Raw genomic sequence first — 57,422 nt, 5'->3', positions numbered from 1 at the left:
ACCAGTGGCCGGGTCCGTCTCGGTGAATCCGGCCATGCCCTGCGCACCGGGCAGGTCGAAGGAGCCGGTGACGGCGAACGAAGCGAGGTCGACCCGGTGCAGCTTTCCGGCCGCGAAGTCGCTTTACCAGAGCGCCCCCCGCTCGGGATCGGCCGCGAACCGCGTGCCGCCCGGCAGGGTGAGACTCCGGGTGGCCGTGCCGGTCGCCCGCTCGACCTCGGACAGCTTCGCGCCCTGGGCGACCAGCACGGTCCCGGGAGTCGTACCGGGGGCGATGTCGGTGATGGTGGACCCGGTGAGCCAGACGCCCGAGGCCGACTCGTCACCCGCCTCGGCGCTGCCGACGCCCCGCAACGGGTAGCTGTAGACGACGCCGTCGCCCGGCAGCGGCCCCGAGATACGGGCGGCCGTCGAGGCGCGCAGCACGCCGGTGGGCCCGGGAGCCTGGCTGATCCAGCTCTGGGACGTCCCGTCCTCGGGGTTCAGCACATGGAGCCCGCGCTCGTCGACGTCGGCCGTGTCGGGGAGGTTGTCCGCACCGACGTACAGCTTCTTCGAGTCGGGGTGCAGCAGCAGGTCCAGCGGCTTGCCGGCCGAGGTGAAGTCGGCGGCGGCCCGGTAGGAGACGGTCCCCGCGGGCACGTCGACGCCTTCGCCGCCCGGTTCGCCGGGCTCCTGGCCCGCGAAGGCGACGGGTATGCGGACGTCCTGCGTACGGTCGCCGCTGGAGCGGTGGTCGGCCCGGGTCACGAGGGCGCAGGGCACCTCGGCGCAGTCGAGGCCGTCGCCCTTCGCCCGGATCTCGATCTCCACGTCGAAGGTTCCGCCGGGCCCGAAGGCGCGGGCGAGTTCGCCCTCGTACGGGTCGCCCGGAGGCACGATCCACTGCGAGGTCTTCGACCCGCCGCTCATGTCCGCGCCGCCGAGGCAGGGGGAGGGCACCCGGTTGTCGCCGTTGTCCTTGCACAGGGCGACATAGATGCCGGAGGTCCGGCCGTAGCCCTCGCCGGTGACGCGGACCTTCTCCCCGGCCGGGTCGAGTCCGGTGGTGGCCGAGACGGTGAGCTTCTGCCCCTGTGGACCGGTGGCGGTCTTCGGGGCGCCGGCGTCGGCGCTGACCGCCGCGCCCGTGGGGATCGCCGCGAGCAGCAGGGCCGCGACGGCGGCCGTACCCGCCCGGCGTCTCAGCGTGCCGCGGCCGCCCGGCGGGATGCCGGGAGCGGTGCCCGGAGTGGATGTCATGTCATTCCTCGTCACGACGCGTGGGAGCCTGGCCCCGGCGCGAGCTGCCGGGACCGGGCGAATGGCTGGGGTACTGCGCGAAGTCGGTCCGTGCTGCGTGAAGCCGACCGTCGCTACGTGAAGCCGACCGGTGTTACACGAAGTTGATGGGAGCGTGTACGTCGTACTTGCGGTCGTTGGTGGCGGTGTGGTCGGCGCGGGTCACGATGGCGCACTCGACGGTGTCGCCGCAGACGTTGCCGCCGCCGAGGTCGGCCTTGACGTGTATCTGGACGCTGAAGGTGCCGCCCGCGCCGAAGGGCGAGGTGTTGGGGAGGAAGCCGCCCAGGCCGGACACCCAGTGCGAGGCGCCGGTGGTGCCGGACTCGTCCTGGCCGCCGAGGCACGGCGAGGGCTTGTTGGCGCCCTGGGCCCCGTCCACCACGCACAGGCTCACGTAGACGCCCTGGGAGGTGTTGTAGCCGCTGCCGGTGACGGTGATGTTCGCGCCGCCGGCGGCCGCGGTGTCGGGGGCGGAGAGCGACAGGTTGTAGGTGGTGCCCCCGTCGGTGACCGTACGGGTGCCGGTCGCGGCGGCGGCGGGAGAGGCGAAGGTCACGGCCAGTGCGGCGGCGGCGAACGCGGCGAGGCCCGTACGGGCGACGGTACGGCTGGAGGGAACAGCACTCATGAGATGAGCACCTTTCTCGGCATCGGTAACCAGAACCACGGACACCCAGTCGACTTAGGTAAGGCATACCTAAGTAAATATCTGTTGGGTTGTCAACAAGTGGTGGCCCCAGGCGAATGGGTCAGTCGGCTCCGGCCGGCGGGAGGGCCTGTTCGGTCCAGATGGTCTTCCCGGTCGGGGTGTACCGCGTGCCCCACCGCTGGACGAGCTGCGCGACGATGAACAGACCGCGCCCGCCCTCGTCGTCCTCCGCGCTGTGCCGCAGGTGCGGAGAGGTGTGGCCGGTGTCCGCGACCTCGCACACCAGGGTGCGGTCCCGGATGAGGCGCAGCCCCAGCGGCCCGCCCGCGTACCGGACCGCGTTGGTGACCAGCTCGCTGACGACCAGCTCGGTCGCGAACGACAGCTCTTCCAGTCCCCAGGCCGCCAGTTGCCCGGTGACCAGCTCGCGGGCGCGGCCCACCGACACCGGTTCGGCGGTCAGCTCCCAGTCGGCCACCCGTTCCGCGTCCAGCTCGCGGGTACGGACCAGGAGCAGGGCCGTGTCGTCGGCGCTGGTGCCGCCCGGCACCAGCTCGGACACCGCCCGGTCGCACAGCTCCTCCAGCGACGCGGAACGGTCGCCGAGCACCCGGCCCAGCGCGTCGAGCCCCTGGCCGATGTCATGGTCCCGGGCCTCGACCAGGCCGTCGGTGAACAGCGCCAGCAGGCTGCCCACCGGCAGGTCGATCTCCATCGACTCGAACGGCAGACCGCCCAGACCCAGCGGCGGCCCTGCGGGCAGGTCCGGGAACGACACCCGGCCCCCGGGGTCGACGATCGCCGGGGGCAGATGCCCGGCACGGGCCATGACGCAGCGCCGGGAGACCGGGTCGTAGACGGCGTACAGACAGGTCGCCCCGGTGGTCACGTCGTACGTCTCCACCGCCCGGCCGGACGTGTCCGACCGCTCCTCCGCGGGCTGTCCCACCAGGTCGTCCAGCCGGGTCAGCAGCTCGTCGGGGGCCATGTCGAGCTGCGCGAAGGCCCGTACGGAGGTGCGGAGCCGTCCCATGGTGGCGGCCGCCTGGAGCCCGTGCCCGACCACGTCCCCCACCACGAGACCGACCCGGGTCCCGGACAGCGGGATCACGTCGAACCAGTCACCGCCGACGCCGGTCACATCGTCCGCCGGCAGATAGCGGTAGGCGGTCTCGACCGCGGACTGCGGCGGCAGGTGATGGGGCAGCAACTGCCGCTGGAGGGCGAGGGAAGCGGTCCGCTCGCGGGTGTAGCGGCGCGCGTTGTCGATGCAGACGGCGGTACGGGCCGCCAGCTCGTCGGCCAGGGCGACCTCGCCGTTGTCGAAGGTGGTCGCCCGGTCGGGGGCGAGCGGCCCGCCCGATGCGCCGGGGCGCACGCCCCGGTCGAAGGTGACGAGCCCCAGGATGCCGCCCCCGGCCCGCAGCGGGATGACGAGGGTGCCCTCGTCGAGCACGAGCCCGCCGGAGGACAGGCTGCGGTGCTGCGGCGAACCGGGCGGATAGCCGACCGGCGGATACGGCTGCCGGGGCCCGCCGGGGCCCTCGGAGCGCCGCGCCGCGTCGGCGGGGGCCGTACCGGCGGGGTCTGTACCGGCGGGGCCCGTACCCGGGAGGCCCGCGTCGGCGGGGCCCGTACCCGCAGGGCCCGCGTCGGCAGGGCCCGTACTCGCGGGGCCCGTACCGGCGAGGCCGACGCCCGGGAGGCCCGCGCCCCGAAGGCCCGTGCCCGGCGGGCTCGTCTCCAGGAGGCCGGGGTCCGGCGCATCGGATCCCGGCTCCGACCGTTCCGCGATCCGCAGCAGGGACATGTCCGCCGGACTGCCCACCGCCGCCGTCTCTCCGGTCACCGCCGCCCGGGTGACATCGACCCGGACGGTGGCGGCGAAGCCCGGTACGGCCACCTCGGCGATCTCCTCGGCGGTGGTGGCCACGTCCAGGACCGTGCCGATCCTGCGGCCGGCCTCGACGAGGAGGGTCAGCCGTTCCTGGACCCGGTAGCGGTCCGTGATGTCGAAGGCGTCCTCGCACACGCCGAACACATGCCCGTGGGCATCCTCCAGCCGGTAGTAGGCGCAGGACCACAGATGGTCCCTCCCCGGATCGCTGGGCGGCTGTCCCCGGAAGTGCAGGTCGAGAATCGGTTCGCCGGTGTCGAGCACGTGGTGCATGACGCCGTCGAGCGTCTGCGGATAGCCGGGGGTCACGAAGGAGCCCCCGGAGTACAGCTCGTCGGCCCGCTTGCCCCGGAACGTGGCCAGCGGCTGCCCGATCTCCCGTTCGAAGGCGGTGTTGCTCCAGGTCAGCCGCAGGTCGGTGTCGTAGATGGCCAGACCGACGGGCGACTGGGTGGCCAGCCCCTGGAGCAGGGCGAGCCGCGACTCCCAGTGCCGCAGCGCCCCCACCTCGGCGGCCACCAGGATCCGGTCCGGAGCGCCGCCCCCGGCCCCGCCCGGCAGCGGGCACATCGCCGTCGCCACCAGCAGCTCACGGCCGTCGCGGGCGCGTGCCACGTGGATCTCGTTGCCGAGGAGGGACGGCGGCCCGAGGCCGGGACCGGGTGCTCCGGGTGGTACGAATGACTCGGGCGGTACGAATGGCTCGGGTGATTCGGGCGGTTCGGATGGTTCGGATGGTTCGGATGGTTCGGACAGGGGAACTCCGCCGACCGGGTGCAACGAAAGGAACGTGCTCAGGGGCCGCCCCAGGATGTCGGAGGGGCGGTAACCGAGGAGCTCGGCGGCCGCGGGACTCCAGCCGATGACGGTGTTCTCGGCGTCCAGAACCATCGTGGCCGCCCTGGTGATGTCCAGGGGGCCACGGAAATCGGCGCTCTCCGCCGTATTCGCCGCGCTCACGGTGCGACACCGACCCGGTTCATTACCCTCAGAATCCGCCCTGCCCGGGACCGGCACAACCGCGGTGACCCGGGCCGGGCCCGCCGGGCACCGGGGGCGGCGCACCCCGTGGGCCGGAACCGCACGCCGACGCGCGGTCCGGCGGGGTGCGCGGTCCCGGGCATCGTGTGCTCCCGGGTGCGCCGACAACCGCCGCCCATGACGGTCGGGCTCGCCGTGGCCGAAGAGCACGCGACGAGCCCAGCCCTGTTCGGGCAGGCGTACGAGTGATGCGCGGTGGCAGAGCCGGGGCTCAGCCTTCCTTGATCAGACCCGCGCACTTCTCGCCGATCATCATCGTGGTGATGCACGGATTGACCGTCGTGAGGAACGGCATGACGGACGCGTCGGCCACCCGCAGTCCCGAGACCCCCTTCACCCGCAACTGCGGGTCGAGCGGCGAGTCCGGGTCCTGCGCCGGTCCCATCCGTACGGTCCCCGCCGGGTGGTACACGGTGTTGTGCGTCTCGCGGATGTAGTCGAACAGCTCCGCGTCCGTGGTCGCACCCGGCCCCGGAGCCAGTTCCGCGCCCGCCCAGTCGGCCATCTGGGGCTGCGCGACGATCTCCCGCGCCAGCCGCAGCCCGTGCGTCATCACCCGTACGTCGTGCTCGTCGGTGAAGTAGCGCGGATCGACCCGGGGCTTGTCCCGGAAGTCCCGGGTCCGCAGCCGCACCGTGCCCCGGGACCGGGCGCGGGTGACGTTGGGGGTCAGGCAGAACGCGTTGTCCGAGGTCGGGTAGCCGCGCCGGTAGGTGTTCAGGTCGAACGGCACCGAGCCGTAGTGGAACATCAGGTCCGGCCGGTCGAGCCCCGGCTCGGTGTCGGCGAAGATCCCGATCTCCCACCACTGGGTGGAGGTGGTGACCATGGGCTGCTTCGCCTCCCACATGATCACGCCCTCCGGGTGGTCCTGGAGGTTCGAGCCGACGCCGGGGGAGTCCACCCGTACGTCCACCCCGGTGTCCCGCAGGTGCCCGGCCGGGCCGATGCCGGACAGCATCAGCAGCTTCGGGGAGTCGATCGCCCCGCAGGAGACGATCACCTCCCGCCGGGCGTGCACCGCGCCGCTGTGGACGGTGTCGGGCTCCAGGTACTCCACCCCGGAGCACCGTTCGCCGTCGAAGAGCAGCCGCTTCGCCTGGAGCCCCGTCCGTACCTCCAGATTCGGCCGGGAGCCGAGAACCGGATGCAGGTACGACACCGAGGCCGAGGAACGGGTGCCGTCCTCGCGGGCGTTGATCTGGAACCAGTGCGCGCCCCGGATCACCGTGGAGCCCGTGTTGAACGGGACGGTGGGGATGCCCGCCGCCGCACAGGCCGACAGCAGGGCGCCGCCGCACGGATCGCGGGGCGGCACGGTCCGGATGGTCACCGGACCGGAGCGGCCGTGGTGGTCGCCGGGCGCGTCATTGGTCTCCAGCCGCCGGTAGAGCGGGAAGCAGTCCGCCGCGCTCCACCCCGTACAGCCCAGCGCGCCCCACGCGTCGAGGTCCTCGGCAGGGGCCCAGAAGGCGATGCACGAGTTGTGCGAGGAGCAGCCGCCGAGCACCTTGGCACGGGCGTGCCGCATGAAGCTGTTGCCCCTCTCCTGCGGCTCCACCGGATAGTCCCAGTCGTAGCCGGACTCCAGCAGTGCCATCCACCGCTCCAGCCGCAGGATGCTGTCGTCCCCGACGTCCGAGGGGCCCGCCTCCAGTACGCAGACGGTGACGGCGGGGTCCTCGGTGAGCCGGGCGGCGATGACCGCTCCGGCCGTACCGCCGCCGATGACGACGTAGTCGAACACGGGCACAGAGCTTGCTTCGGGCATCGGGTCTCCAGAATTCAAACCGGCCGACGGGGTCGGGGAGAAGCGGTGGGACGGTGGGAGCGGGGGAGCGGTGGGGTCGTTCCGGGCCTCGAGCCGGTGCTCGGCGAGCACGTCGGCCGGCCGCCCGGAGGCGACACCGAAGGGGAGCACCTGGAAGGTGCCGGTCAGGATCGAGAGGCAGCTGATCCCGGCGATGAGGGTAGGGAAGTCGCCGGGCGTGCACCGGAGTTCGGGCCGGGCGGCCCGGTCCGCCCGCCACGCCGTCGTCCTGGCACCGCCCGCGACCGGGCGGCGGTGCGACCGGGCTCCGTCGCACCGCTGTCCGGACTCACTCGAACCACCGCTGGGGAACCGCCGCGACATTGCGCCAGATGTGCTTGGCCTCCTGGTACTCGGCAAGCCCGGCGGGACCCAGCTCGCGGCCGAAACCGGACTGCTTCATCCCGCCCCACTCCGCCTGCGGTACGTAGGGGTGGAAGTCGTTGATCCACACGGTGCCCGCCCGCAGCCGCGAGGCCACCCGGTGGGCGCGCCCGCCGTCCTGCGTCCATACGGCACCCGCCAGCCCGTACACGGTGTCGTTGGCCAGCCGGACAGCGTCCTCCTCGTCCCGGAACCGCTCGACCGTGAGCACCGGACCGAACGACTCGTCCTGCACCACGGACATCGAGGTGGCGCACTCGTCCAGCACGGTGGGCGGGTAGTAGAAGCCGCCCGCCAGCGCCGGGTCGTCGGGCCGCGCGCCCCCGCAGCGCAGCACCGCGCCCTCGGCGATGCCCTCGGCCACGTACGCCTCGACCTTGTCCCGGTGCGCGGCGGAGATCAGCGGCCCGCTGCGCGCTTCCTCGTCGAACGGCCCGCCGAGCCTGATCCGACGGGCGCGTGCCACCAGCTCGTCGGTGAACCGGTCGTGCAGTTCGTCCTGCACGAGGAGCCGTGCCCCGGCGGAGCAGACCTGCCCCGAGTGCAGGAAGATCGCCATCAGCGCGTAGTCGACGGCGGTGTCGAAGTCGGCGTCGGCGAAGACGATGTTGGGATTCTTGCCGCCCAGCTCCAGGGCCACCTTCTTCACGGTGGGCGCGGCGGCCGTCATGATGCGCCGCCCGGTGGCGAGCCCCCCGGTGAACGACACCATGTCGACCCGGGGGTCCTCGGTCAGCGGGGCGCCCACCACCGCCCCCGCCCCGAGCACCAGATTGGCCACCCCGTCCGGCAGCCCGGCCTCGGCGAGCAGCCCCATCAGCAGGATGGCGGTGTGCGGGGTCAGCTCACTCGGCTTGAGCACAAACGTATTGCCGGCCGCGAGCGCCGGAGCGACCTTCCAGGCGGTCTGGAGCAGCGGATAGTTCCACGGCGTGATGAGCGTGCAGACCCCGACGGGCTCGTGGACGATACGGCTGTCCGTGTCCGCGTTCCCGGTGTCGACGACCCGGTCGGCGCCCCCGGCAGCGGCGAGGTTGCCGAAGTACCGGAAGCAGTTCGCGATGTCGTCCATGTCGTAGACGCTCTCGACCAGCCGCTTCCCCGTGTCCAGCGACTCGGCCCGCGCGAAGACGTCCTTGTCCCGCTCCAGCAGCTCCGCCACCCGCAGCAGCAACCGCCCCCGCTCGGCGGCGGGCGTCCCCGGCCAGGTCCCCTCGTCGAAGGCCCGCCGGGCCGCGGCGACGGCTCGGGCGGCGTCCCCGGCGCCGCCCTCGTCGACGGCGGCCACCAGCGTGCCGTCGGCCGGACAGCGGATCTCCCGCGTCCGCCCTTCGGCGGCGGCGGTCCACTGGCCATCGATGAACAGCTCCGGCATGGGGTCCTCCTGTACGGGGGTGGGACGGGCGCCCCGCCGGGCGCGGGCCTCGGCGACGACCGGCCCCCTGCGTGGCGACGTCAGCACAGACAGTAAGGGGGTCCGGTCGGGTGCGCAGCGTGGGCGGGGCCGACCGGAGCACGCCCGACCGGAGCACGCCCGACCGGGTCGCCGCCGGGGGCAGCCCGCCCGGGAGGCCGAGGGCCGTGCCCGTTACCCGTCCGGTTCCCGTGCGGATGGGCCGGGCGCCGCTCACGCGCGCCGGGCTGCCGCGTCGCCGGGGGGGGGCTGCCTGCCGGCCCAGTGGCCCGCCAGCCCGCCAGCCCGCCAGCCCGCCAGCCGGACGGCCGGCGGGCCGGCAGGCCGGTGGGCCGAATGGGTGCTCCGCGGCAGGATCCCGTACCGGCCCTGACCGCAGATCAACCGCCCCTACCGCAGCGCGTCCATCCACGCCTCGACCGCGTCCGCACCGCGCGGCAGACCTGACGACAGACACAGCGCGCCGTCGGCCGTGATGACGAAGTCGTCCTCGATCCGCACGCCGATGCCGCGCAGTTCCTCGGGGATCGTCAGGTCGTCGGGCTGGAAGTACAGCCCGGGCTCGACGGTGAGCACCTGGCCCTCCTCCAGCACACCGCCCACATACGTCTCGCTGCGGGCGGCGGCGCAGTCGTGGCAGTCCAGGCCGAGCATATGGCCCGTACCGCAGACGGTGTACCGGCGGTACAGGTCGGGCTCGTGCGGGACCGCCCCGCCACCGGGCCGCAGACCCCAGGCGTCGAGCCCCTCGGCGATCACGCGCGTCGCGGCGTCATGGAAGGCGCCGTACGGCGCGCCCGGCCGCAGCGCGGCGATGCCCGCCGACTGGGCGGCGAACACCAGGTCGTAGACGCGGCGCTGGACATCCGTGAAGCGTCCGCCGACCGGCAGCGTCCGCGTGACGTCCCCGGTGTAGAACGAGTCGGCCTCGACGCCCGCGTCCAGCAGGAGCAGGTCCCCTTCCCGCACCGGACCGTCGTTGTGCATCCAGTGCAGCACGCACGCGTGCGCGCCGGCCGCCGCGATGGTCTCGAACCCCAGACCGTAACCCTCCAGCCGGGCCCGCCGGTTGAAGGTGCCCTCCACCCACCGCTCGCCCCGGGCGAGACGGGTGGCGTGGGGCAGTTCACCGACGACGTCGTGGAAGCCGGCGACCGTGTACCCCACGGCGGCGCGCAGCTGCTCGATCTCCCACTCGTCCTTGACCAGCCGCAACTCCGACAGGAAGGCGAGCAGCTCAGCGTCGGCCGGAGCGGACGGCGGGACCAGCGCGTCGACGAGTACGTCCTCGCCGCGCACCACCCGGGTCGGGACGCCACCGCCCAGTGCCCCCTCCAGAGCGTCCCGGGCGACCGCCTCGACACCGAGGGCGTCGGAGGTCTCCCGGAGCGTCCGGCGCCGGCCGACCCAGAACTCGCCGTGCTGCCGGTCGCTGTAGAACTCCGCCCCGGACGGACCGGCGTCGCGCGGTGACCGCGGCCGGGTGAACAGGGTGACCTCGTGCCCGCTGCCGGTGGGCTCGAAGACGAGCACACTGTCCGGTACGGCCCCCGTCCCCTGCTCGGCGGTGAGGTGGATGAACGCGGAATGCGGCCGGAAGGCGTAGTCGAAGTCATTGCTGCGGGCCTTGAGCCCGCCCGACGGGACAACGATCCGCTCCCCGGGGAACCGCCCGGACACCACCGCACGCCGCTTGGCCGCGTACCCGGCTCCGGGGACGGGCGGAAGTCTCCTGTCCGTGTCCGCCCACCCCTGCCGAAAGACCTCGGCCACTGCGGCCGGTGTTCGACGATCATGGCTCCGCGTCCCGCGTGAGCCGTCGTGTCGTTCCATCGCACGCCTCCCCGTCATACCGTCCTGTGGTGGTCCGTCCTCGCCCCGCACGGAGAACGCACCTGTTCGAGCCGCGGCCCCGACGGGCCGCGGCTGCCGCCGTCAGCTCCGCAGCCGGGCCATCCACGCCTCCACTTCGCCGGCCGCGCGGGGAAGGCCGGCCGAGAGGTTCTCGCTGCCCTCCTCGGTGACCAGGAGGTCGTCCTCGATCCGCACGCCGATGCCGCGGAACTCCTCGGGCACGGTCAGGTCGTCCGCCTGGAAGTACAGGCCCGGCTCGACGGTGAGCACCATGCCCGCCTCCAGTGTTCCCTCCACGTACAGCTCGGTGCGGGCCTTCGCGCAGTCGTGGACGTCCAGGCCGATCATGTGCCCTGTGCCGGCCAGCGTCCAGCGTCGGTGCAGCCCGAGTTCGTACGCCTCGTCCACCGACCGCTCGCCGAACAGACCCCAGGCGGCCAGGTGTTCGGTCAGTACCCGCTGAGCGGCATGGTGGAAGTCCCGGTACTTCGCACCGGGCCTGACCGCGGCGATACCGGCCGACTGCGCCTCGTACACCGCGTCGTACACCGTGCGCTGGAGCGGCGTGAAGCGGCCGTCGACCGGCAGGGTGCGGGTGACATCGGCGGTGTACAGATTGCGGGTCTCCACTCCGGCGTCGACCAGCAGCAGTTCACCCGGACGGGCCTCGCCGTCGTTGCGGACCCAGTGCAGCGTCGTGGCGTGCGGTCCCGCGGCGCAGACCGACGCGTAACCCACGTTGTTGCCCTCGATCCGCGCACGCATCCAGAACGTGCCCTCGACGGCCCGCTCCAGGGTCGGCGTGTCCGTACCGAGGATGCGCACCACGTCCTCGAAGCCACGCACCGTCGCCTCGCAGGCGTGACGCAGGTCGGCGATCTCGAACTCGTCCTTGAGCAGGCGCATCCCGGACAGCGCGACGCGGAACTCGGTGTCGCGCTCGGCGGTCACCTTGTCGTCCAGAGCGGCGTCGACCCCCGCGTCGTAGCCACGCAGCAGTCGGACCGGACCGGTGGCCTCGGCAAGCCGCTCGGTCAGCGTGCGGACATCGCGGCAGGGCAGGCCGAGGAGCCGCTCGTTCTCGGTGAGGCTGTTGCGCCGGCCGTCCCAGAGCTCACCGTGGTAATCACGCCAGAACTCCCCGCTCTCACGGTCCGACCGGGGAAGCAGATAGGCGACCGCCAGGTGTCCGCCGTCCTGGTGGGGCTCCAGGACCAGTACGGAGTCCGGCGACTGATCACCCGTCAGGTAGACGTAGTCGGAGGACGGCCGGAAGGGGTAGTCCGTGTCGTTGGCGCGGACCTTCGGGTTGCCGGCGGGGATCACCAGCAGTTCACCGGGGAACAGGGCGCTGAGCGCCGAGCGACGGCGTGCGGTGTACGCCGCCTGCGCGATGGGCTCGAGGTCGCGACGCTCGGTGTCCGCCCACCCCTGCCTCATGTTCTCGGCGAGCTCGTCGCTCACGTCTCGGTAGAGGCCGTTCTTTCGCGTCTTGTTCTCATCCGTCTCATCCGTCTCATCCACCTCATGGGTCTCATCCACCTCATGGGTCTCATCAGCCACGACAGCCTCCTGATGCGAATCCGTCACTCTTGTTCCTCCTCCATCGCGGACGGGCCTGGATGGTGGGGCCGTGCGGGGTCGTGAGATCCAGGGGAACGGTGAAGGCGTGGTCGACGGTCGCGTACGCCGGGGTTCATGGCTCCCTTTCACGGCTGACTCACGGCTGGAGCCCGCAATGTACTGTGTGACATTTTACAGCGCAAGGGGTGCGACTGGCCGCACCAGAGGGGAGGGTGCCGCCCCCGTGGAGGGGGCGCGGGGGTGCCTGCCCGTGCGGCGGTCCGCGTTGCGCCCAATGGTCAATCTACTCTAACGTCACGGTAGATTTACGGGTGGGCGGAAATGTCGGGCGGGCGACGCGGGCGACGCGGGCGGTGGGGCCGGGGGTGAGCGGCTGATGCGGATCGGCGAGGTCTCCGAGCGCACAGGGCTGTCCACGCGTGATCCTGCATGACGAGGACGTCGGGGCGGCTCCTCCCCGTGGGCGTAGCCTGGGCTGTTCCCGTCTGTACGCGGAGTCGGAGGCGCACCGGCTGGACCTGGTGCGCCGCATGCGGCCGCTCGGGTTCAGACTGGGCGACGTGCGGGCGCTCCTCGATGTGCTGGACCGGCTTCCCGGCCCCGGCTCTCCGCCGGCGGAAACGACGAGCAGGCATACGGGCAACGAGCAGGCGTACGGGCGACGAGCAGGCGTACGAGGAATGGGTGGAGAAGTTGCGGAAGTACTGGGTACGGGCCGATGCGCGGTGTGAGGACCCGCGCCGTGAGCTGGGAACGGCGGAGGCGTTCGCGCGTTCCCCGCACGAGCGGCTCGCTCACCTGCTGGACGCGGCGGTGGCCGGATCGAAGGCGGCACGGTGAACGCCACGAGCGGGTGGGCCGTGGGTGAGGCGGCCAGGCGGCGTACGTTCGCGGTGATCAGCCACCCGGACGCGGGCAAGTCGACGCTGACCGAGGCGCTGGCGCTGCACGCGCACGCGATCACGTCGGCGGGCGCGGTGCACGGCAAGTCCGGGCGGCGCGGTGTGGCGTCGGACTGGATGGAGATGGAGAAGGCCCGTGGCATCTCCGTGACCTCCGCCGTCCTGCAGTTCGCCTACCGCGACTGTGTGCTGAACCTGCTGGACACTCCGGGGCACGCGGACTTCTCCGAGGACACCTACCGGGTGCTGGCGGCGGTGGACTGCGCGGTCATGCTGATCGACGCGGCCAAGGGGCTGGAGGAGCAGACGCGCAAGCTCTTCGACGTCTGCCGCCACCGGGGCATCCCCGTGATCACGTTCATCAACAAGTGGGACCGGCCCGGCCGTGAGGCACTGGAGCTGCTGGACGAGATCGAGCGCGAGTTCCGGCTCAAGCCCACCCCGGTGAACTGGCCGGTCGGCACCGCCGGCCATCTGCGGGGTCTGGTCGACGTACGCGAGCCGGAGCGGATGCTGCGCTACACCCGTACCCCCGGCGGCGCGCACGAAGCCTCCGAAGAGGTGGTTCCCGCCGAGCGGGCGGTGTCCGAGGAGGGCGCCGACTGGGAGCAGGCCGTGGAGGAGCTCCAGTTGCTGGAGGCGGACGGCGCCGGGTTCGACCGGGCCTCGTTCCTGGCGGGCGGCTCCACGCCGGTATTCTTCGGCGCCGCGGTCTCCAACATCGGCGTACGGCTGCTCCTGGACGCCATCGTCGACCTCGCCCCGCCACCGGGGGCGCGAGAGCTGGAAGGCGGCGGCAGCAGGCCCGTCGACGCCCCGTTCTCCGGGCTGGTGTTCAAGGTGCAGGCGAACATGGACCCGGCCCACCGGGACCGGATCGCCTTCCTGCGGGTGTGCTCGGGCGTCTTCGAGCGAGGCGTGACCGTCACCCGCGCCGCGTCGGGGAAGCCGTTCGCGACCAAGTACGCCCACAGCGTCTTCGGCCAGGACCGCTCCATGGTCGACACCGCCTACCCCGGCGACGTCGTCGGGCTGGTCAACGCCGCGGCCCTGCGCGTCGGCGACACCCTCTACGCCGGCCCGCCGGCCCTGTTTCCGCCGATGCCGACCTTCGCCCCCGAACACTTCGCGGTCGTCCGCCCGGTCGACATCAGCCGCTCCAAGCAGTTCCGCCGAGGTATCGCCCAGCTGGACGAGGAGGGCGTCGTGCAGGTCCTCGTCAGCGACGCACGCGGGGACCAGGCGCCGGTCCTGGCGGCGGTGGGGCCGATGCAGTTCGACGTCGTCTCCGCCCGTATGGCAGGGGAGTTCTCCGCACCCGTACGCCTGGAGATGCTCCCGTACCACCTGGCACGGGCCACCGACGCGGCCGGGGCGGAGACACTCAACCGCTCCCAGCTGGTCAAGGGCGAGGCGCTGACCAGGATCCGCGACAAGGCGCAGCTCGCCCTGTTCCCCGACCGCTGGCAGGCGAACTCCTTCCAGCGGCAGTTCCCCGACGCCAGCCTCGGCACCCTCCTGGCCGCCCACGAGTAACACCCTTCCGGATGCAGCAGGGCGGGGGCCTCCACGTCGAGATCGTGCGGCGACGCGAGCTCCGGCTACCGGCCCTGCGCACCCTGGTGGAGCGGCCCCGTCATGCCCCTCCTGCTCTTCGGCCGCACCCTGCTGCTGACGGTCGCCTTCCTGTCCGTGGGTGCCGCGCCGGTGCACCTGCTTCACCGTTCACGGAGCGGGGACGGTCTGCGGCTACCTGCTGCACGGGTTCGCGATCAAGGGGCCCGAGTACGCCGAGTCTTCGACACGTACACCTGGCTCGGCGAACCCGCCGGGAAGGCCGCCGTCTGCCTGGCGGCCGCCATCGCCGTCACCCCGAAGTGCACCCCGCCGGTCCGGCGCGCCCTGCGTGCGGTGACCGAACCCGACATGGCCTGGGCATTCCGTGACAGCCGGGGCGAGGAGCGCCCTGCGGATCCACCGGACCCGATGTCCACGCGGGTCCTCGACCGGCCCGCGCCGGCCCGGGAATCCGGTACGCGCTGTCGCGACCCCCGACGGGTGGAATGCGCTGCGTGAGAACGAACTCGGAGGGGTGTTCTCGCAGAAGGGCCCGACCGTACGCTGCGAGGCATGACAGCAACCTCTGGGCGATGTGACCGTACGCGCCGGCCCTCGCACGGCCCACGAGGAGATCCCGGATCGGGTGTGGCGGCGGGCTGACGACATCGGCGTGCGGGGAGGCTCCGCCGCAGCGCTCCGGCGGCCACGCCGGACGTGTGCCGGACGTGTCGGGGCGCGGCGCTCCGGCGCCCCGTTCATGATGCTGTCGTTCTCGGTGGCCACCACGGTGTGGAGCAGTCCAGGCGCTGCCCGAACACGGCGACCAGGTCCCCGAGCGGGTCCGTGGGACCCCGAGGCGCGACGCCGAACAGCAAGCAGATGGTGCGCAAGCCGGACAAGCCCTGGAGGAGCAGCGTGCGCAAACCGTCCGCCGATCGTGTGCTGACGGCACTGATGGGTCTCGCCGCCCTGATCGCCGGCGCGTCTCTCGCCCTGGTGGCCTACGTCCTCGCCGGCAAGATCGGTGAGGACCACCGCGCGGCCCTGGACGGCCGGGTCACCGCGGTGGTCTTCGACAAACGCGTGGTGAACGAGGGCGGCGGACCGAACGGCGGCACCCGGACGGACACCCTGGTCAGTACCAGCTCGGAGACAAGCGCTACACCTCCACGCTCAGACGCGGCAGTTCGGGTGGCGAGGTGGGGGACACCGTGGAGGTGGCCTACGACTCCGAACGGCCCGATCGCCCGTATACCGTCGCCTACGCCGAGTCCGAACCGCCGAGCGACGCATCACGCATCACGGGCGTCGTCCTCATCTCGCTCTTCGCCCTCGCCATGCTCGGCGGAGGGGCTCTCCTCCTCCTCACCGGAGGAGACCTCTGACCGGCCGGGACAGGGGCCGCCCCGGTCGCACGCAGCGGGCCGGGACGGGACGCATCGTGAAGGAGTTCACCACAACCTCGAACCGCCCCTCGTGCCCCTCGTGCCCCTCCTGCCCCCTTGCCCCCTGCCCCTCGCATCCGATTCAACCGTGAGGGCCCGTCGAAGGACCCCATAGCGTGGACGAGCAGATGAAGGGCAGCTCGACAGCGTGGGCACGCAAACGCACAGGGGAGACCCGGCGCAGTGACAGGGCACGAGAGACTATGGACGACGACCGTCGGAGTTCCCGTACCGGCCGTTCAGAAGGCCGGACACACCGGTGACGCCACCTATGACCAGGAGGCCGAGCAGTGAGCGTCCAAATGGGCTGGTTCGGGGACATCCCGCCCGTGCTCGTGGTCGCCCTGCTCGGTGCGCTGGTCGGCATCCTGCCCGTCATCGTGGCCGCAACGGGCCGTGCGGCACTGGACGCCCTGCACGACCGTGACGGAAGGGCCTTGCGTCTGCTCACCGCCATCTCCGACTGGTACTACTTCTCCAAGCCCGCCGTGCCCGAAGGGAAGCAGCCCCGCAAGCGGCCGGGCGTCCACAGGGTTCAGCGGCGCATGGTCCTGGAAAGGATCGTCGTCACGGTCGCCCGCACCTGCGACGCGTACCGGGAGACGGGCTTCCACCGGACCGGGCAGCCGATCCCGGCCGAGCAGTTCGACAAGGCGGCAGGCAAGCACACCTACACCGGTGACCTCCTGCTCTCCCTCCAAGCGGACCTTCGTGAACTCTCCCGGTACGAGACAGGCACCGCGGCCCTCAAGCTCCCGCGCCGCCCGACGTACGGCGAACTCCTCGAACTGCGCAGGACTCTGTCGAGGCTGCACAAACAGCCCGATTAAGTGCTTGGCACACTGGGCTGGACCCCGGTGCTGCCCTGGAGGGATCACCCGGCGGTGTTTCCCGGCCGGGTGTGGCGGATCCAGCGCCGAGTCCGGCCCGCCCCGCGAGGCAGCCGTACGGCAGATGGCGGCTCTGATCGAGGAGAGCGGCGGCCGGGCGTGGGCGGAGCAGGAAGCCGACCGGTGGGTCACACCCGCCCGCGAGTCCTTGCGCCGGGCGTGCCCCGGTGACGCCACCGGGCTGGACATCGTGATCGCAGCAGCCATCCGGCGGACCCACTGATGGCTGCTGCGACAAGGCCGCCCACGCGCGCCGGCCGGCGCCCGTCCGGTGCGCGAGGTGGTCAGCGACATCGACCACACCCTCACCACCACCGGCTCCGCCGCAACCCTCGCCACAGCCCCGGGCGTACCCGCCGATGCCTGCGCGAGTGCCTACCGCGCCTACCACCGCGGACAGCTCACCCGGGCCGAACTCCTGGCCCTGCTGCGGGGTCCGGGCAGAGCCACCCGTGAGAACATCACGGCCGCGCCCTGCTCGAAGCGACCGGCCACGCCGTCCTCCTGACCGCACCCGCCCGCGCGCCCGTACCCGTCTCCGGCAGCGTGGACCCGGGAAACGACGGCCGGTGGCCGACCTGCGCCACCCTCGACGACGCCAGGACCCTCATCGGGCGCTTGTGACGCCCGCCGCGTGCGCCCGACGACAGCCCCTGCCTCCCCACCGGTGAGGAGGCAGGGCAGGGCAGGGGCGGGAGAGGGCCGACCGGCGTGTCCTTGCGGGGCGGTCAAGCTTTCGGTTACGGGGCGCTGCCCTTGACGGCCACGTAGACGGTGTTGGTCGAGGTGCCGCCTCGCAGCGGGTTGGGAAACTCCACCACGTGGGCGGCGGTGTTCTGGAAGCCGTCGGCGAGGAGGGAGACGAAGTCGTCGTCGGGCGGGTCGTTGGACCACAGGGCGAAGACGCCTCCGGGGTGGAGGAGGCGGGAGAGGTCGCTCAGGCCCGCCGGCCGGTAGAGAGCGGCGTGGCTCGGGTGCAGCACGTGGCTGGGGGAGTGGTCGACGTCCAGCAGGATGGCGTGGAAGAGGCGTCCCTCCGCTTGCGGGTCCAGACCGCGGCCCTCACGCACCATGGCGAAGAAGTCGCCGTGCACCAGCCGGCAGCGGTCGTCCGAGCCGAGCGCGCGGCCGAGCGGTACCAGGCCGCGTCGGTGCCAGTCGATGACCTCGCCGAGGGTGTCGACGACGATCAGGGAGCGGACGCCCGGCTCCTCCAGCGCGGCGTGTGCCGTGTATCCGAGGCCGAGGCCGCCGACGGCGACGTCGAGGCCGGGGTGGTGCGCGAGCGGGGCGAGGCCCAGTCGGGCGAGGGCGATCTCGCCCTCGGTGAAGAGGCTGGACATCAGGAACTCGTCCCCGAGCTTCACCTCGTACACGTCGTCTCCCGACAACGGGTCGCGTCGGCGTCTCAGGCTGATGTCGCCGATCGGTGTCGGCTTCCAGTCGAGTTCCTCGAAGCGGGTGGTCATGGTGTGGGTCTCCTCCGGCCGGCGACGCGGTGTCAGGCGTCGATGACGACGGGGATGATCAGGGGCTTGCGGCGGTGGCTGCGGAAGGCCCAGGAGGCGACGGCGCGGGCGATGCGCTGTTCGAGCTGGTGGTGGTCGCCGATGCCCTCTGCGGCCGCTGCGGCCAGGGTCTTCTCGATGAGCGGGATCACCGGCTCGAAGGTGGTGTCGTCGTGCTCGAATCCGCGGGCGAGGAAGTCGGGTGCCTCCGCGAGGCGCCCGGTGTCGGCGTCGACGATCGCCACGATGGTGACCACGCCCTCCTCCGCCAGGACGCGGCGGTCCTTCAGGGACGCCTCGGTCGCGCCGCCGACCGTCATCCCGTCGACGTACACATAGCCCGCCGGGACCTTTCCGGTGATCGAGGCGCGCCCGTCGACGAGGTCGACGACGACTCCGTCCTCGGCGATGATCACGCGGTCCGGTGCGACGCCGGTGCGGATGGCGAGGTCGGCGTTGGCCCGCATGTGCTTCCACTCGCCGTGGACGGGCATGACGTGACGGGGCTTGACGATGTTGTAGCAGTACACCAGCTCGCCGGCGCTCGCGTGCCCGGAGACGTGGACCTTGGCGTTGCCCTTGTGGACGACGTTGGCGCCCCAGCGGGTCAGCCCGTTGATCACCCGGTAGATGGCGTTCTCGTTGCCCGGGATGAGGGAGCTGGCGAGCAGGACGGTGTCACCCTGCCCGATGCGGATCGAGTGATCGCGGTTGGCCATGCGGGAGAGCGCGGCCATCGGCTCACCCTGCGAGCCCGTGCAGACCAGGGTGATCTTGTGGTCGGGCAGCTTCTCCAGCTCCCTCGCCTCGACCACGAGGCCCGGCGGCGTCCTCAGATAGCCCAGTTCGCGGGCGATGCCCATGTTGCGGACCATGGACCGGCCCACGAAGGCGACCTTCCGCCCGTGCTGATGGGCGGCGTCGAGGACCTGCTGGATACGGTGGACGTGGCTGGCGAAGCTGGAGACGATGACCCGGCGCGGGGCGGTGCGCATGACGTGCTCGATCGCGGGGTTCAGCTCGCGCTCGGAAGTGGTGAAGCCGGGCACCTCGGCATTGGTGGAGTCGGTCAGGAACAGGTCGACTCCCTCCTCGCCGAGCCGGGCGAACGCGCGCAGGTCGGTGATGCGGTCGTCCAGCGGGAACTGGTCCATCTTGAAGTCACCGGTGTGCAGGACCATCCCGGCGCCGGTACGGATGGCGACCGCGAGGCCGTCGGGGATGGAGTGGTTGACCGCCACGAACTCACAGCCGAAGGGCCCGAAGTCGCGCCGTTCCCCTTCCTTCACCCGCACCGTCGTGGGCTTGATGTGGTGTTCCTTGAGCTTCGCCTCAAGGAAGGCGAGCGTCAGCTTCGAGCCGATGACGGGGATGTCCCGGCGTTCTCGCAGCAGGTAGGGCACGCCACCGATGTGGTCCTCGTGTCCGTGAGTGAGGACCACGCCGACGATGTCGTCCAGACGGTCCCGGATCGAGGTGAAGTCGGGCAGGATCACGTCGACGCCGGGCTGGGTCTCCTCGGGGAACAGCACCCCGCAGTCGACGATCAGCAGTTTGCCGGCGTACTCGAAGACGGTCATGTTGCGGCCGATTTCTCCGAGACCGCCCAGGGCGACGATCCTCAGCCCTCCTGCGGCCAGGGGAGGGGCGGGCTTCAGCTCAGGATGTGGATGGCTCATACGCTGACGTTACCGGAGAGTTGCGGTGATGATCCATTATGGCCGGGGCTCCGGCTTCGTCACGGGCCCGGAGCGGAGCTGTCGCCGGTAGGCCCGTTACGGGCACTCGTGGAGCGGGGCCCGGTGCGCAGGCCCGCCGTCTCCGGCCCACCGGGCGACGACGTGGCCGCTCGGGGCCTGCCCGAGCGGCCCGCTCGGGCAGACCGCGGAGGCGAGGCCAGACCGCGGAGGCGAGGCCAGACCGCGCGGAGGCGAGGCGTACGGCCCTGGGGGAAGCGAGGCACGCGGTCCCGGAGGCGGACAGCCGGTCCACGGGGCACCCTTGACCCCACGGATGCCGGTCACACGCCCGTAGCGGGGCGAACGGCAAAAGGTCAGCGCGTGGGGCCGTATTCCGTCCCGAGGGGAGTGCCGTCAGGAACTCTGGGCATTGAGCCTGCGACGCAGCGTCGCGGCGAAGTCCTCGGCGGCCAGGAGCTGAGCGCGCAGCGTCTCGCAGCGCGCGTCGGCCACCTTGCGGTACGAGTCCAGCCGCTCGTGCAGGCGCTCCCGCTCCTCGTCCGTGGCCGCGTCATCGGCTGCGATGCGGTCGACGATCTCCAGGAGGTCCCGCATCTCCTCCAGCGAGAAGTCCAGCGGCTTCATGCGGCGGATCACCATCAGGCGGCCGACGTCCGTCTCGGTGTACAGACGGAAGCCTCCCTTGCTGCGGGCGGAGGGGATGACCAGGCCGACTTCCTCGTAGTGCCGGATCGTGCGGAGCGACAAGCCGGTCCGCTCAGCCACCTCACCGATCTGCATCTGCCGCTCTGCCATCTCCGCGCCTGCCTCCTCTATGACTGGATCACTTCGAACGTTCGAAGTGATCCAGCATACGTGTCCGGAATCACATGATCCTCAGACGTGCTTACCTGCACTTCATAAGCCGCAACTCGCACTCTGCCTTCACGTCAGGGTACGCTTGCGCAGTGAGCCGAAACCGCCGGGCGGACCTCGCTGACGCTTGAGCCCCGGCCTGGGCCTCACGGGCTTGTCGGGCAATGATGCCCGACCGCCGGCCACGAAGACTGCCACTCGATCCGGCAGAGCCCCACTGACGCAGGGCTGCCGGGATTCCGCCCCCTGCGTGGAGTCGAGAAACGATGCGTGCGTGTCCAGACAGGTGGATGTGTGCGCCCGAACAGAAACGGTTGCATGTCTACACCGCTGTCCGCAGGCCCCAAGCTGCGTATGTCCAAGCCGGACTGGCTCGCTTCCCCGAAGGTCTTCCGTACCGAGGTGCTGGCCGGCCTCGTCGTTGCGCTGGCGTTGATCCCCGAGGCGATCTCCTTCTCGATCATCGCGGGTGTCGATCCGGTGATCGGGCTGTTCGCGTCGTTCACGATGGCTGTGGTGATCTCGGTCGTGGGTGGCCGCAAGGCCATGATCTCCGCCGCGACGGGTGCGATGGCGCTGGTCATCGCGCCTTTGAACCATGAGTACGGCCTCGGTTATCTGATCGCCGCGGTGATCCTGGGCGGCCTGATGCAGATGGCTCTGGGGGCGCTCGGGGTGGCGAAGCTGATGCGCTTCGTGCCGCGCAGTGTGATGGTCGGGTTCGTCAACGCCCTCGCGATTCTGATCTTCATGGCGCAGGTCCCGGAGATGCGGGATGTTCCGTGGGCTGTTTACCCGCTGATCGTCGGGGGTCTGGCGCTGATGGTCTTCTTCCCGAAGATCACTACGGTGATTCCGGCGCCTCTGGTGGCCATCGTCACGCTGACGGTGATCACGGTCGCTGCCGGTATCGCGGTGCCGAATGTCGGTGACAAGGGTGAGCTGCCCTCGTCGCTGCCGGTGCCGGGTCTGCCGGATGTGCCGTTCACGATGGACACGCTGACGACGATCGCTCCGTACGCCTTCGCGTTCGCGCTGGTGGGGCTGATGGAGTCGCTGATGACGGCGAAGTTGGTCGACGACATCACCGACACGCACTCGAACAAGACCCGTGAGTCCATCGGCCAGGGCATCGCCAACGTGGTGACCGGGTTCTTCGGCGGTATGGGCGGCTGCGCCATGATCGGCCAGACCATGATCAACGTGAAGACCTCCGGAGCGCGGACCCGCCTGTCCACCTTCCTCGCCGGTGCCTTCCTGATGGTCCTGTGCATCGCGTTCGGCCCGGTCGTCTCGGACATCCCGATGGCCGCTCTCGTCGCGGTGATGATCCTGGTCTCCTTCGCCACCTTCGACTGGCACTCCATCCAGCCCAGGACGCTCCAGCGCATGCCCGTCGGCGAGACCACCGTCATGGTCGTCACCGTCGCCGCCGTGGTCGCCACCCACAACCTCGCCATCGGCGTCGTTCTCGGCTGCATCACCGCGATGGTGATCTTCGCGAAGCGGGTCGCCCACATCGCCGAGGTCTCCGGGGTCGTCGACCCGGACGGCAACCAGGTCGTCTACGCGGTCACCGGCGAGCTGTTCTTCGCCTCCTCCAACGACCTCGTCTACCAGTTCAACTACAAGGACGACCCCGACGACGTCGTCATCGACCTCACCGACGCCCACATCTGGGACGCCTCCTCGGTCGCAGCCCTCGACGCCATCGAGACCAAGTACGCCCAGCGCGGCAAGAAGGTCACCATCATCGGGCTGAACAAGGCCAGCGCCGAGATGCACGGCAAACTCGCCGGCCAGCTCACCGCCGGCCACTGAGACCGACCGACAAGCCGCCCCTGCCCACCCCGGCAACGGACCACGGACAAGGGGCGGCCTTGCCCGCACATCCCCTCGCACGTGGTGTGCGCGGCCAACGCAAGCCTTCACCCGGCCGGAAGTCCCGGGGATGCCCGAAGATGCCGCCGCACCCCTCCCTGCCTCGCTAAGTAGCAGGCCAGGCGGAGTGCGGCGGCACCCGCGTATCAAAGGTCCCGGAAGAGACCAGCGAGCGCGGTGACCTGCCACAATGGCGGGCATTCGGTCGCTGACCTGTGCGAATGGTCTTTCAGTTGTTTCATGCTCGTGCCGGTTGATGATCCGGGAGTCCCGGAGGGCTCCCACGGTTTTCGGATGCCCATTCGCTTCTGGCATTCGGCGAGCGTCCCGTCGAGCAGGACCTACTCCGGATCGGTTTCACACAGGACCTTGAGCAGGCCCGGTGACCGGTCGGCAACACCCTTTCGGCGAGCGGACCGCCGCCGAACCCAAGCAGCGTTGACGCACTCTGCAACACATCGCGCTCAGCCTTGGACGGACCGGGGACTTCGCCCGCGCCGCGTTCGTCCTCAACGGAATCTGGAGCTGGTCACCGTTGAGAAAACCTCGCTCCCCGGTGCTGCGTCCCAGACGGACTTCGGTGCTGGGCTGCCGACGGATTCGGCGGTGATGTGGCTGGACCGGGCGAGCGCCGGGCCAGGCGGGGCCACGTGGCCCGAACCACTCCGGGCCCGGCCTCGCTGCTCAGCATGGACTGCGCCAGGTCCCCAGCTCCCACTTCTTCCGCATGGAGGAGAGGCCTATCCTGCGGGACTCGGGGCAGAAGCGGTCGGTCGACTCGGTGTACTCGACATGGAAGACGGCCTTGCCCGCCTCGATGAACGGTGTGAGCTTCGCGCACTCGCCGTACTGCGCGCACTGCTCGTTGACCGCGAAGTCGAAGGCGCCCACCAGCTGAGGGATCTGCGAGAGATCATTCTTCAGGCCCACCGCCAGGCCGCGTTCGTGGGCGATGCGAGCGATCATGCGGTTGTAGCGCAGTTGGTCCTGCGCGGTGAGCGGGAAGCCCGTGTCGTCGGCGTACCCCTCCACGAGGTCGGGTTCCACCGCGTCGAATCCCTTCTTCCGGCACATGTCGAACCGCCGTTCCATGATCGGCTGAAGCAGGGAGATCCGCCGGATGTCGAGCCAGCGCTCACCGTGCCAGCCGTTCGGCCCGCCCAGTACCGAGCGGGGGAACGCGTCCTTGTCGGGCCGGTAGTCCTCCCAGGCGCCCACGTTGATGTAGCAGATCACCTTGCGGCCGGCGCGGTGGAGCCGGGCGACGTCCTCGGCGTCGTTCTCGAAGCCGTCGATGTCATAGACCGGCACGTCGGCAGCCGAGGCGTCGACCTTCCCGTCGAGCTGCCACTGCCAGGCCAGCCCCGGACGAGGCTGCCACCGGCCCTTGCCCGGTCCGCCCGATGCGGTGTCCCGGCCGCCGCCCGTACCGGAACAACCGGACAGCAGGGTGGTCACCGCGACCGTCAGCACAGCCAGCAGGGTGGCCCACGACCGGGCTCCGGGTTTCACCGCCCCGCTCCGGACAGTACGGGTGTCAGCCGGGCCCACGGGTTGGGCGGCTTCCCGGTCACCGGGCCCGACACCGCGGCGCCGCGCTCGTTGGCGGTGCGCACGGCCAGCGGGGCCAGCGCCTCGGGCACGCCGTACACCAGGTGACAGAAGCGGTCGGGCGGACAGCGCGTCGTCCAGTCGGGCCTGCTGAACGCCGACACATAGGTGGACCAAGAGCCCTCGAACGTGACGAGGAGATCGGCGATGCCGGCGTAGCCGGGAGCCGGGTGCACGCCCGGGTTGAGGACCACGGGCGACGCACCCTGCCGGCGCAGCGCGCGCACCAGCTTCCGGTAGGCGGGCAGCGCGTCCCCGGCGGCGCTCACCCGGTCCAGGAAACAGCCGTCGGTCGCGTACCACTCCCGGTGCCGTGCGGCATCGGCGGTGACGTCGGCGGAGGGCCGGGTGCCGTAGTCGGTGTCCACATAGCCGAGCACGCGGGCGCCCGCTCCTCGCAGCGCGCCCGCCGCGGAGACGAAGGCGGGATCGGGGGCGCCGCCCGGCCCGTCCGCGGGATTGAGCACGACGGCGTAGGTACGGTCGGCCGCCTCAATGAGCCGGTGCCAGGCGGCTGGGTCCACAGCCGGGTGGACGTACAGCGGGATCAGAAGGCTCACGACGACGGTCCGCCTTCCTCGCGCGGGGCCGGAGGGCGGGCGTCGGCGGACCACAGTGCCGTCAAAGACTCCCGGAGCACATACGAGGGACGCCAGCCAAGGGCTGTCCCGGCGGCAGAGATGTCGGAACGCTGCCAGGACACCTGCTCCGAGCGGGCGGAGCCGGCGCGCTGTTCCTCGATGCGTCCGCCGAAGCCCGCGATCTCCGCGAGGGAGTGCACCAGGTCGCGCACCGGTACGGCGTCGCCGCCGCCGATGTTGAGCACGCGCGGCAACGGCCCGGGCGCGGTCACCGCCTGCTCCACCGCCCGTGCCACGTCACGTGCGTCGACGAAGTCGCGGTACGCCGACAGGTCCCCGAGGCGGAGCACCGCGTCGGTGTCCGAACCCGCCTCGCGCAGGAGCCGGGTGACCCGGCCGGGCAGTCCGCCGGGAGGCGCCCCGGGCCCCACCGGGTTACCGACCCGGAGGACGAGTGCGTCCAGGGCCGAGGTCGAGACGGTGACCGTGCCGGCCAGTTTCGTGGCCCCGTAGGTGCTGAGCGGGCGGGTGGCCGCCGACTCCGCCGTCGGGATCCGGCCGGTTCCCGGGCCGTACTCGGCGGCCGAACCGAGATGGACCAGCCGGGCCGAGGGACACGCCAGAGCCATGGCCTCGCACAGGACGGCGGGCCCCCGGGCGTTGGCCTCCGCCAGCGTCACCGGGTCCCCGCCGGTCGCACCGGCGCAGTTGACCACGGCGTCCGGCGCCGCCGACGCCAGGGTCTTCGCGAGCCGGTCGGCGGAGTCGGTGGCGAGGTCGACGGGAACGCCGGCGGCGGGGGACCGCCCGCCGGCGAGGACCCGCGCGCCCTTGAGAGTGCCGAGCCGCTCGGCGACGTGGGCCCCCAGATAACCGGTGGAACCAAGGACGATAATGCGCATACGGGGCTCAGGCTCCCTTGAGCAGCAGGGACTTGCGGCTGGTGAACTCCGCGTTGGCTCGGTCGTAGTCGTCGGGACGGCCGATGTCCAGCCAGTAGCCGTCGAACTCGTAGGCGTGCGGCGGGTTACCGGAACCCAGCAGGTCCAGCACCAACTCGTCGAAGCCCAGCGGCAGTCCGGCGGTGTACCCGTCGAGTGTGGCCCGGCTCAATCCGTACACACCCATGGAGACGCGGTAGTCCAGGCTCGGCTTCTCGGTGAAGCCGACGACCTTGCTCGCGTCGGTGGTCAGTACACCGAAGTCGATGCGGACCTGGCGCGCGTACGTGGCGATGGTCAGAGGTGCTCCGGAACTCTGGTGGCTGTGGAGGACGTCGGCGTAGTCGAGGTCGGTGAGGATGTCCCCGTTCATCACCAGGAAGTTCTCCGGCAGCCGTTCACGCATCGTCAGGAGCGGCCCCATGGTCCCCAGCGGGGATTCCTCGGTGGAGTAGTCGACTCGCAGGCCCCACTGGGAGCCGTCGCCGACGTAGGCCCGGATGATCTCGCCGAGATGGCCGATGGCGATGGTGCAGCCGGTGAAGCCGGCCGAGGCGAGCTGGCGCAGGACGATTTCGAGGATGGCGTGCTGGTCTCCGATGGGCACCAGCGGCTTGGGCAGGGTGGTTGTGTAGGGCCGCAGCCGGACACCCTTGCCACCAGCCATGATCACTGCGTACATGGTCTTCCCCTTGCTCGACGTGCCGGGTGTGGTCAGATGTTGTAGATGCCGGTCTTGTAGCGGGCGAGGTTGCCCGGCTCGCGGAAGAACTCCACCGTCTGCGCGAGGCCCTCCTCCAGGCTGTGCGCCGGGCTCCAGCCGGTCGCCGCGCGCAGTCGCCCGGCATCCGCGACCAGCCGCATGACCTCGGAGTTCGCGGGCCGCAGCCGCTGCGTGTCCTCGCGGACGTCGAGCGCGGTGTCCATCACCTTGCCGATGAGGGCGACCAGGTCGCCGACGGAGATCTCGCCGCCCGTACCGGCGTTGAAAGTGCGGCCCACGACCCGCTCGGCGGGCGCGGAGCCCACCGCCAGGAACGCCTGCGCGGTGTCCTTGACGAAGGTGAAGTCCCGGGTGGGACGCAGGTCGCCGAGGGTGATGGTCCGCTCCCCGGCCGCTACCTGGCCGATGACGGTAGGGATCACGGCCCGCATGGACTGCCGCGGCCCGAAGGTGTTGAACGGCCGCAGCGTCACCACCGGGGTGTCGAAGCTGGCGTGATAGCTGTCGGCCAGCCGGTCCCCGCCCGCCTTCGAAGCCGCATAGGGGGACTGGGTGTTGATGGGGTGGTCCTCGGTGATCGGTACGGTCTGCGCGGTGCCGTAGGTCTCGCTGGTGGAGGTGTGCACCAGCCGCGGTGTGCCCGCGGCCCGTACCGCCTCCAGCACGTTCAGGGTGCCGGTGACATTGGTGTCCACGTAGCTGTGGGGCGCCCGGTAGGAGTAGGGGATGGCGATGAGCGCGGCCAGGTGGTAAACGCTGTCGGCCCCTTCGACGAGATGGCGGACCGAACCCGGGTCCCGGACGTCGCCGAGGACGATCTCGACTTGGTCCAGGACGGCGGGGGAGAGGGTCTCGAGCCAGCCGTACGAGGAGAAGGAGTTGTACTGAGCCATGGCCCTCACCCGGTGCCCGGCGGCGACGAGCGCCTCGGTGAGGTGGGAACCGATGAAGCCCTCGGCTCCGGTGACGGCGGCGAGCGGGGGGGTGTTCAAGGTGGTTTCCTTCCGGTGGTCGGTCGGCGGTCGGCGGTCGGTGGAGTCCCGTCAGCCGTGTGCGGTGGGTCGGCCCAGCTGCCGTAGGGTCACGGCTGTGAGACAGAGCACGGCGGCACCGCAGCTCAGCGGCAGCGCCGCGGTGCCCGGTGGCGCGCCGGCCAGCATCCCCGCGCCGGAGAACGCCGCCGCGGTGAGACATACGGTGGCCGGCGGCCAGGCGGTGCCGAACGCCTGAAGCAGCAGGGAGACCCACAGCGTTGCGGCGAGCAGCAGCAGGGTGGCGGGTTCGGCGTCCACGAGCAGCGCCGCCGGCGTCAGAGGGCCGAGGTACACCAGCAGGCAGCCGCCGAGAACGGCGGCGGAGCGGGCCCGGAACCCGCCGAGCGTCCTCGTGGACCGCAGTGCCGCCACAGACAGTCCGCGGTAGCGGTACAGCAACCACTCGGCCGGCCCCATGCTCAGGGTCAGGACGATCACGGCCCAGGGATGGTCCCGGCCCGCCAGGAACACGAGTGATCCGGCGGCCAGTCCGAACAGGCCGTACGGCAGGGACGGCCACAGCCCCGGACGCGCGGTACCGGGTGCGGCCGGGGCCGAGCGGGTGGCGCGCAGCGCCCAGCCGGCCGCGGCGACAGCGCCGAGGAGCGACAGCAGCGGCAACCCGGCGCGGAGTGCGTTCCCGGGTTCCCACCACAGCAGCGACGTCCCGCCGACGGTGACCGGCACGAGGGCCGCCAGCAGCAGCCGTTCGCGGCCCAGTACGAGCAGCACACCGGCCGCCGCGAGGTAAGCGGACTGGGCCGTGACGGCCAGGGCCGTCACGGCCGACCCCGAGAGGGCGGCGCCGGCGGCGGCGGCCGCGGCAGCGCCCAGCGGCGCCCCCTTCGCGAGGGTGCGGCCCGCCTCCAGCCGCCCGGTCGCCAGGCGCACGTACGCCCGGTGGCCCAGTGCCTGGTTCCACGCCCAGGAGATGAGCCCGGCCACCACCAGCGCCCGCACCGCGCCGTCAGGAGGCAGCATCCGCCCGGCGAGTGCGTACGCGAGGCCGGGGAGTGCGAACAGCAGCCCTCGCAAGGCGCAGCGCACATGGTCGGGCCGCCAGGGATCGGTGGGACGGGGCGGCTCGGGGAACGTCCGCGGTACGCGCCGGTACAACGCCGTCGCCAGTGAGAACAGGTCGGTGTGCCCGTACTTCTCCCGGATCACGTCGCCGGTGAGGCCCTCGGACTCCAGCAGGGCGGCGACCTCATAAGGGTGGACCGCGGGTGCTATACGGTCGGCCAGTGCTGCGGCCAGCTCGTCCACCGCCTCGGCTCGCGCCCCGTGGCCGGGCAGGACCGGAGCCGGCGGGTGCGGGCCGGCGAGGCGCAGGGCGAGGGTGCGGTCGTCGGCGAGGCGCAGGGCCAGCGTGTCCTGCTCCGCGCCGCCCGGTTCCAGCGACATGGGTCCACTCATCCGGCCGCGCTCCTCACAGGTGACCTGCCCACCGTCGTCGGCGCGTGCTCCTCGACAGCCGTGGGCGCACTCCGGCCGCCGGATCCGGACAGCTCCTGGTAGATGGAACGGAAGGTGTCGATGGTCTGCCGGAGGGTGAACTGCTCGATCACCCTGAGCCGGGCCCCCTCGCCCATCCTCCGGCGCCGCTCGGTGTCGGCCAGCAACTCCAGGGCCGCGTCGGCCATCGCGGCCGGATCGCGGGGTGGCACGACGAGACCGGTGTCGCCGACTGCCTCCCGGACGCCGCCCACGTCCGTGGAGACGGTCGCCCGCCCGCATGACATGGCTTCGATCAGGGTGAAGGGGAAGCCCTCGCTGATGCTGGAGAGCATCACGACGTTTCCCGCCGCGTAGGCGTCCTTGATGTCCTCGACCCGGCCCTCAAAGGTGATCGCGGCGGTATGGCCCAGCTCAGCGGCCAGCGCCTCACACCGGTCCCGGTAGGCCTCCCCGCCGCGCGGCGTGCCGCCGAACAGGCGCAGCCGCGCGGCCGGCACCCGCTCCCGTACGAGGGCGAAGGCGCGGATCAGGGTCTCCAGGTCCTTGATCGGGTCGACGCGGCCGGCCCAGCTGAGGACGGGGTCGGCAGGTTCCGGGCCGGCGGGCGGAAACGCGGCGGGGTCCACGCCGTTGTAGACCGTCCGGATCGCATCGGGCGCGGCGCCTCCGTGCTCCTCCCAGAGCCGGTTGTAGCGGTTGCCCGGGGTGATCAGGGCGGCCCGCCGGTACGTCTCCTCCGCCAGCAGCCGGAAGAAGCCCAGCACGAGTGCCTTCACCGGCCACCGGTAGGGAGCGGTGCGGTATCCGAGGTAGCGCTCGCGCAGGTACACGCCGTGCTCGGTGAGCAGCAGCGGCACACCGTGCCGTTCCAGCGCGGCGAGGCCCGGCAGGGCCGCCACGCCTCCGCTGACCGCGTGCGCCACTCCCACCTCCGGGTACGGTGCGGCCAGCGGCCGCAGCGCGTGCTCCAGCAGTGCGGTCGCGGTCACCGCGTCCTGCAGGTTCGGCCGGGCCTCGCGCGCCGCGAGCCCGGGCCGGTTCCAGAGGGCTGTCAGGATGCCGATGGCCTGGTCTCCGCGCAGGAAAGGACTGAGCCTGCCGTCCTGGGCGGCCCGCGCCAGCGCGTACAGAGCCGGGCCGAAGCCGCCTTCCGCGCGCGGGTCGAGCAGTGCGGTCACGAACCGCTCGTAGGACTCGGCGAGCCGTCGGCGGTGGTGTCCGCGCGGCGCCCGCCCCTCAGGGGTGGGACCCCACATGGGGACGGAGACGATGCGGCCGACGTGGGCGGGGGCGTCCCAGACGACCGACTCCCGGCCGGTGCCGGTGACGGCGATCACGTCGAACGCGATGTCCGGCATGCCGGTGACGAGTTGGTCGCACCAGACGCTCACACCACCGTGACTGTGCGGGTAGGTGCCTTCGGTGAGCAGGGTGACGCGCGACACGCCGGAGTGTGGCGCGCCGTGGGGAAAGTACATCGATCTGCTCCACGGCCGGGAAGTGAGGTTGTCGGGCCCGGGGGGTCGCGGGCCCGTCCCGGCCGCCGCACCGGCGACCGGGAACAGGAGGGCGTACGCTTGTCAGCGCTCCGCGCCGTAGGGGACTTGTTCCGCGACGCCGGAAGGCACTTCGGTCCGGGGTGCGGCGTCCGTCGGTGCGCCGGTCATGGCGGGCCTCCCGTACGGCCCGTCCGCCGCGGCCGGCGGGCCCGCGGACACGGGCAGGTCCAGGGTGTAGGGCAGGCCGTCGGTCGAGGCCCAGCCGGAGACCTTGCCGGCGTAGGGAGCTCCGAAGCCGGTGCCGCCGTGCTGGGTACCGGCGGGCATGGTGGCCGCGATCGCCACGCCCCCGGGAGCCTGCACGGTCACACTGTCACCGATCCGGTAGGCGGTGACCTGGCCCGCGTCGAGGGCGGCCCGCCAGGCTGCCCTGCGCTGCATCTCGACGCCGATGTCCTTCATGCGGAGATTCACCACGGGGGTGTCGCCGGTGAACAGGTCGTCGTAGTCGCCGAGCACACCGTCGAGCACCGGATAGGCGATGCGGTCCTCGGCGAGATTCGACTGGTGGATGAAGTGGGGCTTGGGGTCGTTGGAGAGGACGTGCCCCAGCGCGATCCGGGTCTCCAGCGGGACGATGTGATCGGTGTAGCCGGTGGCGATGTCCAGCGGCGCGGCCAGGCAGGTTGAGGTGGCGGGGTTGTCCTCGCAGATCCCGCTGCCGCCCTGGGCGCGCCCGGTGTAGATCCAGTTGTACTCGTCGACCTGCTCGGCTTCCCGCCCGGCGTTGTAGAAGACGTTCATCGGGTAGCGGGAGACGGTCGTGGCGGTGCCGACCTTGCGCTGCACGGGGTCGCGGGAGTTGTCCGAGCCCAGCCATTCGATGTCCGTGTCGGTGAGGGCGAGCCCCAGGTTGGGGTTGTCCACCGGCTGCTGAGGGGTCACCTTCAGGCCGGAGTGTTCGCCGGTGACCAACTCTTCGCGCCTGAGGGGGAGTCCGGCCGCCACGCCCCACGCCTCGTTGGTCGCGACCTCGTCGGCGATCTCGTTCCGGCCGACCCACCGGGTGGATCCGTCCGCGCTCGACGCGCACTTCCACGGCACCACGCTGGTGTCCTGCACGCAGCCGAGGAAGGCGTGGGTGTAGGTGTGGTTGATCCAGCGGAACTGGTCCCGGTCGGCTATGAGCTTGTCGGCGAGGGCATCCTGGCCGCCGTTGTCCTCGCGGTGGTCAACGGTGCCGGAGGCGTTGTAGGCGAAGTCGAGTGTGAAGTCCCGGCCGTTCTGCCAGGTGGTGGCGTGATCGACGTCGGCCGGGACCATGCGGATCGGGTTCGGGGTGCCCTCGCCCGGCTGGCAGTCCACGTCGCCGGGCGTGCAGTTGAGCACGGTGTCCCAGCGGTCGTCAGCGGCGAAGACGTCGTCGACGTGGACCGCGAAGTAGTTGCGGTCGGCGCCGAGGTGCACGCCACCGGTCATCCACTCCACGATGCCTCTGGCCAGCAGTCGGTACTGCTGCTGGTACCGGTTGTAGACGAAGGTGACGACGAGCTCACGCCGCCCGTCGTGCCGGTACTCGCCCACCAGGGAGCCCTTCGTCGGCCTTCCCGGGATGGCGGCCTGGACGTAAGGGGTGAAGTCGGCGCCCGCCACCGGCGTCGAGAGGTAGGCGTAGGACTCGCCCACGGTGGGGGAGTTGTCCTCGAAGGGGACAGCGCCCTCCAGGTAGCCGAAGGGCCCGGCCTTGCCGGCCTGTGTCACCTCGGCCCGCATCCCGTCAATGGTGCCGGCGTAGCCCGTGCCGACCGCCGCGTTGAGTCCCACCTGAGGACGCGCGTAGGTGTAGGCGTCGACCTGCGGGATCGAATACGCCTGCTCGTAGGCCACGATGGCCGCCATTTCGGCGGAGCCCGTCGGGAACGGGTTGTCGTTGGGAAGGACGACGGCCTGGTACTTCGCGCGCGGTCGGCCGTCGACGGTGTCGGCGAGGAAGCCCGCGTCGATCACGGGCCGGTCGGCGTCCTCCAGCTCGACCTCGGTGTACGGCGTTCCGGCGTTCTCCAGTTCGGCGGCGATGGCGTCGGTGGACGGCCCGCCGTCGCTCACGACGAGCACGCGCAGATCGACGCGCGGTGCCGGATCGTCCGCCTGGGCGGGGGCAGCCGGTAACCCGATCGTTGCCATCAGCGCGCCAACTACGAGCGCGGTGGTGCGAATAGTCCGCTTCATGCGGTGGAAATCCCTCCCCAAGGCAGGGGAGGGTTGGGCTCCTGTCGGAGCCTGCCCCACCCCATGGCCACACCGCCGCCCGTCTGAGGCGCCGGTCGCCGACGCATCCGTCGAGTCACATGGTGAGGTCTGTGTGGAGCTTTTGTGTGACTGCCGGGAGATTTGACGGAAAAGCATATGTGCCAATCAATCCGACAAGGTGGTTCTCCTCACCGGCTGTGGCGCTCCCGGTTCTGGGGGTGGGAGTCGCTCGCAGGCTCGTGTGCTGCTGCGGAAGACGAACGGCGGAATGCGGACCACTGGACCTCGAGGGCGAAGAATGCCATGGGCCAGACCAGAACTCCGGTCGGTGCGGGGGCTGGATCAAGTCACTCCTGGGGGGCATGCCGACGGCGGCCGGCGTGGAGCAGGGGTCGGCCGCCGTCTTCGTCCATGAGGTACCCGCTCAGCGGGGGTGTGCGCCGCTAGGGGTTCGTGGGGGTGCGGTCACGCGCACAGCACGCGGGTCTCGGGCGTGTAGACCGGGCCGCCGCTGAGGCTGGTGCTGTCGCTGAACTCCGCGTAGAAGTAGGAGTAGAAGCCGATGTTGCCGTTGCAGCCGGAGTCGGCGGCGACCTGCAGGGTCAGGGTGACGGTACGGCTCTGGCCGGGCGGGATGGTGGTGCCGTAGTTGCTGCCGAGGTTCGCCGGACCGGTGCCGGAACACGGGACGGCCCCGGCGTCCGTCGCCAGGCTGCAGCCGGTGAAGCTGTACTTGAGGTCGGGGCGCTGGGTGGTCAGCCAGGTCGGATCGATGGACTGGTAGATGAACCAGATGTCGTACGTCTGATTGTTCTTGATCGTCATCGACAGGTTCACCGCACCGCCTGGCGTGGTGGTTGCGGCGTCGGTGGTGAACGACAGCTCGGCCGGGGCCGGGTCGGCGGCGCTCGCGGAGGGTGCCAGGCCGAAGAGCGCGAGGGCGAGGGCGATGATCGTGGCGAGACCGAGACGTCTCGTGCGAGTGGATCTCATGGCCGGGGAGCGTATGTGCGGTCCACGCGCACCGTCTGCACCCTGAGTCGCCCGGTGCTCACAGTGCGGCTGAAAGTGATTGGATAATGAAGGTCTTGTGCAGTCGCCTTCACGCGGTGGTGTGGAGGGCTGTTCTCGCACGACAGCGCCATGATGTGGTGCGGGTACGGAGAGTTGTCGCGCGTTGCCCTGCCGGACGATGCGGGTCGCGAGGTCAATGGCGGATTCCGGCGGCTCGCAACCCGCGCCGAGGTGTGGACCGGCACCCGCCCCCGCTTCCGGGCGCCACATCTGTGGGCCTCCTCGGGCCCGCTTATGCGACGCCCGCATACCCATCAGGAGTTGGCCTCGCCGTTTCGCACGCTCAGCAGAACATGGAGGTTGACCGCGTAGATCGTTGATCGCCGGTTTGAAGGTTCCCCGCGATCTTGGACACTTGCTCATTGTGCCGCGAGGCGTGTTGATGTCGCTGCCTGGTCTCGGCTGGTGTCAGGTAGTCGAAGATCTTGTGTTTGCGCAGGCGGCGGCGATTGCAGAAGGTCTCGGTGAAGGTGAAGACCTCGGTGCGGGCGGTGGCCCGGTCGGGCCGGGTCCTGGCATGCTGTGGTGTTGTGCCCCTCGCCTCCAAGGGGCACAACACCCCGCCCCTCAGATGTCCCGGAACTCATGGACAAAGCTCCTGACCTGCGTAATTGACACCTCTCAAAGATCATCTTGCACGGGTGTTGCACAAGCCGAAGGGAGCAGGAGTCACGCGGCCCTGGTGTAGGCGCTCCGGACCGCGATGCGGACCTTGGAACCGGCTCCCACGACCCGGTGCACGTACTTACGCAGGGTGAACGCGGGATCGGCGTGTCCGAGTCGGTCCGCGAGCGTGTACACGTCTACACCGCCGCTGATCATCATCGACGCGTACAGGTGTCGGAGCGCGTGCATCATCACGTCGCGGGACTTCTCCCAGCGTCGTCCCTTCGCGTCGGGCTCAAGGGGCTTGATGAGGCCGGCCGACGCCAGGGCGGGCTTCCAGCGGTAGGAGTTGAACCAATTCGACTGAATGGCGGTCTTCTCCCGGGTGCAGAAGATCAGCCGCACCGTGACCGGGTCGCCGCCTTTGCTGCCCCACGGTCGGGTCACCTCGACCGGCGGGTACTTCAGCATGTGCTCGCGCAGGGGGATCGCCACGTCGTCGGTTAGCTCGACCCAGCGGTCCTTCGGGTCCTCGTCGTCTCCGCCCTTGGGGAGGGCGTATACGAGGAACGAGCCGTCGTGGACTACTTGCCGTTGCACGTGCACCATGGCGCCGTCTGGATGTGCCCAGTCGATATCTTCTGGTGACAGGCCGAATATCTCTCCTTGCCGAAGACCCAGGCCGCGACCACAGTCAACAAGTGCTTTGTAGCGGTCGGGAAGTTCGGCACGGATCTTCTCGGTGTCCTCCCACGTTAGGGTCAGCTCTGCCCGGCCGCCCCCTCCTCGCTTCGGCTTGGCGTCCTGCACCGATTTGGCGAGGCAAGGATTTTTGTGTATCAGGCTGTCGTCCACGGCCAGGTCAAAGACAGCCCGAAGATTGTCGAAGACCAGGCGCAGCGTGGAACTTTCGAGCAGCCTGCGACGGTCGTGCAGCCAGTCCAGCAAAGACGAGGCGTTCACGTCCTTCACGCGCATCTTCCCGACTGCGGTAGGAACGACGTGCAGGAGAATCCGCTCCTTGTGGCGTCGGTAAGTCCGTGGATTCTTGTGTTCGTGCCCCTTGAGCCACGTAAGGGCGAGTTCACCGACCCTGACCTCACCGGCGCGAGGGTTGATGTACGAACCGTCGTCCACTCCGGACCGCATCTTGGTCTCGTGCCTGCGGGCTTCGACCTCGGTGCGGAACAGCTCCGTCTGCTGGACATCTTCCCGGTTGCGCCATCGGGCCTGCCACCGCTTCCCCGTCCCGTGATCCCGCGTCGGGACTTTGCCGTGCTCCTTGCAGGTCGACTCCCCGTCTTTCGGGCGCGACTTGTGCCAGCGGTCGTACGGCATCAACTAACTCCTAGTTTTCAATGGGCCTTTGAGTCTATTCGTGGACTCTCCTGAAGCAGGGCCATCGTCGACGGCGAGATCGGGTGCCCGTTCAACGAGCCCTAAGTGAATTGGATGTTGATCCAGGCGAGTCGAAGATGTCAAATGCATTTTTGGGGTCTTCGCGACAAAGGGTGCAGAGTGGTAGAGATGATTTCACTTAGGTGAATGCTCGCTGAGGGTTCGACGAGCCCTCGCCGAACCCTCAGCGAGCATTCGCCGGTGTCTTTCGAGAGTTCGCAAGAGTCGCAGGTGTTTCGTCGAGAGGCCCTCTGTTTGGTCCGGCCGGAATTTAGTGCAAACGTTCCATGTGCCACCGCAGCGGAATACCGCTCACGTGGTTCTTTCCTGCCCTCTTCGAACCGTTCTGGAGTGCCCATGCGTCGAACCACTGCCCGTGCGGAAGAAGCCGCCAGTGGCGCGGGGGACCGTTGCCCCTTGGCGAGCGCGGAGGAGCTGGCCGATTTCCTGGGCGTACCTTTGAATACGGTCTACATATGGAATCACCGACACCAGGGTCCGCGAGCCCACAAGGTCGGCCGCTACTTGCGCTACCGCTGGTCGGAGGTAGAGGCATGGCTGGAAGCTCAAGCGGTGAATCGCGCGACCTGATCGGCCAAGATTGGCTGGTGCTCTTGTCCTTGGCCGGGCGACGGAATCCGGCGTACAGCCCAACTCGTCTGCCGCCACCAGCGGCTTTGCCTTGAGGAGGGCCTCCGGCCCGCGTCGGAGGCTCCTTCTAGTGATGCGCCATCCTGAACGGCACGGACCTACGGCCGGTCGCGCCTGAGGGTCGTCTCGCTGAGCCCGAGGGCCATGCTGCTCATGAGCTGACGAGCGAATTCCTCCAGAATCGAGGGGTTGGTAGTGAGAAACTCCATGACCCGCTCGGTTCGCTGCTCAGGCGAAAGCTCTTTCAGTTCCTGCTGCCATGCCAGGGTGGCAGCACCGCCATCCTCAACCTCGGCATTCACGATGAGGCTCCAGAGCGCCTGCTCGGCGTCCTCACGAGCGAGCCAAGTCATGAACATCTGCTGAAACTGCTGGCTCGTCACAGTGACCTTCGGGTCGCTGGGCGCGGTGGCCAGATTCTGGACAGGCGCGTCCGCCTCGATCCCCGGGACGGTTACAGGAGGTGTCGTCGTGGACCCGGCCCGCAAGGCCTTCTTCTGGGCTCTGCGGGCCTGTTGCCTTAGCACCAAGGCTTCGCCCTTGGCAACGAGGACCGGCGCGGCCCGGGTGTGCCACCAGTGGGCAACACGAGGTTTTGCGATTTCTACGAGATCACCGATGATCTGGTACGCGATGTCAGCCACGGCCTGTTGGCCGGGGGTGAGCTGAGGACGCTGATTCTCCGCGTACTCGGTGACGTAGACGATCTCGGGTTTGTCTGTAGAACCTGACTCCCTTTCGGCCTTCAGGCGGATCTCGACGTGCTCCGGCCCCTTGTCACTCGTCTTGGGAGTGAATCCACGCTTCCAGCCTGCGCTCTTCCGCGAGTCGGCGAGGTACTCGCCCCTGGGGATACGAACAACTGCGTCGATCTCGTCGTACTCCTGGTCCTCGGCCATGCGTCCTCGTCAGTGCTCGGGTCTTCCTCGGCGCTCGGTCGACGAGGAAGTCGCGGTAGTAGAACCTCACTCCTGACCGTAGCTGCAGCGTCCGACGATTTGGCAGGTTCGGCGAGCATCGCATCAGCCGCCACAGAGCCGCAGGTCCAAGGTTGTCACCAGTCCCCTTGCCGGATCCGCTCGTCGGACACGATCCCGTAGACGTACCGCCCAGAACGTTCGGGACATCGTGGAATCTCCGACGGCCCCGCAATCGGCCATGCCTCCAGCGCCGACCTGATCTCGTGCCACTGCACGTTGCGCCGACTCTCGACGATGACCAGGGTGTAGTGGTTGGTCCGGTAGGTGAAGGGCTTGCCGGTCTTCGTGTAGAAGACCTCGCCCTGGTGCTCCTCGATCCGAGGCCTCGCCGTCTCCATGTTGGGACCGACCGGCACCGGCTCGGGCGGAGGTGGCGGCGGCACTGGATGCCCTGCCCACCGGAGTCGTTCCTCCGGCGTTGGCTCCCGGCTACTTCGATGCCAGGATGCGCTCCCAAGCACGGTGGTCGAGGTGACTGCCAGTTCTGTTCCGTCCGGCAGCACCCCACGGCCAGGCTCTCGGTAGGGCTCCGCAATCTTGATGTCACGCCGCTCATAGCCGAGCCTGCTGGCAACTGATGCCAGGGTCCCCATTTGAGTGTTCCCGACGTACGACAACTGATCCTCGCTCGCATCGTCCGAGAACTCCACGACGCCGACCAGGTAGACCCCGTTCTCGTTCGGGTCGCCGAAGAGCTGCCGCAAGCGGTCGGGTCCAAAGTCGCCCATCATGTGTCCGTCCGCCCCTGCATCGTCGCTGTCAGATTCTCCGTCGATTAACGCGATCACAGTCTCCCTTGCGGCTGAGTCGCGTGCTGTGCCATCCGGGACCCGATCACAGCCACCCTGCTGAGCACCTCGGTGGCTTCCTTGAGTGTGGTTGAGGGAGGCAGCACGAAGCGCGCGCCGAACTCGACTTCACCGCTGAGCTTGGCCTGCTTCTCGCCATAGCCAGCGCCGAGGAACGCTGGAGCGCCGAGCGCCTTGAGTCTAGCCACGCCATCCTTCTCCCATTGCAAGGTCTTGCGCGGGGGATGGGGTCTCCACGGAATCCAGTCCTCTTGGACGAGGTACTCCTGCCAGAGCAGCGCCAGGTGATCCCAGTCGAAGGCCTTGGAGGAGGTGACTCGCTGCTGCACGAGGAAGAAGCGGAAGTCGACCCCGCGGAGCCCGCTGCCGTCGACGAGCTTGCCAACCTCCTGAGTCGGAAAGCTCTCGGTGGCGTCCCAACGGACGGTGTAGCCGCTGCCCGGAATCGGGGCGTCCACGATCGCGACGTACAGGCCACCGGAGCCGATCTCCCGGATGGCCTTCGATGAGCCGCCGGGCAAGGCGACGTTGGCGTACATATAGGCAGCACGAAGCCGGAGGGCGAGGTACAGGTCGATATCGTCGATCTGATTCCAGATTGTGTGGGCATCCACCTTCGGCACCTGGGACTCGATGTGGCTCGTCCAGGCTGTGGCGGTCGTCGCGGCCCACGGAACCGGGGACGAGGCGAAGGGAGCGATGAGCTCCTCCCAGGTGAGGTTCTGCCAGTCCTGGGCATGGGTGGTGTCGAGACGGAAGCGCTGAAGCGAGACCGCCACGAACCGGCAGTCGTCTCGGTCCTCCTCGGCAACGTATCTGTAGTACCGCTCCAACTGTTCAATTCCGAGGCCGGCAAGCAGCTTCACTTCGACGACAGCGACAACCTGACCGTTCGCCTGCACCACCAGGTCGGGGCGATCCGATGCCTTCCGGCCCCGCGACTTCGAGACCTCCCGACGGATCTGGAGTGGGCCATCAACGTTGATGCCGAGGACGGAGCGGGTGATCGCCTGGTCGGCAATCATGAGGGTGGCGAGCAGATCGCTCCACGCGTTCTCGCTGTTGATCGAGAGCAGGAAGCGAAGGTCCGGAAGACTGCTCACTCGCTGCCCCCTCCCAGCTCCGCATCGATGTTGAGCACGCGGATCCCGGACTGCGACTGCGCGAGGAGCACCGCAGCGTTCTCGGCAAGGCGACGGGCGGACTTGAGCCGCAGGTCCAGCTCGACATCGTCACCCCAGCGGACTGACGTTGCGATGGCGAATGCGATCGAACCACCGGACTCCAAGTGGCCAACGATCTCCTTGTGGATTCGGCGGCTGGTGCGCTGACTAGAGCGATCCGTCTTGGCGTTGCGGTAGTTGCTGGCTCGCCTGGCCAGCTCCACGGACTCCCCGATGTAGAGCACGCGGATGCCGTCGTCGTCCACACCGAAATCGTAGCGGTAGAGCCCTGGCGCTCGCGGAAGTCCGGGAAACCTCGGCAGGCGGGCTTCGTCCAGCGTGATCGGGCCCGCGCTCAGCCACGAGAACGCAACGCGGACGTCGAGCGCCTCCAGTTCCTTGAGCTGGGACTCGTCGAAAGGCCCACGACGAGACGAGCCGGTCAGCCGCGGGATTGAGCCGCTCTCGGTGGCCAAGGATCCGACACCGATCAAGAACCCGAGGTTCTGCAGCCACCGCCGAGAGGCTTGTGACTGAAACCGGCTGCGCTTGGCACCTGTCGCAAGGGAGATGACCTGCTTGACCGGCCAATGCACACCATCTACTTCGACCCAGTACTCGCGGATCTCCTCGGGCACGTGACCAGCGAGACACCTACGAACAAGTGTGGGCGTCAGCTCGAAGGATTCGCCATCGAGGGTGAACTGCATGGAACGGAGGTTAGCCTCAATCGTGCATGAGTTCTCATCAGTTCGTTGACGGGGACGCTATGCGTGTGGGGTGCGGCTCTTCCGGGGGGTGGGGCCGCTCCTCCCGGACGACCAGCCTCATACCCCTGGGCTAGGTGCCCAGGTCGGGCATATCGGTGATCTCCGCGGCCCAGGCGCCGAGCCGTTCGGTGCCGCCGGCGTATTAGGGCCGGATACCACGCCTTAGCAGGGATCTTCAGTACGGCTTGGTGGATGGCGTCGGTGATGGTCCTTCCAATGGAATACGACAGCCACTGCCCATCAGGCGTGGATGCTGCCGCCGGAGTCGGTGCGGATCAGTGTCTGCCACTCCAGCCGCAAAGTCTGGGGGAGTTGTGCCAGGGCGAGTCGGGCGATTTCGATGTGGTCTGCGGCGGTGTTGGAGCCTGCGTTGCCGGGGCGTAGCAGGGCGGCCACCAGCTCCCCGGACCCGGCCTGGCCGTGGTCGACGAACGCGACGAGGGGGCGATGGCCGAAAATCTTCTTCCGGGTCGCGGTGGCGTCCTGTTTCTCGGAGTGCGCGAGGGTTAGCACTCCGCCGAAGTCCACGATCACCTGGCCGTCGGTGGCCGGACTGTTCGCACCGGCCGGATCCCAGACCCGCCCCGTGCTCGGGAACGTGCGTCCCGGATCGCCGCGTGGGCTTTCGGGCCGGACGCGGCGAGTCTGTCGATGACACGGGAGACTGTGGGATCGGAAACCACCGGGCCGAACATCCGGCTCGGCCAGCAGCATGCCGATGTCGGCCAGACAGCCCCCGCCGAGTGCGACAGCCAAGGCCACATCCAGCAGGATCTTCCCCGGATGGTGCACGACCCGCGGCTTGCGCCACGGTGTGAGTGCCACCGATATCGCGGTGTTCAGACCGGACTTGCGGTCCATCTGGGCCAGCCGCACCGACCCGGCCTGTGAGTGGAGCGTTTCGCCATTGTTGAGGGCGAACTCGGTGATGGCAAAGTAGAGAAGCCGTATTCTTGCTGTTCAGAAGACGTCTCGCCTACGAGACCATCCGTCGGACAGCTCGCTTCATGAAAGCGCGAGGTTAGCGGTCAAACTGTGGGTCGGCGCATAACTGACCAGGAACGGAGACGCCGTGACGGACCTCCCCACAGACGGCCAGCCCATCGAAGCCGTGCCTACGGAGTACAGCGGCACCACCTTCCGTTCCCGGCTCGAAGCCGACTGGGCCCGCACCCTCGACACCCAACGCATCCTCTGGCAGTACGAGCCCGAGCGAGTCATCCTGCCGTCAGGGGCGCATTATCTGCCGGACTTCTGGCTGCCCGAGATCGGGACATGGCTTGAGGTCAAGGGACCAGCCACGCCCCGCAAGGAAAAAGCCGTCGAGCTGGGCAAGACGCGCGCCTGCCGCTGCGACGGCCCCTGCCCCTGTGCGTGGCCCGGTGGCGAGATGGTCCTCCTTGGCTGGGTCGCGGAACGCACCCACGGCGACATCAACGTGGCACGCAGCCGGCCGGGCTATGCCAGTTGGGCCGCCGCTCACGGGCCCAGCGCGTACTTCGTGTTGTGCCCCTGGTGCGGGCTCAGACAGTGGATCACCCTGCGGCGTCCGTGGAAGTGCCGCGCCTGTTACCGCAGTCTGGAAAGCGAGGAGCTGTTCCAGCCCCACGACCGTGTGCTGCCTTTCGGGAGCAGCTCGATATGGTCGCCTGCGGACACGGCGGCCATCCGCAGAGAGATTGCCGAACAGATCGCTGAGGCAGAGGCCGCCGATTAGGAGCACTCCCGCTTGGAGGCCACGTACGAAGAGGGAGGGGGCGGGCGCGTAATGCTCGCCCACTCGGTGGTGAAGGGCCACCCTTGGCCGGACCGACTGGGCCCATGCGGTCGCCACAAGGCGGCGGTACTTCGACGGCTCTCCAGGGCCGGCCGGGGAGGCTGAACCCCCAAGGGTGCGGAACAGATCCGCGCGCCCGACGTTTTTGAACGTGGCGGCCCGAACACTGCGCGCCGCCTTCGCCCCTCTCGCTGGCCTGCGTCGAACACATGGGTAGGGTCGCGGTACCCGAGCTGGAGAGGTAGCCGCATGGACCCCGAGATCGTGATCGCGCAGACGACGAGTGACGACGAGGAGCAGGCGAAGACCCTCGCCAGAGGCGCTGTTGAGAGCAAACTGGCGGCGGGCGTCCACATCGATGCGCCCATCACCGCCTTCTACTGGTGGCAGGGGAAGGTCGAGGCGGCTCAGGAGTGGCGGATCTCCTACATGACGTCGTCGGATCGCCTCCCCGCGCTAGAGGCATGGCTGCACGAGAGGCACCCGTACGACGTCCCCCAGTGGGTCACGCTGCCTGTGACCGGAGGGTCGGAGGCGTACCTGTCCTGGGTCGTCGACGAGACGCGCCCGGGGTAGAGGTCTCCACAGCAGCGCCTTGCTCTCGCTGAGCCTGTGCGCTTCGACGCTTCACAGCGTCGCGAACGTCAGCAGGTGGCTGGCCAGGTCATGCTCAGTGTCGGGGAGCCCGGCGGCGATGGCCTGAGCCCGCTGCCGGCCCATGGTGTTGGGCTTCGACTCCGCCGCTGCGGCGAACTGGTGCGCTACATAGGCCCCGCGGTCTATGTCGCCGCCGCGTAGAAGGGCGGACGCCAGGTCACCCAGGACGACCACGCCGGACTCGGGTAGTTCGCCGCCGAGGCGCTCGACTGCGGAGTCGGCCGTGGCGGTCAGCTCCTGACGCTTGAGTTCGCCGTAGACCGAGAGGGTTAACGAGTCCATGCGGTATGGCGTCACGAAGCGGACCCACGCCTGCTCGCTCATATGGTCGGCGAAGTCATAAGCAAACTTGGCCTGGTCGAGAGCACGAAGGGCGCCAGCGTCATCGCCTGACTGGGCGGCCTCCTCCGCGTACCGGCCCAGAGCCCACGCTGCGGCGGTTGCGTTGCCACGTCCGCGTACGTCCTGAGCTGCCTGCGAAAGCATCTCCAGCGCCTTCGCTGGGCTGGGGGCACCGTAGCTCGCGTAGCCCAGAGCGAGAGCGCGCAGCGGAGGGTGTCCAGCCCTTTTCGCGCACTCCGAGGTCACTCCGTAATAGGAAGTGGCCTTGTCCTGCTCGCCGAGGTCCCAGGTGACCCACCCAGCAAGAGCGGCAGTCTCCCCGGCCGCGATGATCAGGGCTCGCTCGTGGGCTCCGGCGCGGGGAAGGGCTGCGGTGATCGCGTCCAAGTGCGCCTCGACGCGGGACTGCAGGCTGAGCGCACTCTCGTTCAGCTCGTCCACGTGCAACGTGGCCGCATGATCAATAAGCACCCCCGCGGACTCAGGGTCGATCTTGGAACCCTTGCTGAGTGCGTAGGCCAGCCGGCCCCACGGCTCGGCAGCCGCAGCCGCACCGACGACTGCGCCTCCCAGCAGCGTTCGGCGTTTCACGTCGTCCAGATCCTCCGCCTCGGCCTTGTTCTTCTCTCGCCGCCTGGCGCGGGCGGCTTTCGCCTCGCGCAGCAGCGGCTCCAGCGGGACGCCACAGGCCAAAGCGATGTTCCCCAGGGTGTGGTCCGTCGGAACGTTCGCACCGTTCTCGTACCGGTTCACCTCCCGGCGGGTCACCGTTGCCCGGCCGGAAGCGGCGTTGATCGCACCGGCCTGCTCGTCCTGCGACCGATTCGCGTTACGCCGCAGGTGACGGAGCAACTCGGCAAACGGATCCACCGCCATGAGTCTGACCCCTATCCGTGGGAGAAAGCCAATACTCCCCTCAACTCCCCCTTGGTTTTCCCCCCTTGACAAAGTTTTCCCCCCTCCGGTTTCCCCTGTCCCAGATCGCGCAGCCACGGTGCGATGTGCTCATGACCACGCACCGGACAGCAACGTCGCCCCGACCTCGGGGCGACGACGGTGGCGCCCACGCCGTCGGCGCCTCGACCGCTCGGTGTCCACTGGCCTCTCACGTCTTCGAGATGGCCATGGAGCCGGTAGATGTGCACGTCGCTCAAGCGCGACGAACGACGGCCACCGTGCTGAAGCACTGGTCGTTGCCGGAGACGCCGGCAGAGGACGCCCGGCTGGTCGTCTCGGAGTTGGTGTCCAACGCGATCATCCACGGTTCCGGGGACGTCCGACTGCGACTGCGACACGACGAGCACGAGCTTCGAATCCGAGTCACCGACGACAGCACGGCACCGGCGAGGCGACGACGTGCAAGCGCCGCCGGCCTCGGCGGTCGAGGGCTGCACCTTGTCGCCTGCTTGTCGCTTCGGTGGGGCGTCGCGGACGGCGGCCGGACGACGTACGCGGTCATCCCCACTCTTACGGAGGCACCCCCATGTCGCCGCACAACGCAGTCAAGCACGGAGCCGACGTGTTGAGCCTCGCCGCTTTTGATCGGGGGCGAGAGAAGCACACGGGCGGTGGGGCGCCGACCGCTGGCCGTGACTACCCGAGCTGGTTTCGCACCTCTGCCCCGGTGAAGCGCCAGTCCCGAGCTGGCCAACTCCGAGCCTTACGCCAGCACTTCTACCGTCAGGCCGTCGGCGCGCAGGCCGATCAGCCGCTGCGCGTGCTGGCGTACAGCCTGGTACCGAGTCCGAGGGTCCGACCTGACGAGGACTGGGGGACGCTACAGGCTGAGGCCGACCAGCTCGGTTACGCGATCGCCGCCCGGCTCCACGATGTGGCGGTCCCGGTCACCACGACGTACTTCCCGGCATCCAGTGCGAGCCAGGGCGTCTACACGCCGCCTTGGGATCGACCTGGTTGGCGGGAAGTCGAGCGGCAGCTCCGAGAGGGCTTGGCCGACGGCGTGCTCGTCCTCGACCGGCACAACATCAGCTCCGATGACGACGAGTACCACGCCGTGATCAAACACCTGGGCGAGCACTGCCGGGCGTTTCTCCACCTCGTGATCTCCGAGGAGCCCGTCGCGCCGACTTGAAGGCGTCCGCTGCGCTGGATGGACAGGAAGGGCTGGGGCTGGCGGCAGATCAGCGCCCAGATCGCCCTGATCGTCACCGTGAGCGTCGTGCTCGTCTTCACCTTCAAATACACCTGACCGAGGGCTGACCATGACTTTCGAGGGACACATCGATCGTGCACCGCGCCTCCTGCCGCACCGCGAGCAGGGCGAAGCGCTCCTCGCCATCAGGGAGGCTGCCCCTTCGGCACCCAGCGAAGAGGGGATCGACCTCTTCGCCGTGCCCGCTGGTGAGGTTCAGGGGCGTGGCTTCGACCTCTCGCGCTTTCACCGGCTCGCGCGCCTGCCGGCCGTGCCGGACGGATCGACCTCGCCTTCGGCTGACGGCCCGCCGGACGCGGCCTGACTCTCCTCAAGCGAGCACGACGGCGACCACCACTGCCCCGGATGCCGCCGCCGGTTGCCGCACCGCCCCATCCATCCCCGAGTAAAGGTCGCAGATGAACCGTCCCGTTCTCGCTCTGGCCACCACCATCGCCCTCGCGTCCGCGGTGCACATCGCCCAGCGTCGCCAGCAGCACCGCCAGTCCCTGGAGTTGGCAGTGCACCAGGCCCACGGCCGCATGCTCGAAGTCGCCACCATGCACCCGGACTTGGACCCGATCTGGGTGCGCAACCACCCCGATCACGTCAAGGACGACGAATCGGGTCCGCTCCTGATGTGCCAGTGGTGGCTTGAGTTCTGGCGCACCGGCCTCAATCTCAGGGTGTTCACCCCCGCCATCCTGCGGCAGAACGCGCGGAACTTCATGCAGGACCCGACGGCCCTCAAGGCGTGGGCCCTGACCCGCCACGGGCGTGCTCTGCAGTCCCGAGGGCGATGGGACCGCTTGCACGTGGCGCTGCTCGACGCGGCGTTCGAGGAGGCCGGCGGTCCGGCCCAGTACCCCGAGCTGGAACTTGCCCCGGCTTCGGCCCTCTGAGGCACGACGACACCCTGACGAGAGGACGATCATGACCGTTCCCGCTTGCGGATCGCCACCCGCTCCGGCCGCGCCGAGCGACCACGGGTCGCGCGCACTTCTCCTCGACCTCGACGGGGTCCTCCTCGACACGCGTCCCGTGATGCGGAGGGCGTGGCAGAGGGTCCAGGAGGTCCATGGCATCGCGCTCCCGTTCCGTGACTACGAGCGCCACCTGGGTCGTGAGTTCGGGGACATCATGGAGCGCCTGGGCGTGACCGATGCCGAGGCGGTCCGTAGGACCTACGAGGCGGAGTCCGTGGCCACCGCGCACCTCGCGGAGGAGTTCGCCGGCATCGTCGAGACGCTCCACGCCTTCGTCGCCGCCGACTGGCGGCTGGGCGTCGTGACGTCCAAGCACGTCGACCGGGCGGCCCCGCTCCTCGCGCGCCTCGGGTGTCCCTTCGCGACCATCCGCACGCCCGCCGGCGCGGGCCGAACGAAGCCGGCCCCGGACCCGCTCCTCCTGGCACTGGTCGACCTGGGAGTCGACCCCGCCTCCGCCGTCTACGTGGGTGACATGGCGGTCGACCAGGAGTCGGCCGCACGCGCCGGCGTCCCTTATGTGCACGCTGGGTGGGGCTACGGGCAGCCGACGGCTCCCGCCCCGGAGACGGTCTCGTCCCCCAGGGAACTGCTGAGCCTCCTCCCCGCCAAGCAGCTCGTCGAGGGGAGCACGGTGTGAGCCCCCGCACCACTGGTGGCCTCGGTCTGGTCCGCTCCTCCAACGTCGGGAAGCCGACGTGGACTCTCGTCGGAACCGGCGCCCTGGCGCACGCGCGAACCGACCACATCCACACGACGGAGCTTGATGCGACGGCCGTCGACAAGCAGTTACTGCGCTCCGGCGTCGAAGACGTCATGGAGGCCGTCGACCGCTACAGCGCCAAGTGGGCCGCCACCCCGGGCGGAGCCGACTGGCTCCACGTTCAGCACGTCCCCGTGCGACGCTTCGTCGCCGAGATCGTGCGCAAGCTCCTGGCCCTGAACTCCTGGGCACCGTTCGCCTCCGCCCCAGGGCCCCTGATCCTGGCCCCCTACGAAGGTCTCGTGGGACTGCGTTCGAGCAGCTCGCGGGAGTACCTGGCCTACACCGTGACATGGTCCGGCGTCGCGTACGTGCTCGGTGCTGCGGCACCGCACAACCCGACCCGCTCCGCCCAGCTCCGGAACCGCGCCCGGACGAGTACGGCGAACACGGAGCCGAGGCCGCTCCCCTCGGATCTCGGACGGCAGGACGTTCTGGCGCTGTCGTGGACCTCCCGCCATGCCGCCACGCTGACCCCCGTTCTCGCCGAGCTGGCGCGAGGCGGGCAGAGGAGCCTCCTGCTCGACCTCGCCACTGATGCCGCCGAGCGATGCAGCTCGGGACCGGCAATGGGTTTCGAGCTGCGAGCGGCTCCGAGCGACCTCTTCACCGTCTCCGGCACCGCCGAGGGCCTCCACCGCCCCGACGACGAGCACGTCGTTCAAGTGGAAGGCCACGGCATCCAACTTGCACGGCTTGTAAGGCTCTTGTCCGTTCTTTTGGAGACCAGCGGGGGCTGCACCCAACCGTCGTGGCGGACGGTGGTGCGGGCGGAGAGCTGGCTCGACGACATCCTGTCGACCACCCGGCCGCACACCGTCCTGCTGAGCAACGACACCAGCCCACTGGGCGTGCTGGCCGCGCACGCCGCCGAGCGGCACGGAGCGAACTCGGTGCACGTCCAGCACGGGGCGTGGACGCCGGAATCGGTCGCCTGGCCGGCCCTGCACAGCCGCGACATCATCGTCATGGGCGAGCGGGACCTTGCCCTGGGCCGAGGGTGGGCGCGCCACCTCGAGGCCGAGGTGCACGTCCTCGGGCAGCCCCGCTTCGACGTCCTCACCAGCCTGAGCCGCCAGACACAACGGCGGTACCTGGAGAACCTGCTCGCTCCGGGGGGCCGACGCGCGCCGATCCGGATCGCGGTGTGGGCCTGCCAGCCCTTCAACCCCGATCACCTCAAGTCCCACGCGGACCTCCTCCTGGACGGGCTCGCCGAGGCGGACGGCGACTGGGGGCTCGTCATCGCTCCACACCCGGCGCAGGGAGCCGACGCCTTCACCGCTCTGGTGAAGCGGGACGCCGGGCCGCCCATCGCGGTGGTCGATCCCCGAGTCGGAGCCCAAGGCTGCCTCGCCGGCGCGAACGTCCTGGCGAGCGCGTACTCGACGTGCGGGATCGAAGCCGCGCTGCTCGGCATCCCGGTCCTCGAGATCGGCCCGCCGGGCGAACGCACCCTGGGCCTGACCAGTCACGGACTGGCGACCCGGTGCGAGGCCGCCGGTGAGGTCGCCGAAGCACTCTCCGGCTTGCGCGCGGGCCCTGCGCCGATCCCGCGGGCGGCCTTGGACGCGGTCTGCCGGTGGCGCGGCGACAGCGCCACTCGGATCGCCCGGCTCATCACCGACCGCGCCACCTCCGGCCCGAGGGCCGACGACTCCACCCACCACCATCCGGGCGCCGCTGCGTCGCCCAAGGACGAAGGAGCATCCGTCCGATGACATCCCTCACGGCCGACAGCATCGCCGAGCTGTTCTCCGGCGCCGTCACGCTGGCCAAGTCCGGCGAGAAGATCAGCCCCCGGGGCATGGCCACCCACGAAGTCCGCGATGTGCACCTGCTGCTCACCCAGCCGCGTGCCCGCCTGCTCTACGCCCCGCCCGCCCGCATCGTGAATCCGGCGTTCGCCGTCGCCGAGACGGTCTGGCACCTGTCCGGCTCCGACGCCCCGTGGATCTTCGACTACAACAACCGGCTGCGCCAGTTCGCCGACGAAGGCGTCCTCCTGGGCGCGTATGGCCCCAGGATGCGGAACTGGGCAGGCAAGGTCGACCAGCTCGCCCGCGTCGTCGAGATCCTCCAGGCCGACCCCGACTCCCGGCGCGCCCTGATCCAGCTCTACGACCCGGCCCAGGACGCCGCAGGGCACAAGGACGTGCCATGCACCCTTGGGTTCCGGTTCCACCTGCGCGCCGGCCGCCTGCACATGGCGACCATGATGCGCGGCCAGGACGTATGGATCGGCATGCCGTACGACGTGTTCTTCTACACCGTGCTGCACGAGCTGGTCGCCGGATGGCTCGACGCCGAACTCGGCGAGTTTCACCTACACATCGGCTCGCTGCACATCTACGACGAGCACATCGAACAGGCCGACACGCTCACCTCGCTCCCGGCAAGCGGGATCATGCCCGACCTGCAAACACCCTGGAACGCCTTCGACGGCCTGCTCGACCAGGTCGAGGCCCGTGACGTGACCGGCCACCCCGGCTGGGACGCGATGGCCGAGACGCTGCGCAGCTACCGGTTGTGGAAGGACGGCAAGCGCGAGCAGGCGTGGCGGGCGGCCGACACGATCGACGGGCCCCTCGGCCAAGCCCTCACCGCCTGGTACGGAGAGCTGGAGCGGCGCTCGACCAATCGCGCCGCGACGGCAGGGGCAAGGTGACCGCCGCCATGAAGCGCACCCCCTCCGTCGTCCTCGGCCTGTGCTCGTACACCCACGACTCCTCGGCCGCCCTTCTCGTCGACGGTGAACTCGTCGGCTTCGTCGAGGAGGAACGCCTCTCCGAGCAGAAGCACACCAAGCTCTACCCGGCTCGCGCCGTGGGCTGGCTCCTCGACCAGGCCAAGCTGAGCGCCAGCGACGTGGACGCCGTCGCTTACAACTTCCAGCCCGCCCGCTACCTCGCCGAGTCGCTCGTCGCCCTGCGCATGGCGCTCTCGTCGGCCACACGCGACCGCAGCCTGGCTCGCGCCCACGGGTTCGCCAAGGTCGCCCTGCGCACCCGGCGGCGGCTGCGCGTCCTCGGCAGCCAGTTCCCCTCGGCCCGCGTCACATCGGTCCTGCACCACCGAGCCCACCAGCTCACGGCCTACGCCGCCTCCGGCTGGGACGAAGCGGCCGTACTCGTCGTCGACAGCCTCGGCGAGCGGCAGACCACCACGATCGCCCACGGCCACGGCGTTCAGCACCCCCGCGTCCAGACCCTGGAAGCGATCAACGACCCGGCCTCCCTCGGTTACGTGTACGGCGCCGTCACCGAGCACCTGGGCTGGCGCCGGGGCGACGAAGAAGGCACCGTCATGGCGCTGGCCGCCCTCGGTGACCCCGCCCGCTTCCGCCACCTGTTCAGCACGGCCGTCCGCACGACGGCCACGGGCTTCCGCATCCACCCCGGCTACTTCCCGGCGCGCACCCTCACCTCGGGATACCCGAGGACATCCCGGCGGTTCGTCGCCGAGACCTGCCCTGAGCGGCACCCGAGCGAACCGCTCACCGACGTCCACCGAGACCTGGCGGCTGCCCTCCAGGAGCGGACCGAGCAGGTGATGGTCCACCTGGCCCGCCGCGCCAGAGTGCTCACCGGCTCCCGGCGCCTGTGCGTGGGCGGCGGCGTCGCCACGAACTGCGTGAGCATCGGGAAGATCATCGAAGCTGGCATCTTCGACGAGGTGTTCGTCCCGCCGGCACCGGGGGACGCCGGAACTGCGATCGGGGCCGCCCTCGCCGCGCACGTCGACGCGCGCACGCCTCGCCCGGTCGCCGGCATCGCCCGCCACTGTTACCTCGGCCCCTCCTACGAGGACCAGCCCCTCGACCTGACCCCCTGGCCCGGCCTCCGCCAGAAGACCCTCGGCATCGAGACCGCCGAGTTCCTCGCCGACCAGCTCGCCCACGGCATGATCGCCGGACTCTTCCAGGGAAGGGTTGAAGCCGGGCCGCGGGCCCTGGGTAACCGCTCGATCCTCGCCTCCCCGCTGGAGCCCGGCGTCGTCCAGCGGCTCAACGCCACCGTGAAGTTCCGCGAGCCGTTCCGGCCCTTCGCCCCCATGGTCCCGGCCGAGCGCGCCGCCGAGTTCTTCACCCTCGGCCAGCAGGCCCCGTACATGTCCATGGCCTCCGGGGTGACGGACCTGACGCGCGAGCGGGTACCGGCCATCGTGCACGCCAACGGCACCTCCCGCCTGCAGACCGTCACCCGGTCGCAGAACCCGTTCATGCACGCGGTGCTGACCGCCTTCGGTCGCCGGACCGGCATCCCCGTGCTGATCAACACCTCCCTCAACGTCAAGGGCAAGCCGATCTGCGGGACACCCGAGATGGCCCTGGACTGCCTGGCCAACTCTGGCCTCGACGCCCTGCTCCTCGAAGGGCGGTGGATCACGAAATGAAGATCGGGTACAGCTTCTGGGGCTTCCTCGGCAACGGCGTCACCGACACCCCCGACGGAGGCCGCAGCCACCGCCGCCCCTTCATCGACGCCCTCATTGCCCGCGGTCACGAGATCGTCTTCCTCCAGCCCGACCGCGACCGCCTTGAAGCCGGTGACGACCTCGGCGGCCCGTACACCTTCGACGACGGCTTGCCCGGCATCGACGCCCTGTTCCTGGAGTGGCGCTGGGCCATCCCCGGCCGCAACACCACCGTGTGCGGCAGCGAGGGGCACACCTGCGACCTCCACCGGCAGGCACAGCTCATCAACCACTACACGGTCCGGTCCCAGACGCCCACCGTCATCTGGGACAAGGACCGCACCCTGCGCGCCGAGAGCGTGTGGCGCCGTACGGCCCACACCCGCGTCTGCGAGGCCGCGCTCGCCCCGACGCTCGGCGCGCACTCGCTGCTCTTCCCCGTCGCCGAGGACCTCCTCGCCAAGGCTGATCCCCTCACCCTGGCGGCGCGGCCCCGGGATCTCGCGCTCGGCTACGTGGGCAACCAGTACGACCGCGATGAGCCCTTCGACCGCTTCTTCGCCCCGGCAGCCGCCCGCGTCGAGCACCTGGTCGCCGGGAAGTGGTCGAAGACCAGCCGCTGGCCGCACGTCCGATTCGCGGGCCGCATCCCGTTCGAGGACGCTGCTGGCGTCTACGGCCGGTCCCTGGCCACGGTGCTCATGTTGCCCGAGCGGTACGCCGCCGTCGGGCAGATGACCCAGCGCATCTTCGAGGCCGTGCTCGCCGGCTGCCTGCCGCTGGCCCCGGCGGACATCCGCTTCGCCGACCGGTTCGTCCCGAAGGAGCTGGTCGTGCGCTCCGGCAGCGACGTGCTCGAACGTCTCTCCTACCTGCGCGAGATCGCCGGCACCGAGCAGCACGCCGCCCTGATCGCCGCGTGCGTGGACCGGCTGCGTCTATTCGGCCTGTGCAAGCAGGTCAACACCCTGGAGTCCGTCCTACACGGCCTCGTCCAGGCCACCGCGACCGAGCGGGGGGTTGCCTGATGCAGACCGCTCGATCGACCACGGCGCGCGGATCCTCCGGGCGCGTCCCGGAGGATGGGCTCGCCGGACACCCGAACCTCTCTACGCTGGAGCACCATGAAAAAGGTCGCCATCGTCGGCTGCGGAGGCAGCGGCAAATCCCACGTGGCCCGCGAACTGGGCAAGATACTCGACGCCCCGGTGACACACCTGGACGCCGCGTTCTACGACGACGAGTGGAACGCGTTGCCGATGGACAAGTTCACCGACGTCCAGCGCGAGCTGGTCGCGCAGCCGCGGTGGGTGATCGACGGCAACTACAACTCGACGCTGCAGGTACGGCTCGAAGCCTGCGACACGGTGGTCCTGATGGACGTGTCGACCGTGGCGGCGCTGTACGGGATCTTCTCCCGGCAGATCCGGCACGGAGCCGGACACAAGGGCAACGGAGTGCACAACCGCATCCACTGGGGCGTGATCAAGTACGTCGCCACGTACCGGCGCAAGATGCGCCCCCGCGTGATGGCGAAGATCGAGGAGTTCGGCTCTGGCACCGACGTAGTGCTGCTGGCCAACCGGCGTCAGACGCGCCGCTGGCTGCGGAAGGTCGCCGCCGAGCAGTCCTGACCGGCCCGCGCCCCCGGCCAGGGGGTGCGGCATGAACGAGCCCAACCCGTTCCTGGACCCCGCCCGACAGTCGGAGCTGTACGGACACGCCTCTCGGCTGGCCGGGCGCACCAGTGCCCTGATGCGTGCCAAGACCACCGGCCACCCGGTGCCCGAGACGATCGTCAGCCTGGTGCAGACCCATCACGCCCGGCCCGACCGGCTCGGCGTGGTGCTCGACATCGGCTGCGGTCGTGGCACGAGCAGCCGCGTCATCGCCGAGCAGCTCCGGCCCGAGCGCCTCGTGGGGCTGGACGCCGCCCCCTCCCTGCTCGCCCAGGCCCGCGAGCGCGCCAAGGACCTGCCCGACAGCACGGTGGACTTCGTCGAAGGCGACTTCCACGACCTCCCTCTGCCCGACGGGTCGAGCGACATCGTCGTCGCGGCGTTCTGCCTCTACCACTCGCCGCGCCCCCAGGACGTCGTCGGACAGATCGCCAGGGTCCTCGCCCCCGGTGGTGTGGCCGTGCTCGTCACCAAGGGCCTCGACAGCTACCGGGAGATGGACCAGCTGGTCGCCGCCGCCGGCCTCGATCCGCGGGCCGCCCAGCACGAAAGCCTCTACACCGCAGCCCACAGCGGCAACCTCGCCGACGTGGCCGCCTCCTCGCTCGACGTGATCGCCGTCCTGGACGAGGAGCACGTCTTCACCTTCGACGGCCACGACCACACGGCGCAGTACCTGGCCACCAACCCCAAGTACGACCTGGCGCCCGGCCTGTACGGCAACCCCGGTGCCCTGGCGGCGACCCTGCACGAGTTCCTTCCCGACCAGCCGCTGACCACCCTGTCCCGGATCACCTTCGTCGTCGCCCAGCCGAAGGAGGGAGGAGAGCCGGCATGAGCCCCGCCTCGTTCACCAAGCACTACGCGGAACCGGAGCGCGCGGCGGGGGCGGTGCGCCACTACCGGTGGCTCACCGCGCACGCCAAGCCGCTGCGGCAGCCGGCCCTCCACACTGCCGGACCGCGGTTCCTGACGTTCGAACGGATCGAGGGCCGCCCCGTACGTCCCGAGGACCTCCCGCGCGTGGCGGAACTACTCGGCCACGCCCACGGTGCCGCCTGGGCCAGCGACCTGCACTCCGCCTCGCTGGACACCCCGCACCTCTTCGAGGACGGCACGCTGTTTGACGACTACCTCGGTCCCCGGAAGGTCGCTCTACGGCGACGCCACGAGCAGGGCTACCTGCCCAACAAGACGGCCCTGCAAGCGATGCTCGGCCTGCTGCAGGCGACCGCTGAGGGCCCGTGCGTCTTCTACAAGGACAGCAACCCGCGAAACTTCATCATCACCGCGCAAGACATCGTCGCCGTCGACACCGACGACCTCTCCCTCGCCCCGCTGGGCTACGACCTCGCCAAGCTCGTCGCGACGCTCCACCTGACCTACGGGCCGCTCACGGACCAAGCCGTCACTACCGCCCTGCTCGCGTACAACGCGGCAGCCCGACGCTACGACGCCCGGCTGGGCACGACGGACCGGGGCCAGCTCGACAGCTTCCTGGGCCTGCACGCCGTGCTCACCGCCCCGTACGTCGGCCGCAACGGTTACCACTACAGCTTGCCCCTCCGTTTCACGCACCGAGGAGCCTCATGATCACCACCGAACTCGTCTTCGTCCGGCACGGCCAGGCCCAGTGCAACGCCGACGGCCTGGTCGGGGGCCCGCGCACCTGCACCGGCCTGACCAACCTCGGGTACGCCCAAGCCGAACAGGCCGCACGCCGCCTGGCCACCGAGCACCTGAAGAAGCCCTTCGACGTCATCTACACCGGCCCGCGGATCCGCCTCGTCCAGACCGGCGAGATCATCGCCCAGACGCTCCAGATCCCCGTGCTCCACGACGAGCGACTCGACGGCCCGGTCCACGGCGACGCCGACGGCCAGCCCTGGGACGCGGTGAAGACGGCCGCCGACGGCGGGCCGCACGCCCACCCCGACACGCCCTGGGCCAACGGCTCCGACACCTGGAACGGGTTCCTGAAGCGCGCTAGCAGGAACCTGAGCCAGCTCATCGAGGAGAACCACGGCAAGCGCGTTATCTTCGCCGCCCACGGGGAGGCGGTGATCACCGCACACACCCTGCTGCTCGGCATCCCGATCGGCTCGCCCGCCGGATTCACCCACAACCACGCCTCGATCACCCGCTGGCAGCACCACCGAAACCGCCTGGGCCAGAACCGCTGGATGCTCGACCGGCACAACGACACCGAGCACCTCAGCCTCCTCACGCCGGAGCCGACCCCGTGATCGCGACCTCGCGCGACCCCCGGATACAACTGGCGCACCAGCTCCTCGGCACAGTCGACATCGCTGCGGACCCCGCGCTCCCGCCCCGCGTCGTACGCCTGGTGGCCGGTGACGGGCGTCAGTACATCGCGAAGCAGCACGCGGAGCGAGACCGGTACGCCGGAGAACTCCACGCCTACGGGGCGTGGGTCACCCATCTGAGCGGCCATGCACCGGTGTTGGTCGGCCGGGATGATGCCACCCGCATCCTGCTGCTCACCGCACTCGCAGGTGACCGGGCGGACGCCTTCGCTCCGGGCTCGCCGGAGGAGGAGCTGGCCCACCACGAGGCCGGGCACGTGCTGGGCAAGCTGCACCGAGCCACGGCCATGCCCCAGGGCGGTGCCGTCGGCGCCTCACTCGCCGAGCGGTTCCAGGGGTGGATAGACCGGGCCGTCCACGCCGATCTGCTCGACGCGGCCGAGGAGAGCCTGCTGAAGCACCACGCGGTCATCCTGGGCACCAGCCACATGGACAGCGCGATCTGCCACCTCGACTACCAGCCGCGCAACTGGCTGCTCGGCGACACCTTCGGCATCTACGACTTCGAGCACATGCGACGCGACGCAAGGGTCCGCGACTTCGCCCGGCTCGAATTCCGACGCTGGCAGGCCGCCCCCCACCTCCGCACCGCCTTCTTCGACGGCTACGGACGCTCACCCAACGACCTCGAACGACGCCTCCTGGAGTCCTTCGGCGCCATCGAGGCGGCCACAGCCCTGGTCAAGGGCCACCAGGAGGACGACGCCGCGCTCAGTGCGCACGGCAGAACCGTCCTGTCGCGGCTCGCCTGACCAGCCCCTTAGACGACACCACTCTGGAGATCTCCGTGCCACAGCACGAGCAGCCCCCGACCAACGCTTCCCCCCGACGGGCCGTGGTGACCGGCTCCGCCGGATTCATCGGCTCCCACCTCGCCCACGCCCTCGTCCAGGCCGGCACCACCGTTATTGGCGTGGACCGCCGAGACCCGTCTACCGACCCGACGGCCGCCGCCAACCTCGCCGCGCTGCGGGGTCGCCCGGGATACCACCACGTCACGGCCGACCTCCTCCACTGCGCGATCGACCCGCTCCTGATCGACGCCGACGCCGTCTTCCACCTCGCCGGCATCCCCGGCGTACGGCCCTCGTGGGGACCGCAGTTCGGCGACTACCTCGCGTCCAACGTGCTGGCCACCCACCGCGTCCTCGAAGCCTCCACCCGGATCGGCGTATCCCGACTCGTCGTAGCCTCCTCCTCCAGCGTCTACGGCCCGACCGACGGCGAAGCGAGTCGCGAGACCGACCGCCCCAACCCCGCTTCCCCGTACGCCGTGACCAAGCTGGCCGAGGAGCAGCTCTGTCTCGCCTACGCCGAGCGCCCCGTCGGCCCCAGCGTGGTCGCCCTGCGGTACTTCACCGTCTACGGCCCCCGGCAGCGTGCCGACATGTTCACCCACCGCGCCCTGTACGCCGCCCTGACCGGACAACCCCTGCGCCTTTACGGAGACGGTCACCAGCGCCGCGACTTCACCTACATCGACGACGTGGTCGCAGCCACGATCGCCGCCGGCACCGTCCCGAACGCGCACGGCACCATCAACGTCGGCGGTGGCTCGAGCGCGTCCCTGCTGGACGTGATCAACATCGCCAACAGCCTCACCGGCCGCGAGATCCAGCTCCATCAGGACCACGTGCGCAACGGGGACGTCCTCCTCACGCGTGCCGACCCCGGCCGTGCGGGAGAGGTCCTCGGCTGGCAGCCGCGCGTCGACCTCCACAGCGGACTGCGCGCTCACATGCAGGCGCTGGCCTCCCCGGTGCCGGACTACAGCCGTGCCGCCTAGGCGCACCCGTCGGATCACGAGAGGAGTGCTCATGGAGACCCCCGAGCGAGCGCGGCTGGACGCCTTCTTCCGAAGGATCACCGCGCAGTTCCCCGCTGGCCAGGCGATCACGACGCTGGTCATCACGCACCTGCTCCAGGAACGACCTGCGTTCTTGCGCGCCATGACCGCGGTGTCCACTATCGGCGCCGTCCTCCCCAAGCCCCGGTCGATCCACCAGCCGACCCTCGACACCGTCCGCCGCACCCTGCCGGTCCACGACCTGACCCGGGAGCGGTTCACCGACGAGACCCAGGCCCTGCACTATCTGGAGGACACGGCCGGCGGCCA

General features: G+C 70.0%; 51 protein-coding genes and 2 pseudogenes (2 of these 53 running past the window's edge). 27 read left to right on the top strand and 26 right to left on the bottom strand.

All coding sequences use genetic code 11. The features are described from left to right. From ACGF2Y_RS08620 to ACGF2Y_RS08590, 7 genes and pseudogenes are all read right to left on the bottom strand, one after another. Positions 1-1,242: pseudogene (locus ACGF2Y_RS08620) on the bottom strand (hypothetical protein) (it extends 1,027 nt beyond the left edge of the window). Between the two features lie 133 nt (positions 1,243-1,375). Beyond that, complete coding sequence (locus ACGF2Y_RS08615) at positions 1,376-1,912, bottom strand: hypothetical protein (RefSeq protein ID WP_392944237.1); 537 nt, start codon at positions 1,910-1,912, stop codon at positions 1,376-1,378. Positions 1,913-2,033: 121 nt separating this feature from the next. Next, positions 2,034-4,790 (bottom strand): SpoIIE family protein phosphatase, encoded by a 2,757-nt coding sequence (locus ACGF2Y_RS08610; protein ID WP_392944235.1) that lies wholly within the window; start codon positions 4,788-4,790, stop codon positions 2,034-2,036. Between the two features lie 292 nt (positions 4,791-5,082). Beyond that, the gene (locus ACGF2Y_RS08605) at positions 5,083-6,642 is read right to left on the bottom strand and encodes a GMC family oxidoreductase (RefSeq protein WP_392944302.1); all 1,560 of its coding nucleotides are present in this window, start codon (positions 6,640-6,642) and stop codon (positions 5,083-5,085) included. A gap of 328 nt (positions 6,643-6,970) precedes the next feature. Further along, positions 6,971-8,440 carry an aldehyde dehydrogenase family protein gene (locus ACGF2Y_RS08600; protein WP_392944233.1) on the bottom strand — a complete coding sequence of 490 codons (1,470 nt, stop codon included), beginning with the start codon at positions 8,438-8,440 and terminating at the stop codon, positions 6,971-6,973. A 429-nt stretch (positions 8,441-8,869) separates the two neighbouring features. After that, entirely contained in the window at positions 8,870-10,312 is a 1,443-nt protein-coding gene (locus ACGF2Y_RS08595) for an aminopeptidase P family protein (RefSeq protein WP_392944231.1), read from the bottom strand. A 102-nt stretch (positions 10,313-10,414) separates the two neighbouring features. Further along, complete coding sequence (locus ACGF2Y_RS08590; protein ID WP_392944300.1) at positions 10,415-11,875, bottom strand: aminopeptidase P family protein; 1,461 nt, start codon at positions 11,873-11,875, stop codon at positions 10,415-10,417. A gap of 726 nt (positions 11,876-12,601) precedes the next feature. On the opposite strand from ACGF2Y_RS08590, the gene ACGF2Y_RS08585 reads away from it, so the two are divergent. From ACGF2Y_RS08585 to ACGF2Y_RS08555, 7 genes and pseudogenes are all read left to right on the top strand, one after another. Beyond that, entirely contained in the window at positions 12,602-12,757 is a 156-nt protein-coding gene (locus ACGF2Y_RS08585; RefSeq protein ID WP_392944229.1) for a hypothetical protein, read from the top strand. Then, a complete protein-coding gene (locus tag ACGF2Y_RS08580; RefSeq protein ID WP_392944227.1) occupies positions 12,754-14,355 on the top strand; it encodes a peptide chain release factor 3 in 1,602 nt (533 codons plus the stop codon). Before ACGF2Y_RS08585 ends, ACGF2Y_RS08580 begins: the two co-directional genes overlap by 4 nt. A 78-nt stretch (positions 14,356-14,433) precedes the next feature. Further along, a pseudogene (locus ACGF2Y_RS08575) lies at positions 14,434-14,895 on the top strand (hypothetical protein); the annotation flags it as partial. 683 nt (positions 14,896-15,578) lie between these two features. Beyond that, a complete protein-coding gene (locus tag ACGF2Y_RS08570) occupies positions 15,579-15,764 on the top strand; it encodes a hypothetical protein (RefSeq protein ID WP_392944225.1) in 186 nt (61 codons plus the stop codon). A 350-nt stretch (positions 15,765-16,114) separates the two neighbouring features. Then, the gene (locus ACGF2Y_RS08565) at positions 16,115-16,654 is read left to right on the top strand and encodes a hypothetical protein (protein ID WP_392944223.1); all 540 of its coding nucleotides are present in this window, start codon (positions 16,115-16,117) and stop codon (positions 16,652-16,654) included. A 124-nt stretch (positions 16,655-16,778) separates the two neighbouring features. Next, positions 16,779-16,937: a hypothetical protein gene (locus ACGF2Y_RS08560; RefSeq protein ID WP_392944221.1), complete on the top strand. Its 159-nt coding sequence runs from the start codon at positions 16,779-16,781 to the stop codon at positions 16,935-16,937. Positions 16,938-16,994: 57 nt separating this feature from the next. Next, on the top strand, positions 16,995-17,222 hold the full coding sequence (locus ACGF2Y_RS08555) for a hypothetical protein (protein ID WP_392944219.1): 228 nt from the start codon (positions 16,995-16,997) through the stop codon (positions 17,220-17,222). Between the two features lie 232 nt (positions 17,223-17,454). Here the strand turns inward: ACGF2Y_RS08555 and ACGF2Y_RS08550 are convergent, their stop codons facing one another. From ACGF2Y_RS08550 to ACGF2Y_RS08540, 3 genes are all read right to left on the bottom strand, one after another. Beyond that, positions 17,455-18,183, bottom strand: coding sequence for a spermidine synthase (locus ACGF2Y_RS08550; RefSeq protein ID WP_392944217.1), 729 nt, complete (start codon positions 18,181-18,183; stop codon positions 17,455-17,457). A gap of 32 nt (positions 18,184-18,215) precedes the next feature. After that, positions 18,216-19,901, bottom strand: coding sequence for a ribonuclease J (locus ACGF2Y_RS08545; protein WP_392944215.1), 1,686 nt, complete (start codon positions 19,899-19,901; stop codon positions 18,216-18,218). 414 nt (positions 19,902-20,315) lie between these two features. Continuing rightward, entirely contained in the window at positions 20,316-20,717 is a 402-nt protein-coding gene (locus ACGF2Y_RS08540) for a MerR family transcriptional regulator (protein ID WP_392944213.1), read from the bottom strand. Between the two features lie 378 nt (positions 20,718-21,095). Between ACGF2Y_RS08540 and ACGF2Y_RS08535 the strand changes: the two genes are divergently transcribed. Continuing rightward, positions 21,096-22,598: a SulP family inorganic anion transporter gene (locus tag ACGF2Y_RS08535; protein WP_392944212.1), complete on the top strand. Its 1,503-nt coding sequence runs from the start codon at positions 21,096-21,098 to the stop codon at positions 22,596-22,598. 744 nt (positions 22,599-23,342) lie between these two features. On the opposite strand, the gene ACGF2Y_RS08530 is transcribed toward ACGF2Y_RS08535, so the two are convergent. The 10 genes from ACGF2Y_RS08530 to ACGF2Y_RS08485 form a co-directional block, all read right to left on the bottom strand. Beyond that, on the bottom strand, positions 23,343-24,170 hold the full coding sequence (locus tag ACGF2Y_RS08530; RefSeq protein ID WP_392944210.1) for an endo alpha-1,4 polygalactosaminidase: 828 nt from the start codon (positions 24,168-24,170) through the stop codon (positions 23,343-23,345). After that, positions 24,167-24,829, bottom strand: coding sequence for a spherulation-specific family 4 protein (locus ACGF2Y_RS08525; RefSeq protein WP_392944208.1), 663 nt, complete (start codon positions 24,827-24,829; stop codon positions 24,167-24,169). The genes ACGF2Y_RS08530 and ACGF2Y_RS08525 overlap by 4 nt, the downstream gene beginning before the upstream one ends. Then, on the bottom strand, positions 24,826-25,752 hold the full coding sequence (locus ACGF2Y_RS08520; protein ID WP_392944206.1) for an NAD-dependent epimerase/dehydratase family protein: 927 nt from the start codon (positions 25,750-25,752) through the stop codon (positions 24,826-24,828). Before ACGF2Y_RS08520 ends, ACGF2Y_RS08525 begins: the two co-directional genes overlap by 4 nt. 7 nt (positions 25,753-25,759) lie before the next feature. Further along, entirely contained in the window at positions 25,760-26,473 is a 714-nt protein-coding gene (locus ACGF2Y_RS08515; RefSeq protein WP_392944204.1) for an NDP-sugar synthase, read from the bottom strand. Between the two features lie 32 nt (positions 26,474-26,505). Continuing rightward, positions 26,506-27,507 (bottom strand): SDR family NAD(P)-dependent oxidoreductase, encoded by a 1,002-nt coding sequence (locus tag ACGF2Y_RS08510; protein WP_392944202.1) that lies wholly within the window; start codon positions 27,505-27,507, stop codon positions 26,506-26,508. Positions 27,508-27,558: 51 nt separating this feature from the next. Next, positions 27,559-28,965, bottom strand: a complete 1,407-nt coding sequence (locus ACGF2Y_RS08505) for a hypothetical protein (protein ID WP_392944200.1) — start codon at positions 28,963-28,965, stop codon at positions 27,559-27,561. Then, complete coding sequence (pelF, locus tag ACGF2Y_RS08500) at positions 28,962-30,485, bottom strand: GT4 family glycosyltransferase PelF (RefSeq protein ID WP_392944198.1); 1,524 nt, start codon at positions 30,483-30,485, stop codon at positions 28,962-28,964. The genes ACGF2Y_RS08505 and pelF overlap by 4 nt, the downstream gene beginning before the upstream one ends. A gap of 102 nt (positions 30,486-30,587) precedes the next feature. After that, positions 30,588-32,735, bottom strand: coding sequence for a hypothetical protein (locus ACGF2Y_RS08495; protein ID WP_392944196.1), 2,148 nt, complete (start codon positions 32,733-32,735; stop codon positions 30,588-30,590). Positions 32,736-33,221: 486 nt separating this feature from the next. After that, the gene (locus ACGF2Y_RS08490; protein WP_392944194.1) at positions 33,222-33,749 is read right to left on the bottom strand and encodes a hypothetical protein; all 528 of its coding nucleotides are present in this window, start codon (positions 33,747-33,749) and stop codon (positions 33,222-33,224) included. A 750-nt stretch (positions 33,750-34,499) separates the two neighbouring features. After that, on the bottom strand, positions 34,500-35,774 hold the full coding sequence (locus ACGF2Y_RS08485) for a tyrosine-type recombinase/integrase (RefSeq protein ID WP_392944192.1): 1,275 nt from the start codon (positions 35,772-35,774) through the stop codon (positions 34,500-34,502). Between the two features lie 207 nt (positions 35,775-35,981). Here ACGF2Y_RS08485 and ACGF2Y_RS08480 point away from each other — a divergent pair, with 207 nt between their 5' ends. After that, complete coding sequence (locus ACGF2Y_RS08480; RefSeq protein WP_392944190.1) at positions 35,982-36,425, top strand: helix-turn-helix transcriptional regulator; 444 nt, start codon at positions 35,982-35,984, stop codon at positions 36,423-36,425. Positions 36,426-36,583: 158 nt separating this feature from the next. On the opposite strand, the gene ACGF2Y_RS08475 is transcribed toward ACGF2Y_RS08480, so the two are convergent. The 5 genes from ACGF2Y_RS08475 to ACGF2Y_RS08455 all read right to left on the bottom strand — a co-directional run bounded on the left by ACGF2Y_RS08475 (position 36,584) and on the right by ACGF2Y_RS08455 (position 41,068). Beyond that, complete coding sequence (locus ACGF2Y_RS08475) at positions 36,584-37,384, bottom strand: hypothetical protein (protein WP_392944188.1); 801 nt, start codon at positions 37,382-37,384, stop codon at positions 36,584-36,586. Between the two features lie 155 nt (positions 37,385-37,539). Beyond that, positions 37,540-37,803 carry a hypothetical protein gene (locus tag ACGF2Y_RS08470; RefSeq protein WP_160310979.1) on the bottom strand — a complete coding sequence of 88 codons (264 nt, stop codon included), beginning with the start codon at positions 37,801-37,803 and terminating at the stop codon, positions 37,540-37,542. Between the two features lie 446 nt (positions 37,804-38,249). Continuing rightward, a complete protein-coding gene (locus ACGF2Y_RS08465) occupies positions 38,250-39,377 on the bottom strand; it encodes a PD-(D/E)XK nuclease family protein (RefSeq protein ID WP_392944186.1) in 1,128 nt (375 codons plus the stop codon). Then, the gene (locus ACGF2Y_RS08460) at positions 39,374-40,147 is read right to left on the bottom strand and encodes a hypothetical protein (RefSeq protein WP_392944184.1); all 774 of its coding nucleotides are present in this window, start codon (positions 40,145-40,147) and stop codon (positions 39,374-39,376) included. Before ACGF2Y_RS08460 ends, ACGF2Y_RS08465 begins: the two co-directional genes overlap by 4 nt. Before the next feature lie 300 nt (positions 40,148-40,447). After that, positions 40,448-41,068, bottom strand: coding sequence for a transposase (locus ACGF2Y_RS08455; protein WP_392944182.1), 621 nt, complete (start codon positions 41,066-41,068; stop codon positions 40,448-40,450). 211 nt (positions 41,069-41,279) lie between these two features. On the opposite strand from ACGF2Y_RS08455, the gene ACGF2Y_RS08450 reads away from it, so the two are divergent. After that, positions 41,280-41,924, top strand: coding sequence for a hypothetical protein (locus ACGF2Y_RS08450; protein ID WP_392944180.1), 645 nt, complete (start codon positions 41,280-41,282; stop codon positions 41,922-41,924). 309 nt (positions 41,925-42,233) lie between these two features. Continuing rightward, positions 42,234-42,560 carry a divalent-cation tolerance protein CutA gene (gene cutA / locus ACGF2Y_RS08445; RefSeq protein WP_004921029.1) on the top strand — a complete coding sequence of 109 codons (327 nt, stop codon included), beginning with the start codon at positions 42,234-42,236 and terminating at the stop codon, positions 42,558-42,560. A gap of 51 nt (positions 42,561-42,611) precedes the next feature. Here the strand turns inward: cutA and ACGF2Y_RS08440 are convergent, their stop codons facing one another. Next, on the bottom strand, positions 42,612-43,859 hold the full coding sequence (locus ACGF2Y_RS08440; RefSeq protein WP_392944177.1) for a helix-turn-helix domain-containing protein: 1,248 nt from the start codon (positions 43,857-43,859) through the stop codon (positions 42,612-42,614). Between the two features lie 131 nt (positions 43,860-43,990). Between ACGF2Y_RS08440 and ACGF2Y_RS08435 the strand changes: the two genes are divergently transcribed. The 16 genes from ACGF2Y_RS08435 to ACGF2Y_RS08360 all read left to right on the top strand — a co-directional run. Further along, entirely contained in the window at positions 43,991-44,509 is a 519-nt protein-coding gene (locus tag ACGF2Y_RS08435; protein WP_392944175.1) for an ATP-binding protein, read from the top strand. Then, the gene (locus ACGF2Y_RS08430) at positions 44,467-45,075 is read left to right on the top strand and encodes a hypothetical protein (protein WP_392944173.1); all 609 of its coding nucleotides are present in this window, start codon (positions 44,467-44,469) and stop codon (positions 45,073-45,075) included. Before ACGF2Y_RS08435 ends, ACGF2Y_RS08430 begins: the two co-directional genes overlap by 43 nt. A 130-nt stretch (positions 45,076-45,205) precedes the next feature. Further along, complete coding sequence (locus ACGF2Y_RS08425) at positions 45,206-45,460, top strand: hypothetical protein (RefSeq protein ID WP_200717937.1); 255 nt, start codon at positions 45,206-45,208, stop codon at positions 45,458-45,460. 94 nt (positions 45,461-45,554) lie between these two features. Beyond that, on the top strand, positions 45,555-46,037 hold the full coding sequence (locus tag ACGF2Y_RS08420; RefSeq protein WP_392944171.1) for a DUF6082 family protein: 483 nt from the start codon (positions 45,555-45,557) through the stop codon (positions 46,035-46,037). Positions 46,038-46,068: 31 nt separating this feature from the next. Beyond that, entirely contained in the window at positions 46,069-46,761 is a 693-nt protein-coding gene (locus ACGF2Y_RS08415; protein ID WP_392944169.1) for an HAD family hydrolase, read from the top strand. Further along, positions 46,758-48,605 (top strand): hypothetical protein, encoded by a 1,848-nt coding sequence (locus tag ACGF2Y_RS08410; RefSeq protein ID WP_392944167.1) that lies wholly within the window; start codon positions 46,758-46,760, stop codon positions 48,603-48,605. Before ACGF2Y_RS08415 ends, ACGF2Y_RS08410 begins: the two co-directional genes overlap by 4 nt. Further along, entirely contained in the window at positions 48,602-49,552 is a 951-nt protein-coding gene (locus ACGF2Y_RS08405; RefSeq protein ID WP_392944165.1) for a thymidylate synthase, read from the top strand. Before ACGF2Y_RS08410 ends, ACGF2Y_RS08405 begins: the two co-directional genes overlap by 4 nt. Positions 49,553-49,560: 8 nt before the next feature. Then, positions 49,561-51,279, top strand: a complete 1,719-nt coding sequence (locus tag ACGF2Y_RS08400) for a carbamoyltransferase (protein WP_392944163.1) — start codon at positions 49,561-49,563, stop codon at positions 51,277-51,279. Continuing rightward, positions 51,276-52,328, top strand: a complete 1,053-nt coding sequence (locus ACGF2Y_RS08395) for a hypothetical protein (RefSeq protein WP_392944161.1) — start codon at positions 51,276-51,278, stop codon at positions 52,326-52,328. The genes ACGF2Y_RS08400 and ACGF2Y_RS08395 overlap by 4 nt, the downstream gene beginning before the upstream one ends. A 96-nt stretch (positions 52,329-52,424) precedes the next feature. After that, the gene (locus ACGF2Y_RS08390) at positions 52,425-52,934 is read left to right on the top strand and encodes a topology modulation protein (protein WP_033949339.1); all 510 of its coding nucleotides are present in this window, start codon (positions 52,425-52,427) and stop codon (positions 52,932-52,934) included. Between the two features lie 31 nt (positions 52,935-52,965). Continuing rightward, positions 52,966-53,817, top strand: coding sequence for a class I SAM-dependent methyltransferase (locus ACGF2Y_RS08385; protein ID WP_392944159.1), 852 nt, complete (start codon positions 52,966-52,968; stop codon positions 53,815-53,817). Beyond that, on the top strand, positions 53,814-54,572 hold the full coding sequence (locus ACGF2Y_RS08380) for a phosphotransferase (protein WP_392944157.1): 759 nt from the start codon (positions 53,814-53,816) through the stop codon (positions 54,570-54,572). Before ACGF2Y_RS08385 ends, ACGF2Y_RS08380 begins: the two co-directional genes overlap by 4 nt. Then, on the top strand, positions 54,569-55,225 hold the full coding sequence (locus ACGF2Y_RS08375) for a histidine phosphatase family protein (protein ID WP_392944156.1): 657 nt from the start codon (positions 54,569-54,571) through the stop codon (positions 55,223-55,225). The genes ACGF2Y_RS08380 and ACGF2Y_RS08375 overlap by 4 nt, the downstream gene beginning before the upstream one ends. Further along, positions 55,222-56,058 (top strand): aminoglycoside phosphotransferase, encoded by an 837-nt coding sequence (locus ACGF2Y_RS08370; RefSeq protein ID WP_392944154.1) that lies wholly within the window; start codon positions 55,222-55,224, stop codon positions 56,056-56,058. The genes ACGF2Y_RS08375 and ACGF2Y_RS08370 overlap by 4 nt, the downstream gene beginning before the upstream one ends. Positions 56,059-56,093: 35 nt before the next feature. After that, entirely contained in the window at positions 56,094-57,092 is a 999-nt protein-coding gene (locus ACGF2Y_RS08365; protein WP_392944152.1) for an NAD-dependent epimerase/dehydratase family protein, read from the top strand. Between the two features lie 31 nt (positions 57,093-57,123). Then, positions 57,124-57,422, top strand: the 5' end (the start) of a protein-coding gene (locus ACGF2Y_RS08360) for an adenosylhomocysteinase (RefSeq protein WP_392944150.1). Its footprint extends 823 nt past the window's final position; the window shows 299 of its 1,122 coding nt (coding positions 1-299); it begins with the start codon at positions 57,124-57,126; its stop codon lies off the right edge, out of view.

The organism is Streptomyces sp. NPDC048142, from assembly GCF_043202835.1.
Lineage (GTDB): Bacteria > Actinomycetota > Actinomycetes > Streptomycetales > Streptomycetaceae > Streptomyces.
The sequence above is the reverse complement of the archived record's forward strand: the minus strand, read 5'-3'. Positions and strand labels throughout refer to the sequence as shown.

Bases quoted from the DNA above. Each gene is read 5' to 3' on its own strand.
- ACGF2Y_RS08425 (WP_200717937.1), top strand. From the start codon at position 45,206: ATGACTTTCGAGGGACACATCGATCGTGCACCGCGCCTCCTGCCGCAC.
- ACGF2Y_RS08405 (WP_392944165.1), top strand. From the start codon at position 48,602: ATGACATCCCTCACGGCCGACAGCATCGCCGAGCTGTTCTCCGGCGCC.
- ACGF2Y_RS08495 (WP_392944196.1), bottom strand. From the start codon at position 32,735: ATGAAGCGGACTATTCGCACCACCGCGCTCGTAGTTGGCGCGCTGATG.
- ACGF2Y_RS08615 (WP_392944237.1), bottom strand. From the start codon at position 1,912: ATGAGTGCTGTTCCCTCCAGCCGTACCGTCGCCCGTACGGGCCTCGCC.
- ACGF2Y_RS08400 (WP_392944163.1), top strand. From the start codon at position 49,561: ATGAAGCGCACCCCCTCCGTCGTCCTCGGCCTGTGCTCGTACACCCAC.
- ACGF2Y_RS08385 (WP_392944159.1), top strand. From the start codon at position 52,966: ATGAACGAGCCCAACCCGTTCCTGGACCCCGCCCGACAGTCGGAGCTG.
- ACGF2Y_RS08435 (WP_392944175.1), top strand. From the start codon at position 43,991: ATGACCACGCACCGGACAGCAACGTCGCCCCGACCTCGGGGCGACGAC.
- ACGF2Y_RS08415 (WP_392944169.1), top strand. From the start codon at position 46,069: ATGACCGTTCCCGCTTGCGGATCGCCACCCGCTCCGGCCGCGCCGAGC.
- ACGF2Y_RS08455 (WP_392944182.1), bottom strand. From the start codon at position 41,068: ATGGACCGCAAGTCCGGTCTGAACACCGCGATATCGGTGGCACTCACA.
- ACGF2Y_RS08440 (WP_392944177.1), bottom strand. From the start codon at position 43,859: ATGGCGGTGGATCCGTTTGCCGAGTTGCTCCGTCACCTGCGGCGTAAC.
- ACGF2Y_RS08490 (WP_392944194.1), bottom strand. From the start codon at position 33,749: ATGAGATCCACTCGCACGAGACGTCTCGGTCTCGCCACGATCATCGCC.
- ACGF2Y_RS08545 (WP_392944215.1), bottom strand. From the start codon at position 19,901: ATGAGCCATCCACATCCTGAGCTGAAGCCCGCCCCTCCCCTGGCCGCA.
- ACGF2Y_RS08605 (WP_392944302.1), bottom strand. From the start codon at position 6,642: ATGCCCGAAGCAAGCTCTGTGCCCGTGTTCGACTACGTCGTCATCGGC.
- ACGF2Y_RS08560 (WP_392944221.1), top strand. From the start codon at position 16,779: ATGGCGGCTCTGATCGAGGAGAGCGGCGGCCGGGCGTGGGCGGAGCAG.
- pelF (WP_392944198.1), bottom strand. From the start codon at position 30,485: ATGTACTTTCCCCACGGCGCGCCACACTCCGGCGTGTCGCGCGTCACC.
- ACGF2Y_RS08430 (WP_392944173.1), top strand. From the start codon at position 44,467: ATGTCGCCGCACAACGCAGTCAAGCACGGAGCCGACGTGTTGAGCCTC.
- ACGF2Y_RS08535 (WP_392944212.1), top strand. From the start codon at position 21,096: ATGTCTACACCGCTGTCCGCAGGCCCCAAGCTGCGTATGTCCAAGCCG.
- ACGF2Y_RS08480 (WP_392944190.1), top strand. From the start codon at position 35,982: ATGCTCGCTGAGGGTTCGACGAGCCCTCGCCGAACCCTCAGCGAGCAT.
- ACGF2Y_RS08600 (WP_392944233.1), bottom strand. From the start codon at position 8,440: ATGCCGGAGCTGTTCATCGATGGCCAGTGGACCGCCGCCGCCGAAGGG.
- ACGF2Y_RS08390 (WP_033949339.1), top strand. From the start codon at position 52,425: ATGAAAAAGGTCGCCATCGTCGGCTGCGGAGGCAGCGGCAAATCCCAC.
- ACGF2Y_RS08460 (WP_392944184.1), bottom strand. From the start codon at position 40,147: ATGCAGTTCACCCTCGATGGCGAATCCTTCGAGCTGACGCCCACACTT.
- ACGF2Y_RS08505 (WP_392944200.1), bottom strand. From the start codon at position 28,965: ATGAGTGGACCCATGTCGCTGGAACCGGGCGGCGCGGAGCAGGACACG.
- ACGF2Y_RS08475 (WP_392944188.1), bottom strand. From the start codon at position 37,384: ATGGCCGAGGACCAGGAGTACGACGAGATCGACGCAGTTGTTCGTATC.
- ACGF2Y_RS08380 (WP_392944157.1), top strand. From the start codon at position 53,814: ATGAGCCCCGCCTCGTTCACCAAGCACTACGCGGAACCGGAGCGCGCG.
- ACGF2Y_RS08540 (WP_392944213.1), bottom strand. From the start codon at position 20,717: ATGGCAGAGCGGCAGATGCAGATCGGTGAGGTGGCTGAGCGGACCGGC.
- ACGF2Y_RS08470 (WP_160310979.1), bottom strand. From the start codon at position 37,803: ATGGAGACGGCGAGGCCTCGGATCGAGGAGCACCAGGGCGAGGTCTTC.
- ACGF2Y_RS08395 (WP_392944161.1), top strand. From the start codon at position 51,276: ATGAAGATCGGGTACAGCTTCTGGGGCTTCCTCGGCAACGGCGTCACC.
- ACGF2Y_RS08520 (WP_392944206.1), bottom strand. From the start codon at position 25,752: ATGCGCATTATCGTCCTTGGTTCCACCGGTTATCTGGGGGCCCACGTC.
- ACGF2Y_RS08515 (WP_392944204.1), bottom strand. From the start codon at position 26,473: ATGTACGCAGTGATCATGGCTGGTGGCAAGGGTGTCCGGCTGCGGCCC.
- ACGF2Y_RS08420 (WP_392944171.1), top strand. From the start codon at position 45,555: ATGAACCGTCCCGTTCTCGCTCTGGCCACCACCATCGCCCTCGCGTCC.
- cutA (WP_004921029.1), top strand. From the start codon at position 42,234: ATGGACCCCGAGATCGTGATCGCGCAGACGACGAGTGACGACGAGGAG.
- ACGF2Y_RS08375 (WP_392944156.1), top strand. From the start codon at position 54,569: ATGATCACCACCGAACTCGTCTTCGTCCGGCACGGCCAGGCCCAGTGC.
- ACGF2Y_RS08595 (WP_392944231.1), bottom strand. From the start codon at position 10,312: ATGGAACGACACGACGGCTCACGCGGGACGCGGAGCCATGATCGTCGA.
- ACGF2Y_RS08485 (WP_392944192.1), bottom strand. From the start codon at position 35,774: ATGCCGTACGACCGCTGGCACAAGTCGCGCCCGAAAGACGGGGAGTCG.
- ACGF2Y_RS08550 (WP_392944217.1), bottom strand. From the start codon at position 18,183: ATGACCACCCGCTTCGAGGAACTCGACTGGAAGCCGACACCGATCGGC.